A 40,779-nucleotide genomic window follows, 5' to 3' on the forward strand; every position below is an offset into this window, starting at 1 on the left:
ATGCCCATGAACGTCGGATCCAGGAAGAGTTCGTTCTCGCCGTGCTCACTGATCATGATGAACCGGTCACCCTCGGGTATGCCGAGAGCCTGGACCAGTGACTGGTTCAGCGCATCGGCGAGAACGCGTTTCTGTTCCGAAGAGAAGCGGTTGGCGGGGACATGGGCGTTGAAGACGGGCATGAGCTGTTCCTCGGAAGGTGCGGTGTCGGCCTGTGCAGCCGGGGGATTGATCGGCTCCGGCCCCAGTGAGGGCTGGAAGACGCGGGGAAAGAGAGCTGCTCGCGCTCCCTGCATCGCGGACGTGGAGCGGATCAGGCTTCCGGCCACTACCGGTCGAAAGAGATCCGCGGGTCAGCTCCAGCCGTCTAAGTCTCCATCTGGAACCCAGAAGGCGTCAAGGCTGAGTTCCAAACCGGAACTCAAGCGGTACGCTGTGGTCATGGAGTGGCGAGAACTTGATCTGGGCAACTGCAGCGTCGCCGCAACACTGAACCTGGTGGGCGAGCGATGGACCCTGCTCATCCTGCGGGAGGTCTTCGCGGGACTGCACCGTTTCGACGCGATAGCCGAGCACCTCGGAATCTCCCGCAGGGCTCTCAGCGAGCGCCTCCGGCAAATGGTCGACGTCGGATTGCTGGAACGCCGGAGCTACCAGGAGGCCGGGCAGCGCTCGCGCCATGAGTATCACCTCACTGCGGGCGCCCAAGACCTGCAGTGGGTTCTAGCCGCGCTGCTCCAGTACGGCGACACCCACCTCGGCGACCCTGCGGCCCCGCCTGTCGTGCTGCGGCACTCCGGCTGCGGCGGCCAAGTCCACCTCGAGTTGCACTGCTCTTGCGGTCACGAGGTCGCTGGTTCCGACGTGGAGCCGGCCTTCGGCCCCGGCGCCGTCCGGATGTCCACCTGACGCAGTCGAGGCCGGGCTCGGCCTTCCGCAGCAATGCGCGGCGTCATCGGCGCTGATCACTTCCAGGACTGAGTCCTGTTCCGCTTGGGAGGTTGTTCATGGTTGAGCGCCAGGATGTCGAATTCGAAGCCGACGGCGCGGTCACGCTTCGCGGATGGCTATTCCTGCCGGACGGGCCGGGCCCGCACCCGGCGATCACAATGGCCCATGGCTATGCGGGGGTCAAGGAACACGGCCTGGAGCCCTTCGCGCGCGCCTTCGCAGAGGACGGGTTCGTGGTCCTGCTGCACGATCACCGCACCTTCGGGGCCAGCGACGGCAAGCCCCGGCAGGACGTCGACCCCTGGCAGCAGCTCGCCGACTGGCGGCGGGCCATCTCGTACCTGGAGAGCCGGCCGGAGGTCGATGCCGACCGGATCGGCCTGTGGGGTACCAGCTATGCCGGCGGGCACGCCATCGTGTTGGGTGCGACCGACCGCCGGCTGCGCGCCGTCGTCTCCCAGGTGCCGACCATCAGCGGCTTCGAACAGGGCCTGCGCCGTGTGGCACCGGACGCCGTGGCCGGCCTCGAGGAGTCCTTCGCGGCGGACGAGCGGGCCCGGTTCCGCGGCGAGGCTCCGCACACCGTGGCCATCGTCAGCAGCGATCCGGCGGTACCCGCCTCCTACCGATCGCAGGAGGCCATCGATTTCTACCTGCAGCCCACGCCCGACGGCGTGTGGGAAAACAAGGTCACGGTCCGTTCGACGCGCGCGGCGCGCATGTACGAGCCCGGGATCTGGATCACGCGGGTATCCCCCACGCCGCTGCTCATGGTGGTCGCCCTGGGTGACGCGGTCACCGTGACAGACCTGGCGCTTGCCGCGTACGAACGTGCCCTTGAACCCAAGCGACTGCAGCTGATCCCGGGCGGCCACTTCGATCCGTACACCGACCAGTTCGACCAGGCGAGCGGCGCCGCCCGCGCCTGGTTCCGTGAGCACCTCGCCTGACGGGCGCACGCACTCCCAGAGGCGCAAAGAAGGCCCAGATTGCAGTTTCGGCGTTGACCGGCTTCGACTGGAAGATGGAGAACATGGCGACCCCCCGGCAGCTGTTGGACAGGTCGGCCCGACCTCGCTGACGTTGCTTGTCGCTGAGCATGACGGCTTGACCGGCGTGCCGCTACCACTGAGTACCGAGCGGGGCGCTGCAGCTCAAAGCGTCCTGTTGTAAGACGGGTGCTTCGAGCCGTACCGCGCATGCGCAGTTCGAAACGCGTCCCACACAGCCCTGGAGTGGTTCCAGTAGAACCTCGGCCACTTCCCAGCTCTCCTCCGTATCCCCCTCACCCATAGGAAATGATCATGACGTTCGCCTACGCGTCGATTCAGACCCGAGAGGAGGCCGGTGTCCTGTTCGCCACCCTTGATGCCGGCCCCCTCAACCTCATCGGTGTCGACCTCGTGCGCGACCTGGTCTCGCTCGTCGACACGCTGTACACCGACCCCGGCGACGTACGGGTCGTCGTGATCGACAGCGCCTCACCGGAATTCTTCTCAGCGCACGTGGACCTCGCGGCGATCCCGCAGTACACCGCAGAGGCCGCGAAGGCCGGCGGTCCCGGTGACGCCTCGCTCGGCATGTTCCTGTTCAAGCTGGCGCACGCCCCAGTGATCACCATCGCCAAGGTGCGGGGCAGGGCCCGCGGCGGCGGCAACGAACTCGCCTTGGCGTGCGACATGATCTTCGCCTCGCGTGAGAACGCGATCTTCGGCCAGTTCGAGTCCGGCACCGGCGCTCTGCCTGGCGCCGGCGGAATACAGCACCTGAGCCGACGGCTCGGCCGAACACGTGCCATCGAAGCCGTTACCGGCGCCGACGACTTCGACGCCGATCTCGCAGAGCGCTACGGCTGGATCAACCGCGCCCTGCCCGACGCCGAGCTGGACAGTTTCGTCGAACGCCTGGCCAAGCGCATCGCAGGCTTTCCCCCCGAGGGGGTCAAGGCTGCCAAGCGCGCGATCAATGACCTCACCCTGCCGAACCGGGCGAACGTCCGCTCCGACTCGGCCACGTTCCTCGGCCTGGTTTCCCTGCCAGAAAGCCGTGAGCGCCTGGACTACCTCACGGACCGGGGCCTCCAGACGCCCGGTGAGCTTGAACGCGACCTCGGCGATGCCGTGGCGGATTTCCCCGGTTGAGGCGGCAGCTGCGGGTCGTACGGCAGCCCCAGACCCAGAACGCACTGCGGGTAGGCCTCGGGGCATCCGGGCAAGTGCTGGGTTCATCAGCCGCCCCGCACTGACGAACGGCTCAGTGCGTGGCCTCCTGGGCGGATGCCGCCGTGGATTGCACTGCCCAAGGCAGTGTCCTGGCCTTCTACACCGTGTCCCTCCTGCGAGCGTCCCCGTCTCCGGACACCCTCCGGCAGGTGCTGGCCCAGGCCGACCGGCCTCTTCAAGGTCTCTGCGACGACGTGCTCCACCGGCTGCGGGGCGAAGCCGATCACGGCGACATCTTTCTCCTCCTCGCCCGAACCCACGCCTTCCCCGCCGATGACGTGGCCAGATGGCATCTGGACCACCACCGCAAGGCCGTCCCCACAGCGCGTGCCCACGCCCAACACCAGCTCGCCCTCTGGGGAATGGACGAGGAATCCGCCTACACCACCGAAATGATCGTCAGCGAACTGGTCACCAACGCCGTCCGCTGCGGTTCCCCACCTGTGCGGTTGCAGCTCGTCAAGGACCGCACACTCACCTGCGAAGTTCACGACGGCAATTCCCTGGGGCCGCATCAGCGCCCGGGTCTGGGATGCGGGAGCGCGCCGGTGATCGGCGGCCTCATGTCCGGCCACGTGACCGGCGCGCTCCCCTGGTTCAGTCGGTCAGCACACCGAACCGTCGATGAAGGCTGCACGGATCGAGCCGACGTGGGAGCCGTGCAGCCCCAGGGACTCTGCTGTCCTGCCGTCGGCGACGAAGTCTCGTCCGCACAAGGTGTTGCTCAGGGCGATGAACGAGTCGGTCAGGGGCATGGAGAGGCCGATCTGGGCGGCCAGCGAGCTCCAGATGACCAGGCCGAACGGGATGTCCTCGGTGAAGTAGCGGTGGTTGACCGAGTCCGGTTCGGGGAAGGCCTGCCGGCCGTAGCCCTGCACGATCCGTTCGACGAAGGTGCCCTCGGTGACGCCGTAGGCACTGGTGAGGAAGTCCCAGAAACTTGTCGCCTCCACCCCGAGTGCGTGCGCGAGGCCGAGGCGCTCACGGTCCAGTGCGTCGATGACCTCGGCGATGCGGGGCGTCACCAGGGAGTGCTGTGGATGGCAGTCGGCGTCCTCCACCGTCTTGAAGTTCAGCACGGCCGGCGGCACATGATAGATGGGGTTGGCGTTGGAAAGCCCGACGGCCAGCGCGTCCCCGCCCGACACGTACCGCTCGCCGAAGTAGGTCCGCAAGATCGCAAGGGCCTGATGGGTGTCCGCGCTGGGTACGGCCGCCAGCGGGACCGAGTGCTTGATCGCCCCGACGTAGACGTTGGCGGGCTGACGCAGGCGGCAGGTGTAGAGACTGGTCGGTGTTTCCGCGATGAGGCAGCGCTTGCGGCCCGCCAGCGAGAACATACGGGCGAGCTCGACGCCACTGCCCAGCACACCGGGCTGGATGAGGACGAGTTGGGAGGGTTCCAGGACCGCCGCGAGTTCCTGCGAGATGTACGCGTGCGCGAAGGCCGGTACGGCGACGACGACGGCCTGCGCGCCGTCCACGGCGGCGGTGAGGTCGGTGGTCAGCAGGGACGGCCTGCCGTGGCCCTCCACTTCGCCGACCAGGTCGATGCCGCCGTCATTGGCCTTGATCGGTTCGAGATCGTGGCCCCACCTGTCGAAGAGTCGTACGTCGTGGCCCTGGAGCGACATGTGGCCGGCGATGGCCTGACCGACGTTGCCCGCGCCGATGATGGCGATGCTTCCCATGCGAGAGACTCTCTCTTCCTGTTCAGGTTCAAAACGGACCTCGACCTCGTCGAGGGTGGAATCCCGCAGGGGGTTCTGCAGTGGTGAGAACCGCCCTGGGGCATCAGGCTCCGGCTGCCGGCAAAGGGCTGTCGGCAACCGGCCCGACGGGCTCATCTGATGGGCACGCCCGGGCCGAGCGGGATCCCGAGGGTGTACCAGAGGGCGAAGAAGGCGGACCACGAGATGAGCACGGTGAGTCCGACGGGAACCGTGAAGGACAGCAGCGTGCCGATGCCGGCGCCCTTGCGGAACTGCTGGACGAATCCCAGGGCCAGGACGAAGTACGCGTTCATGGGGGTGGTGTTGGTCACCGAGTCGCCGATCGCGAAGGCAACCATGGCGGCCTGGGGGGCGAGCCCGATGTACATCGCCAGGGGGACGATCACGGGAGCGAGGATGGACCACATGGCCGAGCCGCTGCTGATGACGATGTTGAGGCCGCTGATGGCCACGACGATCACGAGCAGGATGACGAGGTGGGGCGCGTCAAGGGACTTGAGGAGTTCAGCGCCTTCCACGGTGATCACGGAGCCGATGCCGGTCCAGGTGAAGTAGGCGAGGAACTGCGCGACCGCGAAGAAGAGAACGATCACAGGCGCGATGGACCGGATCCCGTCCGCCATCGCGGATGGGACGGCCGACAGAGTGGGGATCGTGCCCACCTGCCTGCCATAGACGATCCCGAGGATCGCGAACAGCAGCGCGATGAACACTGCGATGTTCGCGACGACCACGGACTGGACGATGCTGCCGCCCTCGCCGCGGAACGGGGATCCTGGCCACAGGAGCGCGGCCACTCCCAGGACATAGACCGCGAGTACTGCTGCGGACACCTTCATGGCGCGCTTCTCGATGGCGGTCAGCCCAATGGCGTACGGGGTACCGATGTGCTCGCCGCTGTCTGCGTGTCTGGCGTTGAAGGCCTTGTCGGCGGCCGCCTCGTCCTCGGGTGTCGGCGTGAACTCGGGCCGCTTCGCCAGGAAGAGGTCGACGGTGAGGGCGATGACGGCGGCGAGGAACACCGAGGACACCGCGGTGAAGAAATAGGTGGCGACCGGAGTGATGGCGTAGCCCGGATCGACGGTGTGCGCGGCCGCGGTCGCCAGCGATGACCGGATGGCGTCGGACGGTGTCACCAGCGGACTGGCGTTGAAACCGATCGCTGTCGACGCGTACGCGACCATCAGCCCCAGCAGAGGGCTTCGCCCTGCGCTCCGATAGGCCAGCGCACCCAGAGGGATCATCACTATGTAGGCCGAGTCACTCATGACGTGCGCCGTCATGGCGCTCAAGGCGACCGAGAAGGTCAGCCAGCGAGTCGGCAGCCGGCCGATCGTGACGCGCAGTAGAGCGGTGAGCAGACCGCTGCGCTCCGTGACGCTGACGCCGAGCAGAACCACGACGACGACCGCCAGGGGCGGGAACCCGGCGAAGTTGTCCAGCGCGGACTCCGCCGCGAACTTGGCTCCAGCGGAAGAGAGCAGGTTCTTCACCGCGACGGAGTCGCCCGTCGAGGGCAGCGTGACGGACACGTGGGCGTCGGCCAGCACGGCACTCGTCACGCCGAGGACGGCTGCCAGGATCCAGAAGAGCCAGAACGGATGGGGCAGCTTGTTTCCTGCTCGCTCGATGGCGCTGAGCACCCGGAACAGTCGTTTCATGGAGCCGTCGGTGACCGGTCTGCTGCTCGCAGTTTGCGTCATCTCAGAGGCCTTTCGAGTCGATTGCGCAGGAGGGGTCAGGTCAATGGGGATGACTTGTCCCAATCGCACGTCTGACGGCTACACGTGCATCCGTGCGGCGAGGGCTGTTTCGGCAGGCGGCGAATCGCCTGGACGATTGAGGGGCTCCCGTGTGAAACCGTCCGGAGAATTGGGACGCGACCGGGGCGCTACGCAGGCCGGGCCGGTTCATTCGGGGAGAACTGCTTTTTCGAGGCACCGATCTGGACCTGCTGTGGGAGGCATCCTCAAGCAGACGGGCATGATCGGCCGAGGCCGTGCGTGCACAGTGGTGTCTTGCTTTCGTCGAGTGCCGAGCCGAAGTTGCGCTCGACGATCTCGAGCGCGGAACTGTCGCGCGGGCAGGCCATGGGCCTGGGCGGACAGAAACCGCGTGTTTGGTGAAGGGCTCGACGAGACCTCGGCAGACGGTGTGCCGCGTCGCATCGGTGAGCCGGGCACCGGTTGGATCAACCGGCGGACGTCGGGGGACTAGGGGGTGTCTCGTCGGTCAGGCCGGATCAGGGAGCGGTGGCTGGTGCCGTACATCGCAAGGCGGAGGAGGGAGTCGATGCGGAGCATCGCCGACCGACGACAACGCGGCGAGGTGCGGTGCCAGCCACCGCGAGCCCGGCATGATCGACGAGACACCCCCTAGGAGCCAGGTACAGGCTCAATAGTCTGTTCGAGGAAGAACTCGACCAGGTCGGGGCGGATGATGTCCCACCTCGCTTCGGCGAGTTTTCCGTCGGTCAGCCAGGTGAGCCGGCGCAGTCGGATCACTGCCTGGCCCTCGGGTACGCGCAGTTGTGCCGCGGTCGCGGCGTCGAGCGCGATGGGGTCGATGTAGATGCGGGATTTGGCCGCGGGGATGCCCATGCGGGCGAAGTAGTCGTGCACTGTCAGGTGGCCGAGATCCTCCTCTTGCAGCCGCGGTGCCAATGCGAACGGGACGACGCTGAGTTCGACGGCGATCACGTTGTCGTCGACGTCGAACTTCAGCCGGCGCAGTTGATGTACAGGCGTGTCGTCATTCACCCCCGGCATCTCCAGCCCGGCATCGCGGGCCTGGACCACCGTCGCAGACTCCACAGCATGCCGCCCGAGGATCTTCGGCCCCGGCAGGGACGTGTTGACGAAGCGCAGCAGGTTCTCCTGCCGCGCTCCCTCGGTGACGAAGGTGCCCCGCCGCCGGTGGCGCTCCACCAGCCCGGCCTGCGCCAGCTCGCTCAGCACCCGCTGCGCGGTCGCGCGACCGATCGAGTACAGCTGCTGCAGCTCGGCCTCCGTGGGAAGCCGACTGCCGGGAGGAAGTGTGCCAGAGCGGATCTGCTGCTCGAACTCGTTGCGGATCCGCAGGTACGCCGGGACTGCCATGGCCAGAAATGTAGCCCTACCCAATTGACCGGTCAATAGCCGATTTTTGCAGTCAATTGAGCTCGAGTTGTGCCCGTGTCCACCCAAGGCCCGTCTTCCGGGTCAGCGCTTCGCCGATGAGCTCGCGCAGCCGCAGGACGTAGGTCTGCAGGGTGTAGAGGTCGGCACGGCTCTGGGCGAGGGTGCTGGTGGACCCGCAGCACCCCGTCAAGGTCTCCCACTGTCTTCCAGCACGCCGAGACCGCGGGCGAACCGGCGGCACAGCCGGACGACGTGGCAGCGATGATTTCCGCGCGAGGTGAGAGTCGTTATCGGTGGGAGAGGAAGGAGAACCGCCATGACGGCACATCGACCCGCGCAGCAGCCCACGACCGAGCTCGACACCCGCTACAGCTCGGCGCTCAACCCCCGCCCGGGCGCCTCGGACGTCACCGCCACCGCATGGGCCGAGGCCCGACAGCAGTTGGAGAGCGCCGAGATCTTCTGGGTGTCCACGGTGCGGCCCGACGGCAGGCTGCACGTCACGCCCGTCATCGCCGCCTGGCACGACGGGGTTCTGTACTTCTCCACCGGCCCCGGGGAGCAGAAGGCGAAGAACCTCGCACACCACGCGCACTGCGCACTGACCACCGGCGGGAACTCGCTCACCGAAGGACTCGACCTCGTGGTCGAGGGCAGGGCGGAACGGGTCGCCGATCCGGCCGTGCTGGAGGAGGTGATCGCGGCGTACGAGAGGAAGTACGGGCCGCACATCACCTCGCCCGAGGGCACCTTCCACGGGATCGGCGACGCGTTCCGCAAGGGGGACGCGGTGGTGTTCGCGGTGGCCCCGGCCACCGCATACGGCTTCGGCCGCGACGGCGGGGTCTACACCCACACACGCTGGACGTTCTGAAGGACCGCGCGCCCACCGGGCGGTGGGCGGCGTTCCGGAACTACTTGAGCTGCGCCTCGATCCACTGGACGGCATCCGGCGTCACCGGGTCCGTGATGTCCGCGAACTCCTCGTGCTTTTCCAGGAATCCCTTGACGTAGGGGCAGACGGGGACGACCCGCTTGCCCGCACGGCGAACGTCGTCCAGGGCTTCGCGCACAAGCCGGGACGCCAGCCCCCGTCCTGCGAACTGTTCGAAGATCTTGGTGTGGTAGAAGACCCGTTGACGCTCGCCGCGATCGCGGTAGGCGGTGAAGCCGGCGGTCGTACCGTCCACCTCGATCTCGTACCGGAACCGGTCCGGGACGTGTCTGACGGTCGGGGAAGCCTGGTTCGTCATCGCGAGCCCTTCGCAGCGGGGACGGGGACGGGGTTCTTGCGCGGGGTGAGGACGGAGTGGGGAAGCGCGGGGGCCGGGAGGCGGTCCCCGGGGTAGCCCTCGACCGTGCCGAAGCGGTCCGTGGCGTTCTGCCAGGCTTCGCGGGCCTGAACGATGTCGTCGTGGGTGCGGCCGATGAAGTTCCACCACATGACGATCTCCTCCTCGAAGGGAGGGCCGCCCAGCAGCACCAGTCGTGCGGATTCCGGTCCCTCGTTCGCGAGGGTGAGCGTCCTGTGCCCGGGGGCGGCGTATCCGAGCTCCGACGGCGCGAGGGCCGTACCGCTCATGCGGACGTCGCCGGTGTCCACGAGGACTCCGTGCTCGAACTCCGGATCGACGTCGAAGGTCACGGCCGCGCCGGGATCCACCGACACCTCGGCGCCGAGGAGGGGCGTGAAGGTGCGTACGGGGGAGGTGTCGCCGGCCAGCGTGCCGAGGAAGACGCGGGCGCGGCCACCGCGCAGCGGCACCGGGGCCGGCACGTAGTGCTGGAAGTCCCGTTCGGTGTTGCGGTGCGCGTCGGGCAGCGCCACCCACAACTGCACTCCGTGCAGTGTCGTCGTACGGGCCGTCGACACCTCCGAGTGGCTGATCCCGAAGCCGCCCGTCATCAGATTGAGTTCGCCGGGCCGTACGCGGGCGTGGCTGCCCAGGCTGTCGCGGTGCTCGATCTCCCCGCTGAAGAGCCAGCTCACCGTCTGCAGCCCGGTGTGCGGGTGCGGGGCCACGTCCATTCCGCCCGTCCGGGAGACGTCGTCGGGGCCGTAGTGGTCGGCGAAGCACCAGGCTCCGATGAGGGTCCGGGCCCGCTGGGGCAGCGTGCGCCGTACCGTCATCGCCCGGGGGCCGCCGAGCGGGACCTTCCGGGCCGTGAGCACCTCGACGGCGGGACGGTCGCTGTCGGACTGCCCGCCCGGTCTCGAATCGGCGGGACGGGCTTCAGTGCTGCTCACCGTTCCGGTCCTCCCCACGAGGAAATGTTCGACATTCAACATTCACTCGCCGATGATAGACCGGAGAACAAGTGATCGGTCGACCAAGGAGATCATGTGACAGAGACGACAGCGGTGGGCCGCGGCGGCCGCGTCTTCGTCGACAAGCAGAGCCCTGAGGCGTACCGGGCGCTGGCCGCCACCGCGGAAGCCGTGAAAGGCGTGGCCGCGGCGGCCGGGCTGGACCGGATCACCGTCGAGCTGATCAACCTGCGCGTGTCCCAGCTCAACGCCTGTGCGTACTGCCTCAATCTGCACACCCGCGCGGCCCTGCGGGCGGGCGAGACCACCCAGCGGCTGGGAGTCCTGGCGGCCTGGCGCGACACCGAACTGTTCAGCCCCCGGGAACGCGCGGCCCTCGCCCTCGCGGAGGCCACCACACACCCCGCGGACGCCACCGCCCAGGCCGCGGCCTACGCGGACGCCCGGTCGGCGCTGTCCGACGACGAGATCTCCGCGGCGATCTGGGTCGCGATCACCATCAACGCCTTCAACCGGGTTTCCGTGATGAGCAAGCACCCGGTGCGGAGCAGTTCCGTGGTCGCTCCACGGTGACGTGGCTCGGCCGTGGCCGCAGCCGACCGGGGCAGCGCAGCCGCCGCCGGCCGCCGGGGGTCCGGCCACGGGCGGCGACCGGGGTCCTGCGGACCCGCCACGCCACGGACGACGACCGCACGGATCAGCTGTGCGAGCCCCACCAGGTGTACCGCGCGGGCTCGATGTCGGGGTCGGCCACGTACTGCGAGGTGGTGTAGACGGCGTCTCCGTTGGCGGAGGTACGGAGCAGGTTTCCGTTGAAGTTCTCCAGCACGTGGTAGTCGTTGCTCCAGAACTGACCGCCCGCGCTGCCGCACGGGCTCATCCAGACAGCGTTGGCATTGGTCTTGTTGTCCGTGGTGAGGCAATCGCCGTTGGCCCGGCTCACCAGGCGGCGGAACACCTGCCCGTCGACATTGGTGACCGATTCGGCGCCGTAGTACCAATTGCGGGTGTCGAGCGAGTCGTTGCAGCTGTCCGACCAGACCTTGTCGCTCACGGTCGACGAGACGAGGCAGTTGCCCTCGTAGTCGTTCATGAACGTCCAGTACGTCGTGGCCGACGCGGTGGACATGGCGCCCGCGACGGCGAGCACGAGGGCGGCGAGCGCGGTGGGCAGGGTCAGTCTCAGTGTTCTCGAAGATTTCATGATCGCGAGGATCGAGTACCGAGAAGATCCGCGCGCGAACAATGAGTGAACATGTCATGTCCACCACACCATCCATACCGGACGGCGTACGACGACAGCCCTACGGCCACCCTGCACCGAGGGCCGCGTCCGCCGAGGCCGCGGCGGCATGTTCCGGCGGGCAGCCTTTGCGGTCCGGCCACTTCCCGGCACCGCCGTAGTGATTTACAGTTCAACTACGTCGGGTGCCGCGAGGAGGTCGCACCATGAGGGAGCTCGGTCCGGCCGACACGGTCGGCATCCTCCGCCGGCCCGGTGTACGGGCACGGCACACCAGCTCCGGACTCGGCTGGGAGCGGCTGTATCTCTCCGCCCAGCAGGAGCAGCCCTATAGTGACCTGTTCGATCCGGCCCCGACCCACCTGCTGATCCTGCACCTCGACGGGCCCGTCACGGTGCGCCGCGGACGAGGCGGCGGCGCACGGACACGGACCGTTCCGGCCGGCGGACTCTTCCTGCAGCCGGCCGGCCGGGCGCTGGCCGTCGAGCTCGGCGGCCGACTGGACACGGTCCACGCCTATCTCGCGGACGAGGCGCTGCGCGACGCGAACGACGGCCGGCCCGTGAAGCTGTGCGAGGAACTGGGTGCCACCGATCCACTCGCCGAGCAACTGGTGCTCGCCCTGGAGGGCGCGGTGCGCTGCTGGGAGCCGTCCGCCCGCACGTACACCGACCAACTGACCGGGATGCTCGCCGCGCAGCTGGTGCGCCACCACGGCGTCGGCGGCTCCGCGGTGCCCCGCCCCGCGCGGTCCGGGCTCTCCGCCCGGCAGCTCGCCGCCGTACGCGAGCTGATGGAGGAGCGGCTCGCCGAGCCGCTGCCGATCGCCGACCTCGCCGCCTCTGCCTCGCTGAGCGGCAGCCAGTTCACGCGGCAGTTCCGGGCGAGCACCGGGCAGTCCCCGCACCAGTTCCTGCTCAGGCTGCGGCTGGAGCGGGCGTGCCGGCTGCTGCGCACCGGCTCGGCGCCGATCGCCGAGGTGGCGGTCGCCTGCGGGTTCTCCCACCAGGAGCACCTCACCCGGGTGATGCGCGCCCGGCTCGGCACGACCCCGGCCGCCCTGCGGCGGGCCGAGGGCCACCGGCCGGGCGAGGCCACGTACGTGGACTCCCCCGGGTGACTACCAGGCGGGGCGGCGCCGGACGACCGACGGCGCTCGGGCAGCCGCCTGTTCAGGTCTGACGCCAGGGGCGGTTTCGACGAGACGGGGCCCGCGGCGACGTGGACCTCCGGCACACCGCTGAGTCGAGAGCCTCCGCCGGCGAACGACTGTCCGTCCGCCCACGTCCGCCAGGGCCTTCTCGGCCGTGGCCACGAGCTTGTCCGTCTCGATCCCCTATCGCGCCAGGACGTGCCGGAGCGCGCCGAGCAGTTCGTCATGCGCCACCTGTGCGCTTTCCGGGGCGGTGGCCCGGCGCCAGGCCACGTGGCCGTCCGGGCGCACCAGCAGGACGCCGTCCTCGGCGATCTCACTGACCCGGCTCCATTCGCCGTACGGATCGCGGGAGTTGTCGGCGCCGACGCGCACCAGGCGCAGCGGCACGCCGAGGGTGTCCCGGCAGGCGCTCGCGGCCGAGTCCCAGACACCGCCCGACAGACCGGTCAGCACCGTGAGGACGCCGTCACCGACGAGATCCAGCGTGGACAGACGCTCTCCCCGCGCGTCGACGAGCCAGGCGTGCGGGAGTTTGGCGCCGGGCCGGGTCGTCGGCCGGTGCACCAGCTCCCGGTCCTCCTCCCAGACTTCGGCGCTGTCGTCGTCGGGAATCACCGCCGAGGAGACGTAACGCTGGTTCATCTCCACGCCGTGCGCGTTGAACTCGTAGTTCTTGAGCTGGATGGCCTCTCTCAGGAGCCGCCTCTTCTTGGCGCCCTCGGGCGTCCGCTCCCGTATCGCCGCGAGGCCTTCGGCGATGGCCTCCTCGTCGCTGCCGCCGCCGACGCCGAGCACCTCGAAGACCGGGCCGAACTGGTCCCGGCTGAGGTTGGCCCGCTCGACGATCTGCCGCCCCACGGGGGCGCGTTCGGCGCTGTAGCTGTCGAGCAGCGCCGGTCCGGCCTCGCCGCGGATCACCATCGCCAGTTTCCAGGCGAGGTTGTACGCGTCCTGGACGGAGGTGTTGGAGCCGAGCCCGTTGGACGGCGGGTGGCGGTGCACGGCGTCGCCGGCGCAGAAGACCCTCCCGGAGGAGTACTGCGTCGCGTAGGCGTGGTTGACGGTCCACAGTGAGGTCGACGTGATCTCCACCGGCAGGTCGGGATCGCCCACGAGATCACGCACGATCTGCCGCGCGGTCTCCTCGTCGACCTGAGGCGGCGGCTGCTCGATGTCGTAACCCCACACCAGCAGCCACTCGTTCCACGGGCGGACCATGCGGACCAGACCCATGCCGATGCCACCGGTCTCCGCCCCCGGCCGCAGCACCCAGTACAGGACGCTCGGCCGGTGGGCGCAGTACCGGCCGAGGTCGGCCTTGAAGACGATGTTCATGCTGCCGGCCTTCGCCATGCGCCCGGCGAAGGGCAGGCCGAGCTGCTCGGCGACCGCGCTGCGTCCGCCGTCCGCGCCGATCAGGTAGCGGGCCCGTACGGTGAACTCGTCGCCGCGGACCCGGTCGCGCAGCACGGCGGTGACGCCGTCCTCGTCCTGGGTGAAGCGGAGGAACTCGGTGTCGAAGCGGACCTTGGCACCGCGGGCCGCCGCATTGCTCACCAGGATCGGCTCCAGGTAGGTCTGCGGCAGGTCGATCATCTCGCACGGGCTCTTCGACGCGTACTCGGTGGCCGTCGCCGGGCCGGTGCCCCAGCTGCGGATGCGTCCGATCTCCTCTCCGGTGAGAGCCGTGCACAGCACGGTGTCCCCCATCAGCCGGGACGGACTGCCGAACGTCATCGCCTCGGACTCGACACCCAGGTCGCGCAGAACCTCCATGGTGCGCTGGTTGGTGATGTGGGCCCGGGGCGTGTTCGCCAGCCAGCCGTACTTCGTCACCAGCAGGGTGCGTATGCCGTAGGTGGCCAGCAGCAGCGCGGTAGAGCCGCCGGCCGGGCCGCTGCCGACGACAAGCACGTCGGTGTCGTACGGGTGGTGCGGGTCGGTGGTCTTCATGGGTGGGCGCTCCTCGGTCATCCGGCCAGGGGGGCGAGACGGAAGGTGTAGTCGAGACGGCACCACTCGCCGTCGAGCGGTCGGCCGTCGGGTGTGGGGCCGGTCTGGGGCGCGAAGTCGACGACGAGCTCGTCCTTCACGCCGAAGACGGTGTCGCTGTCCAGGTAGGCCCCGCCGGCCACGAACAGCTGGGTGACGAGCCGGCGGTGGCCGGGCGCGTCGAACATGAAGTGCAGGTGGGGCGCCCGGTAGGGGTGGCGTCCGACCGCGTCGAGCATCTGCCCGACCGGCCCGTCCCCGGGGATCGGGTAGTGCGAGGGCAGGATGGACCAGAACGTGATCCGTCCCTCGGCGTCGCTGCGCAGCCGGGCCCGCAGCACCGGCCCGTCCAGCTCGGGGAGCTGGACGTCGTAGAAGCCGTCCTCGTCGGACTGCCACACGTCCACGACCGCGTCCTTCACGGGGTGGCCGTCGGTGTCCGTGACCCGTACGTCCACCCACAGCGGGGTGCCGTGCAGCCCTCCGGAGATGTCACTGCCCGGCGCGGCCTCCGGAGGGCCCTCCACATAGAAGGGTCCGAGCACCGCGGACGGGGTGGTCTCGGGCGTACGGGAGTTGGTGAGCAGATCCACCGCGCTGGAGACGCCAAGGGTGTCCGACAGCAGGACGAACTCCTGGCGGGTCGGGCCGCAGATCTGTCCGGTGCGGGTGAGGAAGTCGATGGCGTACTGCCATTCGGCATCGGTGACGTCGTTGGCCGCGACGAAGGCATGCAGGTGCCGGACGAGGTCGCTCAGCAGGGTGCGGACGCGCGGGTCCGGGGCCTGCGCGAAACTGGCCACCACCTCCTCGGTGAGCCGGGCCAGCTTCGACTCCGCCGAGGGCGGGCCCTGGGGGCGGCGTCCCTGCCAGGCGCCGTCCAGCAGTTGGGCGATGCCCTCGGTGGTCAGCTCGCGCGGATTCGGGTACGGCGTCGAGGTGGCCAGCTCCGCCGCGCGGGCCAGGCCGGACTCCGGCATCCCCAGTTCGCGCAGCGAGGTGGGGCCGCCGAGGGAGACGACCAGGTCGTACACGCCGCTCGGGGCGTCGGGCACGCCCAGCGCCTCCGCGATGCGGCGCATCACGTCGGGCACGGCGGGCGCGTTGTAGGCCATGGCGTGCGGGAGCACGACGGTGTGCGTCTGGGCGTGTGGCAGATCGAAGCTGCCGCCGAGGGTGTGGCACAGCTTGTGGTGCAGGCCCATGCCGACCGTGGCGAGACAGTTCCCGGCGAGCCAGGCCGCGTGCAGCAGATCGGCCCGCGCCTCCCGATCGGCGGGATCGGCGGCCAGTCGGGGCAGCCCCCGCGCGATGCGGGAGACCGCGTCCAGGGCCTGCTGGTCGGTGACCGGGTCGGCGTCGGCGGAGTACAGCGCCTCCACGGCGTGCGCGAGGGCGTTGACGCCGCTGGTGACCGTCATGGGCAGCGGCAGGGTGAGGGTGAAGTCGACGTCGTAGACGACGGTTTCGGGCAGGATCGCCGGAGACGACCGGGTGACCTTGCGCCCGGCCCGGGTCTCGCCGAGCACGGGGGTCACCTCGGAACCGGCGTATGTGGTCGGCACGATCACCTGGGGGAGGTCCGTGCGCAGGGCCAGCGCCTTCGACAGGCCGGTCGTCGAGCCGCCCCCGACGGCGACGATGCCGTCGGCCGCGGCTCCCGTCAGCACCTCGAGCGCCTGCTCCGTCACCTCCACCGGGGTGTGCATCGCCGCGCCGTCGAACTCCGCCGCCAGCACGTCGCCGAGCGCCTCACGCACCCGAGCGGCGGCCTCCGCCACGGGCGGGCTGGACAGCAGCAGAATCCGGGAGCAGCCGAGCCGCTCGACCTCCTGACGCAGCCGGCCCACCGTGCCGGCGCCGAAGACCACCCGAGAGGGCGGGGATGTGTGGGCGAACGTCCGCATGGAGCTGTGCCTCCGCTTGTCAGCTGGGTACGTCGGTCGTCTGAGCCCCGAGTATGCGCAGCGTGACCAAGCGGTTTCCTGCACGTTGCGCGCGTCCGGCTGCACGAAACACGCGCGTGTTCCGCAGCCGGCGCGCCGCACACGACGGGCCTCGGGACGGCGCCTTCGTGCTTGTCCCGCGCCGCGGAGCGGCGGTCCCCCGCCAGGTTCCTACGCCGCCGGATTCGTCTCCCCCGCGGTGCCGGAGAACTGCCTGACGCGCAGCCGGGCGAGCACGCGGCAGCCGTCACGGCCGGGCCGGATCTCGACGTGGTCCGCCAGGTGTTCCACGATCCCCATGCCCCGACCGTGCTCGTCGGGTGCGACGTCGGGGTCCGCCACGTGAGCACGCGCGCCGAAGTCGGTGAGGGCGATGCCGAGCGTGTCGCCGTCGAGGTCCAGCTCCAGGGTCATGTCCGCGCGGCCGTGCAGGACCGCGTTCGCGGCCAGCTCGTCCACGATCAGTACGGCGGCGTCCTGCTCCTCGGTGCCGACCCCCCACCGGCGGAGCACGCCGGCAGCGAAGACGCGGACCGACGCCACCAGCACCGCCCGGGACGGCAGCGTCAGCACCGCACGCTGCCGCACCTGCCGAGAGCGGTCGCTCTCCCCGGGCACCCGTACACCGGAAGGCCTCGTGCCGATCGCGGTCATCGCCGCGCCTCCTTCCACCGGGAAGGACCACCTCCCCGCGCACTAATTGAACAATGAACAACTCCTTTCGCATTCCGGGCCCACGACCGACTCCGCTCCCGCCGATCCCGTAACGCCCCGTCAGAAGGGCTTGCGTGGAACCACGGAATCCCCCAAGGTGTTCGACGAGTTGGCCGCAGGCGCGGACGACGGTCATCTTCTTGTTCTCACGCGCCGGCCGTATCGATCACGAGCGTTGAGCAACTTGTCCGACGGGTGCGCAGCCCGCGCCGCCTCCGCACGCGACGGACTCCGCGGCACGGTGCGTGTCCGCCGCGGGGTCACTCGGCTGCGGGGGCCCACAAAGGCTCGGGGACGGTCGCCCCGAAGTGACCACCCCAGGCGTTCCGGCCGGCCACCTCATGGACCGGCCGCCGATTCGCGGCCACGCCCCAGCGGCCGAGCGGGTAACCGAGGGCGAGCATGACGTTCATCCTCCAGCCCTCGCCGGTGGGCACACCGAGGAGCTTGTGCACGGTGTCCTCCTCGTACCGCAGCACGGTCGTGATCACACCGCCCACCCCTTCCGCCCGCGCGGCGAGCAGGGTGCTCCAGATGGCGGGGTAGATGTTCGCGCCACCGTGATCGTCGATGGAGAACACGAAGAGCAGGAGGGGGATGTCGGCGAAGTGCTCGCTGAAGTAGTCGCCCGAGGCCTTGATCCTGCGCAGCGTGGCGGCGTGTTCCTCGGGGTCGTGGATCGTCTTGGCCAGCGCCCCTCCGGCGATGTCGGCGTACTCCTGTTGGCGGCACTTCCGGTAGAGCTCCGCGAGCTCGCTCTTGAGTGCGGGGTCGTCGACCGCCACGAAGTGCCAGCGCTGGGCGTTGCCGCCGTTCGGCGCCCGTATGGCGGCGTCGAGGATGCGGCACTGCGTCTCCAGCGGGACAGGGTCCTTACGCATCCGCCGCATCATCCTCGTGGTGTACAGGGCCTCGTACACGTCCATCCGGTCCTCCTGAGACGCCGATGACGGAGACGGCGCTGCACCACCGGGCGGGCACCCGGCTCCCCCAGCGGTTCGATCGACGAACAAGGGTTGGCCAACCTGGCACTCCCGTGACGCACCGCCGCTCATTACGTTACAGTCATTGATTGTAACGGTTGGCGCGGGCCGGCGGCCCGGCTGCCGACGACGACTTCTACGCCGGAGGACAGTCATGGCGAGTGACTACGAACGCGGTCGGGTGGGACTGCTTCTCGTCGACCTGGTCAACGAGAACTTCTCCGAGGACGGCAAGGCGTACTCCGTCTACGCCCCGGAGTACGAACGGCTGGGCACGATCGAGAACCTGAAGAGGCTCATCGCCGGGGTGCGGCGGCACAAGGACGTTCCCGTCTTCTACTCGAGGACCGCCTTCACCGATGAGGACTACTCGTCGTGGAAGCACGTCTCCGGGATCCACCGGCAGATGTTCGACAACCGGCTGTTCGAGGCGGACACCTGGAACACCGAGTTTCACGAGGCCCTGGCTCCCCAGCCGGGTGACGTGGTCCTCGCGCCGCACAAGAGCCTCGACGTGCTCCACCACACCGACCTGCAGTTCCAGCTGCGGCAGCGCAACGTCGAATACCTGGCCATCGCCGGGGTCTCCGGAATCATGGCCGTGGAGTCGACGGCCCGCACCGCGATGGAGTGCGGCTACCACGTCACGACGTTCACCGACGCCATCGCCGCTCCCGGTGGCCTGGTCACCTACCAGGCGATGATGCGCGGCCTGACCATGGTCTCCCACCGCGTGGCCGGCGTCGACGACTTCCTGGCCTCGCTCGGCGAGCCGGCGGCGTGACACGTCGCCATCGGTCCGGTGAAGACATCCGGTGAAGAGAGATGACGAGGGCATGCGGCGGGCACGAGTGAGGCCGGCTGACGTCCGGGATCGGTTCGTGGCATCCGATCCCGGTCTGCTCCGGCTGCTGTCCGCGCTCAGCACGGTCTGCGCGGTGCTGCTGGCACTCGGCGCCCTCGCGGCGCTGCACGCGCCGGTGCCGATCCTGGTGGCGGGCGCCCTCACCGCCATGGTCGGCACGGTGGCGGTCACCGAGCGCCGGCCGCACGACCAGGCGCTGACCCTGGCGGCCGGAGTACCCGTCTCGCTGGCGGTCATGGCGGTCGGCAGCGCGCTGACGCCGTACCGGGTCCTGGCGGACGTGGTGTTCGTGCTGCTGATCTTCGCCGCCCTCCACATCCGGCGGCTGGGCCCGCGCGCGACCACGCTGGGCGTCTTCGCCTTCCAGCTGTACTTCGTGACCCAGTTCGTCGGAACGCGCCTGGCACAGCTGCCGCACCTGGTCCTGGCCGTGCTGGTGGCCTTCGCCGGCTCGGCGCTGGTCCGGTTCGCCATCCTGCGCACGCCGCCCGAGCGGACGCTGGCGCGGCTGGAGCGGGCTTTCCGGCTGCGGCTGGGCTTGGTGCTGGACGCGCTGATCGAGGTCGCCGAAGGCGGACCGCAGGCGCCACGGGCCGAGCGGGCGGTCGACGACCTGCGCCGGCAAGTGGCCCGTCTGCACACGTGCGCGCTGATGATCCAGAGCTGGCTGGGAGCCGGAGCCCCCGGCCGGGGCGTCGCGGCCACGATCCAGCGCCGTGTGGCAGAAGCGGAGACGGCCGTGGAACGGCTGGCCATCCTCGTGATGCGGCTCCTGTGGCCCGGTGCCGACATCGACACCCTGACCCGGCACCTGACGCAGATCGGCGGCGCCGGCCCCTGCCTCGGCGCCCAGGACGCGGCGGGGCTGCCGGAGCTGACCGAGCAACTGCGTGTGCTGCGCGCCGCTGCCGGTCCGGGTCGGCCGCGGCCGGCGTGGACCGAGCGCGCCGAGGTCGGCGACCGCCGGCTCGGCGATCGGGACGAGGTGCACCTGTCCGACGTGTCCCCGGCGATGCGGGACGTCTTCCGGTCCGCCGGGGAGTTGGCGCGCGCCCTGTCCGGCCTGCGCCTGGCAGCCGACGGACACACGCCGGCGCCCCGGGACTCCCAAGAGCCGGCGCGGACCGAGGAGCCGGAGGCGGAGGGTTCGGCTTCGGCGAAGGACATCGTGCCGAGGTGGCCGGAGCGCACCCGCATCCGTCCCACCACCAGGACCGCGCTCCAGGTCGCCACAGGATCGGCGCTGGCCATCGGCGGCGGTGAACTGCTGTCGCCGCAGCGCTGGTACTGGGCCGTGTTCACGTGCTGGGTGGTGTTCATCAGCACCACCTCCACCGGGGAGATCCTCGTCAGGGGGTACCGCCGGCTGGTCGGCACGGTGGCTGGTGTCGTCACCGGGCTCGCCCTCTCAGCCCTCATCGGCGGACACACCTGGGCGGCCTTCGCCTTGGCGATGCTCAGCGTGTTCGGGATGTACTACACGACCGCGGTGTCCTACACGTTGATGTCCTTCTTCGTCACCACGATGATCGGCATGCTGTACACCCTGCTCCACGCCCTCACCCCCGGCGTGCTGGCCGTGCGGATCGAGGAGACCGCGCTGGGGATCGCGTGCGGGCTGGCCTCGGCACTGCTCGTACTGCCGGCGCGGACCCGGGAACGCACCGACCGGTTGCTGCACGAGGTGTTGGAGCGGCTGCGCGCGGTGCTCTCCCAGTCGCTGGCACGGATGGGCGGCGAACCCGTCGCGGATCTGCTCGGTCCGGCCCGCGCGCTGGATTCGGCCCTGGACAGCCTGCGCCTGGCAGTGCAGCCGCTGATCACTCCGATCAGCCCGTTGCGGTCCCGGCGGCGCACCGCGCTCGCCGTGCTGGGGCTGCTCGAGACGGCGGCCCTGCACACCCGCAGCCTGGCCGGCACCGCCGAACTGATGCCGGCCGGCATCCGCATCGGCACCGATCCGTACCTCGTGGACGAGGCCGGCCGGATCGACCGCAACCTCGCGGTTCTGATCGGCCAGGTGGCCGGCCAAGGCGGGGACGGCACCCCGCTCGAGCGCGGATCCGGGATTCCCGCCCACCTCTCGGTGGGTGCCGACGGGGCGCGTGCCGAGGACGCGTACGCGACGCGGCGGGTGCTACGGCACCTGCGACGGGTGGACGAGAGCATCCACGGCCTGGCTCGCGCGCTCAACATGTCCGTCTGCAACGACACGTGACGACGCTGATCCTTGGACGTCTGCCTCGGTGGACGCGACCCGGACCATCGTGGCGACGGGGGTCACCGCCCGCGTCGAGGCCGAAGACGTCCGGCCTGGCAGCAAGGAGGCGTTCGAGCAGGCGGTCGCCCGAGCCCTCCCCCGTGTTCCTCGAGACGGCGGCTGCCACAGCACAGCGTCGAACGGCACCGCGTCGTGGAGCATCCGCGGCGCCGCCGGCTGGTCGTGCGCCGGGAGAGCGTCGAGCACTACACCGTGAGGTTCCCGGCCTTCGTCGGCTTCCGCCGGTGGCGGGCGCCGGCGGGTACCTACTTCTACTTCGCGACGCCGCCCGGGGTGGAGCACACCCGCACGGCCCTGTCCGGGTGACGACGCCGTGCCCGAACCGCTCCTTCCCCGCCCCGGACGCCGTCCGTGGCCCGCTGTGGCGCCGCCCTATGCGGCCGCACCGGTGGACCGGGAGGGACGGATGTCGTAGGAGATGCGTCCGGCGGGCAGGTAGAACAGGGCGATCAGCGCGCCTCCCCGTACCTCGGGGTAGTGGTGGCTGCCCGGGGCGGGCGCGGTCCAGCCCGGTCCCTGCCAGCCGTTCGGCCCCACCAGTTGGGCGCCGGGGTCGACGGGGACGACGAGGTTCAGTTCGCCGTACGGGTGCGCGTGGTACTGGCCCCGGTAGCGCTCGATGCTGTTCATGTAGACGGCGGTGATGCTGAAGTAGTGGGTCTCCGCCGTGGGTTCGGCGATGACGCTGCGGCGGTAGCGGGGTCCGTCCACCTCGATGTTCGCCGCCCAGCCCTCCTCCACGACACCGATCCTGATCAGGCGCGCGAGGTCCTGATAGAGCTCGCTGTCGGGGCCGTAGGTGGTGTTCAGCCAGCTCTCCAGGTCGTTGCCGGCCGTACGGTTCCTGACCTCGGCCAGGAACGGGATGCTGCGCTCGATCAGTGCCTTGCGGCTGTCCTCGCTCATGCGCGGAGTCCTCTCATGTCGCCAGGGGGTCTGACACAAGAACGATGCCTGAGCAATTCGTTACAGTCAATGACTGTAACGAAAGGCTCGCGTCCGTGTCCGCCGAAGCCGGACGAAGCGGCGCCGGACGCGGTCCGGGGCCGCGCCCGCTCGGCACCGCCCCGAAGGCCTCGTCAGACGGGGCGGTTCCCGCCGTCCACGGCGAGCGCCGGCCAGACCGCGCCGACGACCCGCTCCGCGAAGTCGTCCGCGACCGCGTTGCCGGTCCGCAGGTAGTCGGCGAAGTAGCTGCCGAAACACAGGGTGACGATCATGTCCAGGTCCACGTCCTCGCGTACGGCGCCACGGCGCTGCAGCGAGACCAGCGTCATCAGGAGTTCCTCGCAGCGGGGCCGCACACCGTGCTCCCGCAACTGCTCGAGCAGGCCGGGCGCGCGCTCCACCTCCGCCATGAAGTTGCCGTGCAGGGCCATGGCCCGCTCGTTGTGGTAGCGGGGGTCAAGACGCCGTACCGCTTCGACGAGCGCCTCGCGCGGAGCCAACTGCTCCATGTCCAGCGGCGGGTAGGCCTCTCGCTGCTTGCGCAGCCCGTACTGCAGGGCGTCGATGACGAGGTCGTACTTGTTCGCCCACCGCCGGTACAGGGTCGGCCGGGTGACGCCGGCGTCCGCGACGACGTCCCCGATCGTCATGGAGGAGTAGCCGTCGGTGGCCAGCCGCTTGCGCGTGGCCTGGATGATCGCCTCCTCGATCGCCGGATCCCGGGGCCGTCCGCCGGCAGGCGCGGCCGGCTGCGCCTCCGCGCGCCCCTCGCGCGCACCGGCCCGCTCACCGGAACGCGTCGCCTTCGCCTTCGCCATCTCATCCCTTCCGACGCACCAGCCAGACGGAGCGGGGTCTGCCCTCGGCTCCCCCGCCGCACCAGCACACTACGCGAACTCCGGCCCGCCGCCCGTAGCGCCTCCATCGGCTCCTCAGGCGATTTTCTTTACAACCCTTGACTGTAACTGAAGTCGTCCTTAGCGTGACGCCGACCACGGAGGTGGTGACGTGACCGAAGGCGAGGACCCCACGATGGCGACCGCGCAGCTGCCGATCGACCACGGCGTTCCGGCGGCCGATGCCACCGGGAGCCGGAACGTCCGGGCTCGGACGAGACCATGGCCCCGGCGCGGTACGAGCCGGACCGCACCGCCGCCCGGAGACCGCCCGGCCACCGGGCGCCCGGAGACAAGGACGACGAGAGAGCCGGCCGCGACGGGCCGGCCGGCTCTCAGGGGCGCCACGACGAGCACACCGTCTCCCCCACCCGCCGGAGACGACGCCTCCGGCACCCTCCCGTCCACGGCCCGTGCATGGAAACGATCATGAACCGCACTCCCGCCACGGCGCCGACCCCCGCCCCGGCCGCCACCCCGGTCACGGTGGAGGACGCCCTCCGCAGCCGGCGCAGCGTGCGAGCGTTCCTGCCGACACCCGTCCCCCGGTCCACGGTCGAACGGCTCCTGGCACTGGCGGCCCGGTCCGCCAGCAACTCCAACTGCCAGCCCTGGCAGGTCCACGTCGTGAGCGGGGCGGCGAAACGCTCACTCACCGCGGCCCTTCTGCGGTCCCACGCCGGCGACGACGCGGGGCGGGGACGGGACTACGCCTACCAGCCGGAGCGGGACGGCTGGCACGAGCCGTTCCGGTCACGACGCCGCCGGTTCGGTGAGAGCCTGTACCGCGACACGCTCGGGATCCGGGCCGACGACACCGACGCACGGCTCGACCATCACCGGCGCAACTACGACTTCTTCGGCGCGCCCGTCGGCATCGTCCTCACCACCAGCCGCCACCCGCTGCAGAGCGCCCTCGTCGATGCGGGCCTGTTCCTGCAGGCCCTGATGCTCGCCGCGCGCGGCGACGGCCTGGACACCTGCCCCCAGGCGTCCGTCATCGACTTCTCTCCCGTGCTGCGCCGGCACCTGCCGATCCCCGACGACCAGCTGATCGTCTGTGGAGTCGCCCTCGGGTACGCCGACCCCGCGCACCGCCTGAACCGGCTGCGCACCCCGCGCGAACCCGTCGTTTCCTTTGCGACCTTCCACGAAGACGAAGCCGGCTGACCGCCGCCCGAGCCCGATTCGGTCCAGGCCCACGAAGGTCAGCAACCGCGCCGGCCGGGTGGTCCGCGATGTGCGTGGTCCGGTGCTGCGGTCGGGGAGTCGATCAGAATGTGGTCGGTGCGGGTGCGCAGCGCCGGCCCGAAGTCTTCGAACCGGTGGAGCTGCGTCAGGTACTCGCCGGTCTCCATCAGCCGCGCCGTGCGATGCCGCGCCGCCAGCCGTCCACCAGGGCCGGCGACCAGATCCACGCCATCGCCACGGCCCACGCCACCCACGGCAGCGCGCTCCAGGGCTGCCGTGCGGCGAGGGCCGGACCGTACCCGACGACGGGGATGGCGACCGCCGCCGTGAGGGGCGTGCCTGGTCCCGCCGGCGGGGCGTGCTGTCCGACAGGGGCTGGTCGTGTCCGTCCCGGGACGCCTCCGCGGGACCGGGTGCCGAAACGGCGCCTACGGGGGTCTGCGGACTCGCGAAGAAGGAGTTCACCCGCCGCACCCTAGGCACGCAGCACTCCCCCGGTCACGGCGGCTCAGCAGGACGTCAGACTTCCGCAAGGACCGAATGCGGTCCTGGACGACGTCAGACTTTCGTCACGAGCCGATCCGGTCACCTGCGAAGTTCGTGCACCTAGGGTCAGCCCACATGAAAGCCTCCCCTGCCCGCCGGCCAGGTCCCTGGCGCAGCCCGCTGCGCGGCCCATGGCTCACATCGGTGTTCGGCGCCGTGCTGCTCGTCGGCATCCCGGTGCTGTTCCTCACCGGCCTGCTGTCGTACGCCGCATACAACCCGGACCTGTCGCACGTGAACGACAAAACCCCGGGCAAGGGCCTGCTCGGCTTCTACCTCTTCTCCTGGCCCACGCACCCGTACTGGCTCTATCGGGTGAACCAGGGCGTGCACGTCACCCTTGGGATCGTGCTGGTGCCCGTGCTGCTGGCCAAGCTCTGGTCGGTGGTCCCGAAACTGTTCACCCTGCCGCCCGTGCGCTCGGCCGGCCACGCCCTGGAGCGGCTGTCGCTGCTGCTCCTCGTCGGCGGCGGGCTGTTCGAGTTCGCCACCGGCATCCTCAACGTGCAGCTCGACTACATCTTCCCCGGCTCGTTCTACCCTCTTCACTTCTACGGCGCCTGGGTATTCTTCGGCGCCGTGCTCGCCCATGTGGCGCTCAAACTACCCGCCGCGGTAAAGGCGTTGCGCAGTCGCGACCTGCGAGCCGAACTGCGAACCCCGACCTCCCGGACCCGGCCGGAGCCCTTCGACGCGACCGGGCTGGTCCCGCCGGACCCCGCGGCTCCCACCATCTCCCGGCGTGGTGCGCTCGGGATGGTCGGGCTCGGCTCGATCGCGCTCCTGGTGGTGACGGCCGGGCAGAGCATCGGCGGGCCGCTGCGCCGCACCGCCCTGCTCGCGCCGCACGGCCGCTCCCCAGGCACCGGCCCCGGGGGCTTCCCCGTGAACAAGCCCGCGGCTGCCGCCCACATCCGGCCCCAAGACGTCGGTCCGGACTGGCGGTTGACGGTCAGCGGCGTGGGCGGCAGCGTCCGGTTGAGCCTCGTCGACCTGCAACGGATGGCCCAGCGCCGCTCGGCTCTGCCCATCGCGTGCGTCGAAGGCTGGTCCACCAACGACCAGCACTGGGAGGGCGTGCGGCTGCGGGACCTCGCCGCGCTGGTCGGCCATACGGAGGATCCGCCGGGGGTGTTCGTCGAGTCGGTTCAACTGGCCGGCTCCTTCCGCGCGGTGGCGCTCAGCGCGGGCCAGGTGCGGGACGGCCGTTCGCTGCTGGCCTTGCGGGTCAACGACGCGCCGCTGACGCCCGACCATGGCTACCCGGCTCGCGTCATCGTGCCTGCCGCGCCAGGCGTGATGAACACCAAGTGGGTCGGCCGTCTCACCTTCGGCGCCACCGACTTCCCGGGGCGGGCATGAAGCGGCTCTTCCACGTCCTGTACGGCGAACCCTGGTGGCATCTCGTTGCCCTGCTCGCCTCGTTCGCCCTGTGCGGCTACGCCCTGGCCCAACTGCTCGCCGGCGACTGGTGGGGCGTGGTCCAGTGGGCGGTCGGCGCCGCCGTCATCCACGACCTCGTGGCCGTCCCGCTGTACGGCAGCGCGGACTGGCTCCTGCACCGGGCGGTGCGCGCAGGCCGGCCACGTTCGCCACGCCGCATCGCCGTCGTGAACCACATCCGCATCCCGGCGTTCGTCTCGCTCATCCTGCTCCTCGTCTACTGGCCGCTCATCTCCATGGACAGCAGCGCGCAGTTCCGGACCGCGACGCTGCTCGACCCGGGTGTCTTCCGGTCGCGGTGGCTGGCTGTCACCGGGGTGCTGTTCGGCCTCTCGGGCCTCCACCTGGCCTTTCGCCTGTGGCGTGATCGGGATGATTCGAAACCCACCACCTGAGGACGCGCATCCCTCTGCCCCTGCGGCTCTTGGCACCACACGCTGTCCAGCTCGCGAAACGTCACACCGCCATGCCCGACCAGGAGGTACCCCATGACACCCACCGCTGATGTTGTCCTGCCCTGCCTCGAGGAGGCCAGGGCGCTGCCCTGGGCGCTGGAACGGATCCCGCCCGGGTGGCGGGCCATCGTCGCGGACCACAGATCCAGCGCCGGTTCCGCGTGGACCGCCGCCAACCGGGGGGCAACCGCGGGGCGCGACCTGCGTCGAGGCTTCGGGGCCGCTCGTCACGCCGGACTCCTCCCCGCCGAGGCCGAGTTCGTCTGCGTCTGCGACTGCTACGTCTCCCTTGATCCTCCGCTGCTGGTCGGCTTTGCCGACCGGATCGCGGCCGTTGACACCGATCTCGTGCTCGGCCGCCGCCGACCGGCCGCTCGCGGCGCGTTCCCGCCGCACGCCCGCGCCGGCAATGCCGCCCTGGCTCGCATGCCGCGCCGGCGTACTGGCCTGTACCTGCGCGGCCTCGGCGCGATGCGAGCCGCTCGTCGCCGCACGCTGCTCGGCCGGAATGTCGAGGGCCGGCGCAGCGGCTGCCCGCTGGAGACCGTGGTCTCGGCCGCCGACGCGGGCCGGCGCATCGTCGAGAGGGGCATGCGCTACCGCCCGCGCACTGGCAGGTCCGAGGTCACCGATACCTGGCACGCCGTCCATGACATGCCCGCTGTCCTTTCCGCACCGGCACAGGCGGACCAGAGCCGGACAGGTGCCCGATGACGACGCTCATGGTGATCGCCGAGGAAACGGCGGGTGTGCGGTGACCCTCCCCATGCACCTGTCCGCGGCACCGGCGTGGTCCACCGCAGACCCGTACGCCGAGGCGCTGCGGACAGGACGCGGTCCCCTGTACCTGTGCTGTCCTGACGGGCGCCTGCTGCCGCTGGACGTCGAGCGGTGGTGCGCTCCGCCGGACCCGGCCGACCGCACTGTGCTGGCCGCCTGCGGCAGTCACGTGCTGGACGTCGGATGCGGACCGGGCCGGATGGTCACGGCACTGGCCACCCGAGGCCGGACCGTGCTGGGCATCGACGTCAACGCCGACGCCGTCCGGCGCACGCACGCCGATGGCGGGTCTGCCCTTGTCCGGTCGGTCTTCGACCGGGTACCCCGGGAAGGACACTGGCGTACCGCCCTGCTGATGGACGGCAACATTGGCATCGGCGGCGACCCCGGCGCGCTGCTGACGCGGCTGCGGCACCTGCTGCGTCCCGGCGGCATGCTCATCGTCGAGACCACGGCCGGGCCGCCGGACCGCGACGAACGCCTGCTCGTCCGCCTCCACGACGGCTCCCGAGCCCACGGCCCGCACTTCCCATGGGCCGTCCTCGGCCGGGACGCCCTGGAGCGACACGCCAGTGCAGCCGGATGGACCATGTCGGCGTCGTGGACCAGGGCTGGTCGCGCCTTCACCTCCCTGCACACTCCGGGAGCGCCGAGGTAGGCGGTTCTCAGGAACGCCGGACAGCCCTCGTGCGCGGGGCGACGGGCGCGGTTGCTGTACGCCTGTCTGTGGGGGTAAGGGTTGTGCTGCTGGCCGCCTGACGGGGTCGTTCGACCGCGCAGGAGCACGGGTGCCGTCCGATGCGGCACGGTTGGCTGCAGGAGGCCACCGGTGGCCGGAGTTGCCGTTCAGCGGCAGTCGCGTTCGATGATGAGGTCAGCCAGCTCTTCGAGGTTGCCGGCGACGATGTCAGGCTGCGGGCCGATGGGGCTGAGCACGGCGCCGGAGCGTTGCAGGAATGCCGCCTTGCAGCCGGCGTGCAGGGCGCCTGTCACGTCCCAGGAGTGGGCGGCGATCAGGCGTACGTCGGCGGGGTGGACGTCGAATGCGGTGGCGACCGAGAGGTACGGTTCGGGCGCGGGCTTGAGCCGGCGGACGGTGTCGGCCGACATCACACGGTCGAAGAGGTCCCGGATTCCGGCGTTGCGCAGTTGCTGTTCCGCCACGTCCTGGACGGAGTTCGTCAGGGCCACCAGGTGCAGGGGGGTGGCTGCCAGTCGTCCGAGGGCCGCGGGCACCTCGGGATGGGGCGGCAGTGAACTCATCAGAGCCACAGTGGCGTCGACCTGCTCGTCGTTCAGCGATGAGCCCGCACGCTGGGCGATCATGTGGAGGGCTGCTCGCTGGGCCGTGGTGAAATCGACGTAGGAGCCGGTGATGCCGCCAGTGAAGGACAGTTGCAGCATCTGGGTGAACCATTGCGCCCTGAAGGCGGCGTTGCCGAAGAGCGCTTCGAACGCCGGGTCCAGTGCGGTCAGATCCAGCAGCGTCTCGTTGACGTCGAAAGCCAGTACTCGGGTCACAGCAGGCAATCCGTTCCATGTAGGGGCGGGGCGGGTGTGCATCGGTCGCGCGACGACGGGGTCAGGGCTGTGTTGCCGTCAGCGGGAGTCGTGGACGTCCCAGACCTGGCCGGTGGCGTCGTCGGTGAGCCGGGCTATGAGAGAGAGCGCGGAGTCTTCGGCGCTGATCAGCTTGCCCTCCTCGTGGCTGCGTACGAAGCGCGTGTAGGTAGCCGCATCGAGGCGTCCTCCTCCGGTACGGCGGATCAGGGCCTGCATGGCGGTGTCCACGGATCCGGGCCTGTAGACATTGACGGTCACGCCTGTACCCGTCAGTTCGGTGGCGAGGTTGAGCGTGTGGGCTTCCAGAGCGGCCTTGGTGGCCGCGTAGGCGTTGCCGCCGATCATTGTCTCGGGGCGGGCGACGATGCCGCTCGAGACGTTGACGATGCGGCCCCATCCTGCTGCGGTCATCCGGGGCAGCAGTGCCGCGGACAGCGCGGCAGGGGTGATCACATTGAGGCGGAACGCTGCGTTCCAGGTGTCGGGCGTCATGTCGGTGCTGTGGCCGAGGGGTTCGACGGTGGCCGCGTTGTTGATGAGGATGTCGGGGCTGCCAAGCTCCGCGGTCACCCGGTGCACGATGTCCGGCACCGTGCGGGGATCGCCCAGGTCTGCGTTGACGGCGAGGGCGCTGCCACCGCGGGATGCAACGAGCTGGACGGTGCGGGAGAGCTCGTCCTGGCTGCGTGCGACGCACCCCACCCGCACGCCGGACTCGGCGAGGCCCGTGGCGAGGGCGCGTCCGATTCCTCGGCCCGCCCCCGTGACCAGGGCGACCTTGCCATACAGGGACACCTACTGCTCCGTTCGGATGGGGAGGGTGCCGGGCGTCGGCATGCCCGATGTGCGGGGCGGGTCAGCCGACCGTCTGCGCGACGGCCTTGAGGATCTGGATGGGCTCAGTGCGAGTGGTGTAGTTGGGGTGGACGTCGATCCAGCGCACTACGCCCTCGGCATCGACGACGACCACAGTCGGCATGACGATGTCAGGGGTACCGTCCGCGTTCATCTCGGCGAGGTCCAGACCGAGGGATGCCTGTGCCTGCAGGGTTCGGTCGTTGGGCCGGGTGACGATGCCCAGGGCGTGGCCGAGTACGTTGCCGGGGTCGGACAGGACGGCGTAGGACAACTCGTTGGTCTCGGCCATGGTCAGCGAACCGTCCGGCCTCTGCGGGCTGACAGCGATCAGGGCGACGCCCCGCTCTTCCAGCTCTGGGGCCAGCTCGCGTTGATAGGTGCGCAGAGCCACATTGCAGTACGGGCACCACGCGCCACGGTAGAACACGATGACGGCGGGCTGGCCTGCGCGCGTCTGCCGCAGGGTGGTGGGGTTTCCGTGGGCGTCCAGCAGTTGGGCCTCCGGCATGGCCGTGCCCGCCTCCGTGACGCCGGCCGGCACTCCGGCGGCATCCAGCTTCAGTTCCTCGGCGTGAAAAGCCTCCAGCGCGTCGGCCGGCACCTGAGTGGCCATGGTCTCGGTGAGGGCAGCTACCTGGTCGGCTATGGGACTGGTCATGTCCGTCCTTGCTACGAGGGGAAGGGGTGGGGAGCCTGGGACAGATTTTAGATCGACAGCTCTAATCCTGGGTCGCACAAATTGGAATGTCAACTCTAAAAATGGCGGGCCGACCTGTTAACCTGGCCGGGTGAACAGCAGTACGGAGACGCGGCGCCTGACCGCGAAGGGGCGTGCCACGCGCGACCGCATCGTGGCCGCAGCCGCGGCTGTCATGTACGACCAGGGCGTGGCGGGCACCAGCACGGAGGACGTCCTCACGGCCGCCCAGGTATCCAGTCCCTCGCAGCTGTACCACTACTTCGGCGACAAGAAGTCTCTGGTCCAAGCCGTGATCGAGTACCAGACCGAGCGTGTTCTCGGATTCCAGCGGCCCCTACTGCGCCGCCTGGACAGTTTCGAGGCACTGGAGGCGTGGCGCGATGCCGTCGTCCAGGCACAGCATGCGCGCGGCTGCCGGGGTGGCTGCCCCATCGGATCCTTGGCCTCCGAACTGTCGGATGCGGATCCGCAGGCCCGCACAAAGCTCGCGGAGGGCTACGCACAATGGGAGGGCGCCATCCGCGACGGGCTGGCGTCCATGCAGGAGCGAGGCGAACTGGATGAGGAAGCCGATGCCGGTGACCTCTCCCTCGCCCTGCTGACCGCGCTGCAAGGTGGTCTGCTCATGACGCAGATGCGGCGCGACACGCTCGCCCTCGAAGCCGTTCTGAACGCGATGATCGACCGCATCCGCTGCCACGCCGTCGGCTAGGGCTCCGAGGGCATACGTTCGCCGGGTCGGCGGCGTCGGTGTGGGAACGATTCGAGCGGTGGCGGAGCCGATCGAACTAGGCTCCCAGCATGTCTGGTCCGACGTTGGTGATCGAGTTGGCGGAGCCGCTCTCCCCGGCTGCGCTGCGGGAGTTCCGCGCGTTGATGGTGGGGCTCTCCTCCCACTTCGACGAGAAGCGGCCCGGGTTCTTCGACGTCAACGTGCCCGCAGAGCGACTGGGCGTCGAGGACAGGCGGGAGGAGGACTGGCGAAAGCCGTTCCCGCTTCCACTCCTCGGCAGCACCTCCGCGGACGAGGAGCTCACGGCCCTGGTGGGATTCAATCCGCAGCGCGAGGACTGGCGTCGGCCCTTCCTGGTCTACTTGATGGGGCCGGGTGTGGGCGACGAGAGCATCTTCGAGGCTGAGCACGCGGACGAGCCCGAGGTGGAGGCCGTCCTCGGCTTCAGGCCGACCCATGCCGTCAATGTCAGCGCCGGCTGCAATGGCGAGATCGACCACGTGGCCACGGCCCTGCTGACGGCCGCTGTCATGGACGTCATCGGGGGCGTGGCCAAAGCCGAACTGCTGGACGGACAGGTGTCGGTCGTCGCCGGCCTTCCGGGGGTGTTGGGGATCGCGGACGACGACTGGATGGTGCTGGGAACGGCGGAGTTCCTGCGGGCCTGGGTCGGCCACCCCGCCTTCCGGCTGGTCAAGTAGCCCAGAAGATCGGCTGCAGATCTTCTCTTTACGGATGCGGGCGCGCTCGCGCCGTTGGGCGGCCAGCACATCGGGCTGATCGCCGTACCGCAGATCCTGACCAGCACCTACGCCGGCGTCCAGGCCCTCGATCCCGCCGTCCGTGACGCGGCCCGAGGGTGTGGCATGACCCCGCTCCAGATCACCCTCAAGGTCGAACTGCCCATCGCGGCACCGCTGATCATCTCCGGCATCCGCAGCGCCACTGTTCAGGTCATCGCCACGCTGACCGTCGCCGCCTACGCGCCGCTCGTGGGCGCACTGGGACGGCTGATCGTCGACGGCCGGCAGGACCTCGCCGACCCCCGCCACGGCTACCCCGCGATGCTCGCCGCCGGCATCACCGTCGCCGTGCTCGCCATCGCGGCCGACGTCTTCCTCCCGCTCGCGCAGCGCCACCTCACGCGAAGCCCCCGGCTCCTCCCGGACCACCGTCCCGCACCAGGCCACCGGAGCCGGCGCCGACGCCGAGCCGGCGGCTCCCCTCCCGGCCTCCCCGGGGAGGGTCACCATGGGGGGTCGGCCGACTTTCCCGAGTCGGAGCTGCTGGCCCATCTCTACGCCGGCGCGAAGAGTGCCCGTGGCGTCGTCGTCCAGATCCACACCAACTCGGCGAGCGCGCCGCCTACATGAGCGCCCTCAGGCAGGGCTCCATCGGAGCGGTGCCCGAGTACACCGGGCGCCGTCCTCACGTATCTGGCGACATCGTGCCCCTCTTCAAGCGGGACGTCCTGACTCAGCCCATGGCCGATGCCTGCAACGCAGTTTCGGCCAAGCTGACCACGACCGTCCTCGGCGAACTCGACGCACAGGTCGCCAAGGGCGCCGACCCGGAAGCCGTTGCCCGCACATGGCTTTCCGCCGACGGTCTGGCCTGAATCACGATCCGCTTCCCGGCCAACCCGCAGCAGGCGGCATCGCCGTCCCTTCGACCATGGAGCAGGATCGTCGGCAGCAGCCAGCGCCTGCGGGCGAACGGAGCCGTGCAGGCCGGCGGTTTCGCCCCGTCCCGTGCCCGACATCGAAGCCATTCGGCACCACCATCTCCCACCGACGAGAGGCGTGCAGTTGTCAACTGACGAGCAGGATCCCTACGTTCTCGACCCCGCAGGCCACGACCTACGCGCGGAGGGTGCCCGGCTCCGCGCCCGAGGCCCCGTCACGAAGGTGATGCTCCCCGGCAACATCCCGGCGTGGTCGGTCACCAGCCAGACCGCCCTCGAACAGCTCCTGACCGATCCGCGGGTCTCGAAGGATCCCCGCCGGCACTGGCCCCGGTTCATCGCAGGGGAGATCACTCCCCAATGGCCGCTGTACGCCTGGGTGTCCGTCACCAACATGTTCACCGCTTACGGCAGCGACCACCGCAGGCTGCGCCGCCTGGTCACGCCGGCCTTCACGGCCCGCCGGACCGCGCAGCTGCGCCCTCAGGTCGAGCGCATCGTGACGGGTGTGCTGGACGATCTTCCTCGCGCCGCGGTCGACGGTGTGGTGGACCTGCGGCAGCACTTCGCCTACCTCATCCCGGTGCAGGTGATCACACAGCTCATGGGCGTTCCCGAGGGCTCCATGGCGGTCGGCTTCCGCACCTGCGTCGACAACATCTTCAACACGGGACTCAGCCCGCAGGAAGCCGCCGACAATTACCACACCACCTACGGCCTGCTCAACGACCTGGTCGAACACCGCAGGAGGCAGCCGGGGGACGACCTCACGAGCTACTTGGTCTCGGCCGGCGACAGCAACGAGTCACTGACCGAGGCAGAAGTCGTCGACACCCTCCTTCTGATCATCGCAGCCGGCCACGAGACCACCGTGAACCTGCTCGACAACGCCGTCTTCGCCCTGCTCACCAGCCCGGACCAGCACAACCTCGTCCGCACCGGCCAGGTCGCCTGGAACGACGTCATCGAGGAAAGCCTGCGCGTCGACGCCCCGGTGGCCCACCTGCCCCTGCGCTACGCCGTCGAGGACATCACCATCGCGGGCACGACCATCTCCCAGGGGGACGCCATCCTGGCGTCCTACGCGGCAGCCGGCCAGGACCCCGGGCGCCACGGCCCGACCGCAGGAGTCTTCGACGCGACCCGGGAGAACAAGGACCATCTCGCCTTCGGCCACGGTGTGCACTACTGCCTGGGGGCGCCGCTGGCCCGTATGGAGGCCGCCACCGCGCTCCCGGCACTGTTCGAACGCTTCCCTTCCCTCGCACTGGCCCAGCCGCCAGGAAGCATCGAGCCGGTGCCCTCGTTCATTTCCCAGGGACACCGCAGCCTGCCCGTGACGCTCGCCCGGAACAGCGAGGCGGCGCCGCGCACGACGGGTCACCGGACCAGGCGTCATCACCGTGACGATCCTGACGAGGAAGGGAATACATCGTGCGCGTAGCCGTCATGGGGGCAGGGGTGCCGGGGGCTGCTTCGGTGCCCGGCTCGCCGCAGGTGGCCACGAGGTCAGGTTCGTCGCCCGCGGTCGGCATCTGAAGGCCATACGGGAACGCGGGTTGCTGGTCCGCAGCCCGTAGGGCGAGCTCAAGGTGCCGGCGACGTCGGTGGTGCCGACCATGCCGAGGACGGCGGAGCTCGCTCCCGGGCCGAGGCTGATTCGGAGATGGGTTACGGCACCAGGACGATCTTCCCGGTGGTGTGACCGGCCATGCTCTCGCGATGGGCTGCGGCGGCCGCACGCAGCGGGTGGCTGGAAGCGATCAGGATGCGCAGTCGTCCTGCTGCCGCGGCTTCCGTGAGCTGCAGGCGGGCGGCCTCCCTGATCCCGGTGCCGGGGTCGGCGCCGGGCCCGCCGCCGAGGAGCTTGATCCCGGCCTGGGCCCCGCGCTCGAATCCCGCGATGGTGGCGATGCGGGAACGGTCGGTCACGAGTTCCACGGAGACGTCCACTGCCTCGTCGGTGCCCACCAAGTCGGCCGCCGCGTGGATCCCTTCCGGCGCCGCCACCCGTACGCGGCCCGCCAGTCCCGGCCCGTAGGCGACCGGGATCGCGCCCAGCTCTCTCAGCAGTTCGTGCTTGACCGGGTTTGCCGTCGCGAGGACGGTGGCGCCGCGTGCCACGGCCAGCTGGACGGCCACCAGGCCGACCCCTCCCGCGGCCCCATGGATCAGCACCGTATCGCCCTTGCCGAGTCCGATCGCTTCGAGGACGTGTACGGCGGTCGCGCCGGCGACCATCAGCCCGCCGGCCTGTTCCCAGGACAGTTCGGCGGGCTTCGGCACAACGGACGAGGCCGGTACGACGAGTTCCGCGGCGTACGCGCCGGGCGCGCGATAGGCGATCACCTCGTCGCCCACCCGGACGGGACCTGCCGGACCGGTCGCGTCGGCGCCCACCGCGGTGACGACGCCTGCCGCTTCGGCACCCAGCCGCATCGGCAGCTTCGCCGGATCGGCTCCGAAGGCGCCGCTGTACATCTTGTAGTCGAAGGGATTGACACCGACCGCTCGGACCGCGATGCGCACCTCGCCGGGCCCGGGTTCCGGAACCTCGACGTCGATCACCGACAGGGCCTCAGGACCGCCGTATGCGCTCGCCACTACTGCTTCGCTCATACCCGTCGGCAACACGTTGCTGAGGGCGATCATTCCGCCATCCCTCTCGGATCCTCATGCTGGTGGCTGCACCCCTGTTCCCCAAGGAGATCCACTGGATCGAGGGTGCCGGTCACGTCGACCTCTACGACGTGGAGCGCCATGTCGGCCCGGCGTTGGAGAAGCTGACGCTCAGGGCGTCCCCGGGGACGGGGCGATGCCGTCGATGAGGTTGGAGACCAGGGCGACGACGAAGTCGTCGGTCACGGGTTCGTCCGGGATCAGCAAGCGGTGGTAGACCGCGCCCCACAGCTGGTCGACGAGGACCTGGACGTCGACCTCGTCCCGGATCTGGCCCTGTTCCCGGGCACGCAGCAGTCGCTCGCCGGCCAGCCGTCGCCGTTCGGAGGAGTACAGCGAGCGGAAGGCAGTGGCCAGGTTCTCGTCCGTCTGGGACTGGCCGATCAGTTCGGTCACCACCCGGCCGGCCGGTGTGCGGGTCATGATGCGAGCGAAGGCACGAAGCTGGCTCGTGAGGTCGGCGCGGATGTCACCGGTGTCCTCGAAGGCGAGGGTCTCCTGGACGGCGTGGAAGTAGCCGTCCAGGGCGAGGGAGCCCTTGGAGGGCCACCACTTGTGCAGCGTGGTCTTGCTGACACCGGACAGGCGGGCCACCCGTTCGAAGGTCAGGTCGGCGATTCCCTCCTGCAGGAGGATCTCCCCGACCACGCGGAAGACGTCCGCGCGGACCTCGTCGGCCGGGCGGCGGCCGCGCCCGCGGGCCGGGCGCTCGTCGGCGCCCTCGGCCTGCTTCGTCACGATGTCTCTCCCTCGGTCGTTCTCGGACCGGATCAGTGTAGAAAGCCGTTCGTCAGCAGTCAGGACGGTGCTCCCTCGACGTGGAGGAGTTCGCCGAAGCCGAGACGGGTGACGAACTGCTCCTGGGCCCGGCGCATGACCTCGTTGACCTCCTCGACACCGGCCTGGCTGAAGTCGACGACGGTCCGGAAGGGGCGGGTGCCGGGCGGAAGAGCGAGAACACGGGCGATTTCCTCGGCCACGGCACGCGGGTGGGCGTCCACCCCGGGCGGGAACAGTGCCTCCGTGGCCTCCTCATTGCGGGCCACCATCGCATCCAGCGCGGCATAGGCGCGGGTGCGGTCCTTGTCTCCGGCGTGGCCGGCGTTGGGAAAGTGCTCCGTTCCCTGGGTGAAGGGCCCCGGCATCACGATCGTCGTCTCGATGCCGAACTGCCCGACCTCGTACGCCGTGACCTGGGCGAGCGCGTCAGCGGCGAACTTCGAGGCCACGTAAGGGCCCAGGAAGGGCGGCACCACCACCGAGGTCGTGCTGCCGACGTAGAGGAGAGTGCCGGAGCGGCGTGAGCGCATGTGCGGCAGGACAGCCCGGTTGACGCGCTGGATGCCGACCGCGTTGATGTCCAGCAGGTGCTGGACGTCCTCGGGGGTGAACGCCTCGACGTAGCCGACGTAGAGGTGTCCGGCGTTGTGGACGACCGTGTCGAGCCGGCCGGCCTCGTCGAGGACGGTCGCCACGGCCGCTTCGGCCGACGCCTCCGACTGCACGTCGAGTTCTACGACACGGATGTCCTGCCCCTCGCGACGGCCCAGTTCCAGGAGTTCCTCGGCATGGCTGGCATTGCGGCCACGGACCTCGCGCATGCTGGCGTAGACGGTGTGGCCGGCGGCGGCGAGCTCATGTGCGGTGAGGTTGCCGATGCCGGTGGCGGCACCGGTGATGAGAACGACGGATGACATGGGAGGTTCCCTTCAGGGTTGGCTTCTTCGAGTCGCCGGGTCGGTGGTCGTGGTGCCGGGTCGGGGCCGGTTGTAGTGCCGGGTCGGGGCCGTCAGGCGAGGCCACCGTTGGTGTAGAGGACCTGGCCGTTGACCCAGCGGGCGGGGCCGGCCAGGAAGGCGACCGACTCGGCGACGTCCTCGGGCTCGCCCAGCCGCTCCAGCGGGGTGGCCTTGGCGAAGTTGGCGATGGTGGCCTCGTCCTTGCCCTCGAGGAAGAGCGGAGTGGCGATCGGGCCGGGGGCGACGGTGTTGACGGTGATGTCCTTGCCGCGCAGTTCGCGGGCGAGGATCAGCGTGATGCCCTGCACCGCGGCCTTGCTGGCCACGTACGCGCCGTACGTGGGCAGTTGGGTGCGGGTGACGGAGGTGGACACGTTGATGATCGCGCCACCGGGACGGACGCGGCGGGCGGCCTGCTGGGAGACGACGAAGGTGCCGCGGATGTTCGTGCGGTGCATCCGGTCCAGGTCGTCCAGGTCGAGCGCGGCGATCGGTGCGAGCACCATGATCCCGGCGGCGTTGACCACGACGTCGATGCCGCCGAACGCGGTCTCGACGGCGTCGAATGCCGCTTCCATCGCGTGCTCGTCGGCGACGTCCCCGCCGATGGCGATGGCCTGACCGCCGGATGCGGTGATCTCTTCCACGACGGCGTCGGCCTTTGCCTTGTTACCGGCGTAGTGCACCCCGAGGGCGAATCCGTCCTTGGCGAGCCGCTCGACGACGGCCTTGCCGATGCCGCCGGAACCTCCGGTGACAAGGGCGACACGGGGAGTGGTGCTGTGGGTGGTGGTCATGGGTCTCTCTCTTCCGCTCGATATGAACGCTGAGTCCATATAACCAGAATATGAACGGCGCGTCCACATCTTTGGGTGAGAGCATCCTTGCCGGAGCGCTGCGACACCGCGGCGATGCCGCTGGGACGCCGCCGCGATGCCCGGCGCGTGGTTCCTCGAGGATCAGGACGGCCGGGTCGTTCCGTCCAGGCGGACGACGACCATGGCGATGTCGTCGCGGGCGCCGCTGGCGAGGTTCAGGCGGGCCAGGAGGGCGTCGGCGAGGTGTTCCGCGCCCATCCCGGTGCAGGTGGCGAGGGCGGAGGTCAGGCGGGTCAGGCCGACATCGATGTCCTCCCCGCGGCGCTCGATCAGGCCGTCGGTGTAGAGGATGAGGGTGTCACCGGGGGTGTAGGTCGCGGTGGCCTGGGGGCGGGGGACGTGTTCGAAGCGGGCACCCAGCGGTGGGTCGGTGGCCAGGTCGAGCAGCTCGCAGGAGCCATCGGGGTGCAGCAGGACGGGCGGGGGGTGACCGGCGCTGCTGTAGATGAGCAGTTGGCTGTGGCAGTCGACCAGGACCTGGACGACGGTGGCGGCCAGTGCCCCCTCGACCGAGCGCGCGTACAACCCCAGCACCTCCAGGGCCTGTGCAGGGCCGTGGACGGTACGGCTGGCGGCACTCAGCGCGCTGCGGAGCATGCCCATGACGGTGGCGGCCGCCAGTCCATGGCCGACCACGTCACCGACCGCGACGGCGAAGCGGCCCGAGCACAGGTTGACCACGTCGTACCAGTCGCCGCCCACGTTCAGTGAGCCGGCCGCCGGCAGGTACCGCACGGCGACGTCCGGATGCTGGGCCAGATCCGGAGAGTGGAGCATGGCTTCCTGCAGGGCGAGGGCGATGCGCCGCTCACGGGCGTGAGCCTGCCGCAGTTCCTCGTTCAACCGCTGCAGCTGCCGCGCCCGGGCGTACAGCTCGGCTTCCATGGCCGCCTCCCTGCCGGGACTGATCGACGGCAGGTGCGCCGTGCGGCGGCCCAGGACGACCTGGGTCATGTCCTCCGACCGGTGGATGATCCAGGCGACCTTTCCGTCCGGGCCGAGGACGGGCACGTTGATCGCGGACCACCACCGTTCCTTGAACACCTCGGGATTGTCGGCGACCGGGATGTCGTACTTCTGCAGCGGCATCTGATCGGTCTGGCCGGAGGACAGGACACGGTGCAGTGAGGATTTCAGCGTCGCCACCCCGTCGGCCTCCGGGTCGGCGGGGTTCTCCGGGAAGGTGTCGAAGAGGTACTGCCCGACGAGCTCGGCCCGGCTCCGTCCGGTCACCTCGCAGAAGGCCGCGTTGGCATCAGCGATCACCAGGTCCGTGCCGAGCACCAGGCACGGGCTTGGAAAGGCGGTGAACACCGCCGTGTAGTCGATCTCCGGTGCCGTCACACGCATTCCCTGCGTATTAATCACTCTTCCCTCAATTTACAGCTCCCGCGCCCGTCGAGCCCGCTCATGGGACAGTGGGCGGCGGCTGCGTACGCTCATCGGACGCGCCCCTTGGCCGGGGCCCGCGTGGCTGCCCGGGGTCCGGGCAGCCGGGGTCGTTCAGCAGGCGTCTGCGAGTTCTTCGATCTCGTCGGCGAGGCGGTGGTCGGGGTGGTGGAACTGAGCGCCGGCGAGTTCTTCGACTTTGAGGCGCTCGACGGCTTCACGCAGGGCCCCGGACGGACTCTCCGGCCTGCGCTGACCCCAGGCGTCGGTGGGGTGAGGTGGATGTCGGTGTCGAGGTTGAGAGCCTGGCCGGCCCAGTGGTCGGAGTCGCGGAGCTCACCGCGGACCAGGTGGAACAGGTGCAGGCAGTAGGCCGCGGTGGCGTTGCCGGCGCCTGCGGCGAACTGCCACCACCACAGGGCGCCGTCGGGTTCCTGGGCAAGGTTGAGCAGGCAGCCGAAGTGCAGGGCGCCGTCGGCGTCGAAGGGGATGTCGGCGATGCGGGCCAGGCAGCCGGCCGCTTCGGTGCTGTGGATGAGTTCGGTGGACAGGGATGTCAACGCGGCTTCCGCGCGGTCGAGGGTCGTGGGGTAGTAGCCCTCGGGGCGGGCCGGGCGCCGAACATCAGCGTGGCGGTGACGTCACGGACGATCTCCTGCTGCAAGGCGTCCAGGTCGGCTTCGGTGACCGTGTCCGGGACGGTGGCCTGGTCGAGAATCTCGTCGAAGCTGCGCGGCACGGTCTTACTGGCTCTAACAAAAGGCTGTTGATCATGTGACTGTCGGCTTGTCCGCTCGTTGATGTGGTCGTGGGGATGAGACA

Annotated in this window: 46 protein-coding genes and 2 pseudogenes; 22 read left to right on the plus strand and 26 right to left on the minus strand. The window is 69.9% G+C overall.

All coding sequences use genetic code 11. The features are described from left to right. Positions 1-329, minus strand: a 329-nt coding sequence (locus tag IE318_RS45700; RefSeq protein WP_229904069.1) for a tautomerase family protein, incomplete at its 3' end; no start/stop codon positions are given. A 112-nt stretch (positions 330-441) separates the two neighbouring features. Between IE318_RS45700 and IE318_RS39660 the strand changes: the two genes are divergently transcribed. From IE318_RS39660 to IE318_RS46965, 4 genes and pseudogenes are all read left to right on the plus strand, one after another. After that, on the plus strand, positions 442-909 hold the full coding sequence (locus IE318_RS39660) for a winged helix-turn-helix transcriptional regulator (protein ID WP_189907737.1): 468 nt from the start codon (positions 442-444) through the stop codon (positions 907-909). A gap of 98 nt (positions 910-1,007) precedes the next feature. Continuing rightward, entirely contained in the window at positions 1,008-1,901 is an 894-nt protein-coding gene (locus tag IE318_RS39665; protein WP_189907774.1) for an alpha/beta hydrolase, read from the plus strand. Positions 1,902-2,255: 354 nt separating this feature from the next. After that, entirely contained in the window at positions 2,256-3,092 is an 837-nt protein-coding gene (locus tag IE318_RS39670) for an enoyl-CoA hydratase/isomerase family protein (protein WP_189907738.1), read from the plus strand. 443 nt (positions 3,093-3,535) lie between these two features. Beyond that, positions 3,536-3,631: pseudogene (locus tag IE318_RS46965) on the plus strand (hypothetical protein); the annotation flags it as partial. 147 nt (positions 3,632-3,778) lie between these two features. On the opposite strand, the gene IE318_RS39680 reads toward IE318_RS46965, so the two are convergent. The 4 genes from IE318_RS39680 to IE318_RS39695 all read right to left on the minus strand — a co-directional run bounded on the left by IE318_RS39680 (position 3,779) and on the right by IE318_RS39695 (position 8,215). After that, positions 3,779-4,864 (minus strand): NAD/NADP octopine/nopaline dehydrogenase family protein, encoded by a 1,086-nt coding sequence (locus IE318_RS39680; RefSeq protein WP_189907740.1) that lies wholly within the window; start codon positions 4,862-4,864, stop codon positions 3,779-3,781. Positions 4,865-5,016: 152 nt separating this feature from the next. Further along, positions 5,017-6,567: an AbgT family transporter gene (locus tag IE318_RS39685; RefSeq protein WP_229904070.1), complete on the minus strand. Its 1,551-nt coding sequence runs from the start codon at positions 6,565-6,567 to the stop codon at positions 5,017-5,019. A 714-nt stretch (positions 6,568-7,281) separates the two neighbouring features. Further along, positions 7,282-8,004, minus strand: a complete 723-nt coding sequence (locus IE318_RS39690; protein ID WP_189907742.1) for a GntR family transcriptional regulator — start codon at positions 8,002-8,004, stop codon at positions 7,282-7,284. A gap of 52 nt (positions 8,005-8,056) precedes the next feature. Further along, positions 8,057-8,215, minus strand: a complete 159-nt coding sequence (locus IE318_RS39695; RefSeq protein WP_189907743.1) for a hypothetical protein — start codon at positions 8,213-8,215, stop codon at positions 8,057-8,059. Positions 8,216-8,341: 126 nt separating this feature from the next. On the opposite strand from IE318_RS39695, the gene IE318_RS39700 reads away from it, so the two are divergent. Then, positions 8,342-8,899 (plus strand): pyridoxamine 5'-phosphate oxidase family protein, encoded by a 558-nt coding sequence (locus tag IE318_RS39700; RefSeq protein ID WP_030169868.1) that lies wholly within the window; start codon positions 8,342-8,344, stop codon positions 8,897-8,899. 40 nt (positions 8,900-8,939) lie between these two features. Here the strand turns inward: IE318_RS39700 and IE318_RS39705 are convergent, their stop codons facing one another. Next, positions 8,940-9,278 (minus strand): GNAT family N-acetyltransferase, encoded by a 339-nt coding sequence (locus IE318_RS39705; protein WP_189907744.1) that lies wholly within the window; start codon positions 9,276-9,278, stop codon positions 8,940-8,942. Beyond that, positions 9,275-10,273, minus strand: a complete 999-nt coding sequence (locus tag IE318_RS39710; RefSeq protein ID WP_229904071.1) for a pirin family protein — start codon at positions 10,271-10,273, stop codon at positions 9,275-9,277. Before IE318_RS39710 ends, IE318_RS39705 begins: the two co-directional genes overlap by 4 nt. Before the next feature lie 96 nt (positions 10,274-10,369). Between IE318_RS39710 and IE318_RS39715 the strand changes: the two genes are divergently transcribed. Further along, complete coding sequence (locus IE318_RS39715; RefSeq protein ID WP_030169878.1) at positions 10,370-10,867, plus strand: carboxymuconolactone decarboxylase family protein; 498 nt, start codon at positions 10,370-10,372, stop codon at positions 10,865-10,867. A gap of 124 nt (positions 10,868-10,991) precedes the next feature. On the opposite strand, the gene IE318_RS39720 is transcribed toward IE318_RS39715, so the two are convergent. Then, positions 10,992-11,498, minus strand: a complete 507-nt coding sequence (locus IE318_RS39720) for a ricin-type beta-trefoil lectin domain protein (RefSeq protein ID WP_159006908.1) — start codon at positions 11,496-11,498, stop codon at positions 10,992-10,994. Between the two features lie 245 nt (positions 11,499-11,743). Here IE318_RS39720 and IE318_RS39725 point away from each other — a divergent pair, with 245 nt between their 5' ends. Next, positions 11,744-12,658 (plus strand): helix-turn-helix domain-containing protein, encoded by a 915-nt coding sequence (locus tag IE318_RS39725; RefSeq protein ID WP_189907746.1) that lies wholly within the window; start codon positions 11,744-11,746, stop codon positions 12,656-12,658. Between the two features lie 216 nt (positions 12,659-12,874). On the opposite strand, the gene IE318_RS39730 is transcribed toward IE318_RS39725, so the two are convergent. The 4 genes from IE318_RS39730 to IE318_RS39745 all read right to left on the minus strand — a co-directional run bounded on the left by IE318_RS39730 (position 12,875) and on the right by IE318_RS39745 (position 18,272). Beyond that, the gene (locus IE318_RS39730; protein WP_189907747.1) at positions 12,875-14,647 is read right to left on the minus strand and encodes an FAD-dependent oxidoreductase; all 1,773 of its coding nucleotides are present in this window, start codon (positions 14,645-14,647) and stop codon (positions 12,875-12,877) included. Positions 14,648-14,664: 17 nt separating this feature from the next. Further along, on the minus strand, positions 14,665-16,593 hold the full coding sequence (locus IE318_RS39735; RefSeq protein ID WP_189907748.1) for a maleylacetate reductase and hydroxyquinol 1,2-dioxygenase domain-containing protein: 1,929 nt from the start codon (positions 16,591-16,593) through the stop codon (positions 14,665-14,667). A 210-nt stretch (positions 16,594-16,803) separates the two neighbouring features. After that, on the minus strand, positions 16,804-17,286 hold the full coding sequence (locus IE318_RS39740) for an ATP-binding protein (protein WP_189907749.1): 483 nt from the start codon (positions 17,284-17,286) through the stop codon (positions 16,804-16,806). A gap of 320 nt (positions 17,287-17,606) precedes the next feature. Then, positions 17,607-18,272: a nitroreductase family protein gene (locus IE318_RS39745; protein WP_189907750.1), complete on the minus strand. Its 666-nt coding sequence runs from the start codon at positions 18,270-18,272 to the stop codon at positions 17,607-17,609. 211 nt (positions 18,273-18,483) lie between these two features. Here IE318_RS39745 and IE318_RS39750 point away from each other — a divergent pair, with 211 nt between their 5' ends. The 3 genes from IE318_RS39750 (at position 18,484) to IE318_RS45705 (ending at position 21,781) form a co-directional block, all read left to right on the plus strand. Then, positions 18,484-19,113 (plus strand): cysteine hydrolase family protein, encoded by a 630-nt coding sequence (locus IE318_RS39750; protein WP_189907751.1) that lies wholly within the window; start codon positions 18,484-18,486, stop codon positions 19,111-19,113. Between the two features lie 97 nt (positions 19,114-19,210). Further along, on the plus strand, positions 19,211-21,412 hold the full coding sequence (locus IE318_RS39755) for an FUSC family protein (protein WP_308438626.1): 2,202 nt from the start codon (positions 19,211-19,213) through the stop codon (positions 21,410-21,412). Between the two features lie 195 nt (positions 21,413-21,607). Then, positions 21,608-21,781, plus strand: a complete 174-nt coding sequence (locus IE318_RS45705) for a hypothetical protein (protein ID WP_229904072.1) — start codon at positions 21,608-21,610, stop codon at positions 21,779-21,781. A gap of 66 nt (positions 21,782-21,847) precedes the next feature. On the opposite strand, the gene IE318_RS39765 is transcribed toward IE318_RS45705, so the two are convergent. The 3 genes and pseudogenes from IE318_RS39765 to IE318_RS46755 form a co-directional block, all read right to left on the minus strand. Then, positions 21,848-22,381: a DUF4863 family protein gene (locus IE318_RS39765; RefSeq protein ID WP_189907752.1), complete on the minus strand. Its 534-nt coding sequence runs from the start codon at positions 22,379-22,381 to the stop codon at positions 21,848-21,850. Between the two features lie 173 nt (positions 22,382-22,554). Beyond that, entirely contained in the window at positions 22,555-22,932 is a 378-nt protein-coding gene (locus tag IE318_RS46750; protein ID WP_373311422.1) for a TetR-like C-terminal domain-containing protein, read from the minus strand. A gap of 66 nt (positions 22,933-22,998) precedes the next feature. Beyond that, positions 22,999-23,241: pseudogene (locus IE318_RS46755) on the minus strand (TetR/AcrR family transcriptional regulator); the annotation flags it as partial. A 507-nt stretch (positions 23,242-23,748) separates the two neighbouring features. Here IE318_RS46755 and IE318_RS39775 point away from each other — a divergent pair. Then, positions 23,749-24,489, plus strand: coding sequence for a nitroreductase (locus tag IE318_RS39775; RefSeq protein WP_189907754.1), 741 nt, complete (start codon positions 23,749-23,751; stop codon positions 24,487-24,489). A 38-nt stretch (positions 24,490-24,527) separates the two neighbouring features. Here the strand turns inward: IE318_RS39775 and IE318_RS39780 are convergent, their stop codons facing one another. After that, entirely contained in the window at positions 24,528-24,737 is a 210-nt protein-coding gene (locus tag IE318_RS39780; protein ID WP_189907755.1) for a hypothetical protein, read from the minus strand. Positions 24,738-25,131: 394 nt separating this feature from the next. On the opposite strand from IE318_RS39780, the gene IE318_RS39785 reads away from it, so the two are divergent. The 4 genes from IE318_RS39785 to IE318_RS39800 all read left to right on the plus strand — a co-directional run bounded on the left by IE318_RS39785 (position 25,132) and on the right by IE318_RS39800 (position 28,392). Further along, positions 25,132-26,418 (plus strand): molybdopterin-dependent oxidoreductase, encoded by a 1,287-nt coding sequence (locus tag IE318_RS39785; protein WP_189907756.1) that lies wholly within the window; start codon positions 25,132-25,134, stop codon positions 26,416-26,418. Beyond that, positions 26,415-26,894 (plus strand): hypothetical protein, encoded by a 480-nt coding sequence (locus tag IE318_RS39790; RefSeq protein ID WP_189907757.1) that lies wholly within the window; start codon positions 26,415-26,417, stop codon positions 26,892-26,894. Before IE318_RS39785 ends, IE318_RS39790 begins: the two co-directional genes overlap by 4 nt. Positions 26,895-26,987: 93 nt before the next feature. After that, positions 26,988-27,668, plus strand: coding sequence for a glycosyltransferase family 2 protein (locus IE318_RS39795; RefSeq protein ID WP_189907758.1), 681 nt, complete (start codon positions 26,988-26,990; stop codon positions 27,666-27,668). Between the two features lie 40 nt (positions 27,669-27,708). Next, positions 27,709-28,392 (plus strand): class I SAM-dependent methyltransferase, encoded by a 684-nt coding sequence (locus IE318_RS39800; protein ID WP_229904073.1) that lies wholly within the window; start codon positions 27,709-27,711, stop codon positions 28,390-28,392. A gap of 188 nt (positions 28,393-28,580) precedes the next feature. Here IE318_RS39800 and IE318_RS39805 read toward each other — a convergent pair whose 3' ends face one another. The 3 genes from IE318_RS39805 to IE318_RS39815 form a co-directional block, all read right to left on the minus strand. Next, positions 28,581-29,255, minus strand: coding sequence for a haloacid dehalogenase type II (locus IE318_RS39805; RefSeq protein ID WP_189907759.1), 675 nt, complete (start codon positions 29,253-29,255; stop codon positions 28,581-28,583). Positions 29,256-29,333: 78 nt separating this feature from the next. Then, complete coding sequence (locus IE318_RS39810) at positions 29,334-30,092, minus strand: SDR family NAD(P)-dependent oxidoreductase (protein WP_189907760.1); 759 nt, start codon at positions 30,090-30,092, stop codon at positions 29,334-29,336. Between the two features lie 61 nt (positions 30,093-30,153). Further along, complete coding sequence (locus tag IE318_RS39815; protein WP_189907761.1) at positions 30,154-30,813, minus strand: peroxiredoxin-like family protein; 660 nt, start codon at positions 30,811-30,813, stop codon at positions 30,154-30,156. A 130-nt stretch (positions 30,814-30,943) separates the two neighbouring features. On the opposite strand from IE318_RS39815, the gene IE318_RS39820 reads away from it, so the two are divergent. From IE318_RS39820 to IE318_RS39845, 6 genes are all read left to right on the plus strand, one after another. Then, entirely contained in the window at positions 30,944-31,567 is a 624-nt protein-coding gene (locus IE318_RS39820) for a TetR/AcrR family transcriptional regulator (protein WP_189907762.1), read from the plus strand. 89 nt (positions 31,568-31,656) lie between these two features. Further along, positions 31,657-32,289: a DUF6368 family protein gene (locus IE318_RS39825; RefSeq protein WP_189907763.1), complete on the plus strand. Its 633-nt coding sequence runs from the start codon at positions 31,657-31,659 to the stop codon at positions 32,287-32,289. Positions 32,290-32,343: 54 nt separating this feature from the next. Next, positions 32,344-32,961: an ABC transporter permease gene (locus IE318_RS45710; RefSeq protein ID WP_229904074.1), complete on the plus strand. Its 618-nt coding sequence runs from the start codon at positions 32,344-32,346 to the stop codon at positions 32,959-32,961. 29 nt (positions 32,962-32,990) lie between these two features. Beyond that, positions 32,991-33,206, plus strand: coding sequence for a glycine betaine ABC transporter substrate-binding protein (locus IE318_RS39835; protein WP_189907764.1), 216 nt, complete (start codon positions 32,991-32,993; stop codon positions 33,204-33,206). 184 nt (positions 33,207-33,390) lie between these two features. Next, on the plus strand, positions 33,391-34,716 hold the full coding sequence (locus IE318_RS39840; protein ID WP_308438627.1) for a cytochrome P450 family protein: 1,326 nt from the start codon (positions 33,391-33,393) through the stop codon (positions 34,714-34,716). Further along, entirely contained in the window at positions 34,676-34,852 is a 177-nt protein-coding gene (locus IE318_RS39845; protein WP_373311421.1) for a 2-dehydropantoate 2-reductase N-terminal domain-containing protein, read from the plus strand. The genes IE318_RS39840 and IE318_RS39845 overlap by 41 nt, the downstream gene beginning before the upstream one ends. Before the next feature lie 91 nt (positions 34,853-34,943). On the opposite strand, the gene IE318_RS39850 is transcribed toward IE318_RS39845, so the two are convergent. Beyond that, entirely contained in the window at positions 34,944-35,876 is a 933-nt protein-coding gene (locus tag IE318_RS39850) for a quinone oxidoreductase family protein (RefSeq protein WP_229904077.1), read from the minus strand. 77 nt (positions 35,877-35,953) lie between these two features. Between IE318_RS39850 and IE318_RS39855 the strand changes: the two genes are divergently transcribed. After that, positions 35,954-36,100: a hypothetical protein gene (locus tag IE318_RS39855; protein ID WP_189907778.1), complete on the plus strand. Its 147-nt coding sequence runs from the start codon at positions 35,954-35,956 to the stop codon at positions 36,098-36,100. Here the strand turns inward: IE318_RS39855 and IE318_RS39860 are convergent. The 6 genes from IE318_RS39860 to IE318_RS39885 all read right to left on the minus strand — a co-directional run. Beyond that, positions 36,063-36,689 carry a TetR-like C-terminal domain-containing protein gene (locus IE318_RS39860; protein WP_189907766.1) on the minus strand — a complete coding sequence of 209 codons (627 nt, stop codon included), beginning with the start codon at positions 36,687-36,689 and terminating at the stop codon, positions 36,063-36,065. The genes IE318_RS39855 and IE318_RS39860 overlap by 38 nt on opposite strands. Before the next feature lie 59 nt (positions 36,690-36,748). Then, entirely contained in the window at positions 36,749-37,648 is a 900-nt protein-coding gene (locus IE318_RS39865; protein ID WP_189907767.1) for an SDR family NAD(P)-dependent oxidoreductase, read from the minus strand. Positions 37,649-37,740: 92 nt separating this feature from the next. Continuing rightward, a complete protein-coding gene (locus IE318_RS39870) occupies positions 37,741-38,487 on the minus strand; it encodes an SDR family oxidoreductase (RefSeq protein WP_189907768.1) in 747 nt (248 codons plus the stop codon). Positions 38,488-38,649: 162 nt separating this feature from the next. Then, positions 38,650-39,918 carry a SpoIIE family protein phosphatase gene (locus IE318_RS39875; RefSeq protein WP_189907769.1) on the minus strand — a complete coding sequence of 423 codons (1,269 nt, stop codon included), beginning with the start codon at positions 39,916-39,918 and terminating at the stop codon, positions 38,650-38,652. Positions 39,919-40,007: 89 nt separating this feature from the next. Further along, the gene (locus IE318_RS39880) at positions 40,008-40,517 is read right to left on the minus strand and encodes a hypothetical protein (protein WP_189907770.1); all 510 of its coding nucleotides are present in this window, start codon (positions 40,515-40,517) and stop codon (positions 40,008-40,010) included. After that, a partial coding sequence (locus IE318_RS39885; protein WP_229904075.1) for a hypothetical protein occupies positions 40,514-40,779 on the minus strand: 266 nt, incomplete at its 5' end. The genes IE318_RS39880 and IE318_RS39885, both read right to left, overlap by 4 nt.

The organism is Streptomyces spiralis, assembly GCF_014654675.1.
Classification (GTDB): domain Bacteria; phylum Actinomycetota; class Actinomycetes; order Streptomycetales; family Streptomycetaceae; genus Streptomyces; species Streptomyces spiralis.

Bases quoted from the DNA above. Each gene is read 5' to 3' on its own strand.
- IE318_RS39660 (WP_189907737.1), top strand. From the start codon at position 442: ATGGAGTGGCGAGAACTTGATCTGGGCAACTGCAGCGTCGCCGCAACA.
- IE318_RS39665 (WP_189907774.1), top strand. From the start codon at position 1,008: ATGGTTGAGCGCCAGGATGTCGAATTCGAAGCCGACGGCGCGGTCACG.
- IE318_RS39670 (WP_189907738.1), top strand. From the start codon at position 2,256: ATGACGTTCGCCTACGCGTCGATTCAGACCCGAGAGGAGGCCGGTGTC.
- IE318_RS39680 (WP_189907740.1), bottom strand. From the start codon at position 4,864: ATGGGAAGCATCGCCATCATCGGCGCGGGCAACGTCGGTCAGGCCATC.
- IE318_RS39685 (WP_229904070.1), bottom strand. From the start codon at position 6,567: ATGAAACGACTGTTCCGGGTGCTCAGCGCCATCGAGCGAGCAGGAAAC.
- IE318_RS39690 (WP_189907742.1), bottom strand. From the start codon at position 8,004: ATGGCAGTCCCGGCGTACCTGCGGATCCGCAACGAGTTCGAGCAGCAG.
- IE318_RS39700 (WP_030169868.1), top strand. From the start codon at position 8,342: ATGACGGCACATCGACCCGCGCAGCAGCCCACGACCGAGCTCGACACC.
- IE318_RS39705 (WP_189907744.1), bottom strand. From the start codon at position 9,278: ATGACGAACCAGGCTTCCCCGACCGTCAGACACGTCCCGGACCGGTTC.
- IE318_RS39720 (WP_159006908.1), bottom strand. From the start codon at position 11,498: ATGAAATCTTCGAGAACACTGAGACTGACCCTGCCCACCGCGCTCGCC.
- IE318_RS39725 (WP_189907746.1), top strand. From the start codon at position 11,744: ATGAGGGAGCTCGGTCCGGCCGACACGGTCGGCATCCTCCGCCGGCCC.
- IE318_RS39730 (WP_189907747.1), bottom strand. From the start codon at position 14,647: ATGAAGACCACCGACCCGCACCACCCGTACGACACCGACGTGCTTGTC.
- IE318_RS39735 (WP_189907748.1), bottom strand. From the start codon at position 16,593: ATGCGGACGTTCGCCCACACATCCCCGCCCTCTCGGGTGGTCTTCGGC.
- IE318_RS39740 (WP_189907749.1), bottom strand. From the start codon at position 17,286: ATGACCGCGATCGGCACGAGGCCTTCCGGTGTACGGGTGCCCGGGGAG.
- IE318_RS39745 (WP_189907750.1), bottom strand. From the start codon at position 18,272: ATGGACGTGTACGAGGCCCTGTACACCACGAGGATGATGCGGCGGATG.
- IE318_RS39750 (WP_189907751.1), top strand. From the start codon at position 18,484: ATGGCGAGTGACTACGAACGCGGTCGGGTGGGACTGCTTCTCGTCGAC.
- IE318_RS39765 (WP_189907752.1), bottom strand. From the start codon at position 22,381: ATGAGCGAGGACAGCCGCAAGGCACTGATCGAGCGCAGCATCCCGTTC.
- IE318_RS46750 (WP_373311422.1), bottom strand. From the start codon at position 22,932: ATGGAGCAGTTGGCTCCGCGCGAGGCGCTCGTCGAAGCGGTACGGCGT.
- IE318_RS39775 (WP_189907754.1), top strand. From the start codon at position 23,749: ATGAACCGCACTCCCGCCACGGCGCCGACCCCCGCCCCGGCCGCCACC.
- IE318_RS39785 (WP_189907756.1), top strand. From the start codon at position 25,132: ATGAAAGCCTCCCCTGCCCGCCGGCCAGGTCCCTGGCGCAGCCCGCTG.
- IE318_RS39790 (WP_189907757.1), top strand. From the start codon at position 26,415: ATGAAGCGGCTCTTCCACGTCCTGTACGGCGAACCCTGGTGGCATCTC.
- IE318_RS39795 (WP_189907758.1), top strand. From the start codon at position 26,988: ATGACACCCACCGCTGATGTTGTCCTGCCCTGCCTCGAGGAGGCCAGG.
- IE318_RS39815 (WP_189907761.1), bottom strand. From the start codon at position 30,813: ATGACCAGTCCCATAGCCGACCAGGTAGCTGCCCTCACCGAGACCATG.
- IE318_RS39825 (WP_189907763.1), top strand. From the start codon at position 31,657: ATGTCTGGTCCGACGTTGGTGATCGAGTTGGCGGAGCCGCTCTCCCCG.
- IE318_RS39865 (WP_189907767.1), bottom strand. From the start codon at position 37,648: ATGTCATCCGTCGTTCTCATCACCGGTGCCGCCACCGGCATCGGCAAC.
- IE318_RS39870 (WP_189907768.1), bottom strand. From the start codon at position 38,487: ATGACCACCACCCACAGCACCACTCCCCGTGTCGCCCTTGTCACCGGA.
- IE318_RS39875 (WP_189907769.1), bottom strand. From the start codon at position 39,918: ATGCGTGTGACGGCACCGGAGATCGACTACACGGCGGTGTTCACCGCC.